Here is a 55,908-nt window from a genome sequence, read left to right as displayed (position 1 = left end):
CGGACGGCATGGACGCCTCGCTCGTCGGCCGCGCGAAGGCCCAGGGCAGGCCCGACTCCGAGAAGAGGAGCCACCGCCGGAAGATGCGCAGGAAGGCGCGCAGCTCCAGGTGTCCCGTGACGATGCGCAGCGGCGTGTGGATGACGCGGTTCTTCCACCCGGCCTCGTGCAGCCGGCGCCCCAGGTACATGTCATCCACGAGTTCGCCGGCGGCGCAGCCCACGCCCCCGATGGCCGCGAGCGCCTCGCGGCGGAAGACCATCAACTGCCCCATGATGAAGGGCAGCGCGCCATCCGGCCCCGACGTGCGCGCCACCGACGCGCCGTACCACGCATTCACCAGCAGCCCGTAGGCCACGTCCCCCGCGAGGGGCGCGTCCGCCGCCGCGTACACGGGCGCGAACGTGGCGCCCGTCCGCGCATCCTCCAGCAGCGCCCCCACCAACGCCGTCAGCGCTCCGGGCGCGGGCCGCGTGTCCGAATCGCTGAAGGCCAGCAGCGTGCACCGCGAGCAGGCCACGCCCACCTGCATGGCGTTGAGCTTCCCGGTCAGTTCCTCTGGAGGCTCGCCCGCCACGACCACCTCCGCCCGCCGCGCGCGCGTCGGAGCCTTCCCCAGCTCCTCCCGCGTGAGGGCGAACGCCGGGTCGTCCTCGCTGTCGAAGACGAAGAGCACCTCCCACTCGCCGGGGTAGTCCAGCGCGAGCAGCGCGCGCACGTTCTGCCGCGCCTCCACGTCCAGGCCCCGGATGGGGCGGATGACCGTCACCGAAGGCGGGTCGAACGCCCTCGCGGCCAGCGCCGGACGGCGCCGCAGACCGGCCATCAGGCCGATGTGCCCCCGGAGCAGCACGCCCAGCGCCGCCGCCCCCGCTGCCGCCCACCCCACGTCGCGTGTGTTCATGGCGTCTCCCCCCGCGTCCTGCCCGGCGCGTGCAGGTGTCTGACGTGCGCGGAGTGGCCGGGGCCCCACCAGTTCAGGTCCCCCATCAGGCGCATCATCGAAGGGACGATGAGCACCCGGACCAGCGTGGCATCCAGCGCCACCGCGATGGCCATGCCCAGCCCCATCGCCTTCACCACCACCACCGACGCCAGCGAGAAGGCCGCGAACACGGCGACCATGATGGCCGCCGCGCTGGTGATGAGCCCTCCGGTCCGCTCCAGCCCTTCCGCCACCGCGTGGGTGTTGTCCCCGGTGCGCAGCCACTCCTCGCGGATGCGGCTGAGCAACAGCACCTCGTAGTCCATGGACAGGCCGAACAGGGCGCAGAACAACAGGATGGGCAGCGACGGTTCAATCGGCCCGGGCTCGAAGTCCAGGAGCCGGTGCAGGTGCCCCTCCTGGAAGATCCACACCAGGGCCCCGAACGAGCCGGCCAGGGAGAGCAGGTTCATCAGCAGCGCCTTCAAGGGCAGCACCACGGAGCGCAGGAGCACGAACAGCACCACGCACGTCATCCCCATCACGAAGGCCACCGCGGCGGGCGTGTGCCGCTTCACGAAGGCCGTCGCATCCACGTCCGTCGCCGTCTGCCCGCCCACCACGAGCCGCCCGTCCCCCACCGCGCGGTCCTGGCGCAGCGTCCGCACCAGGTCCCGCGCCTCGCGGCTGCTGGGCGCCTGCGACGTCAGCACCTGCAACACCGCCACGTTGTCCGTGAGGTACGCGGCCCGCGCCGCGCGCAGCTCCGGGGGCAGGGCCTGGAGGGGCGCGCCCGCCAGTTGCTGCACCGTGGCCCGGTCCATCCCGGGGACCAGGTCCACCGCGCTCTCCACGCCCACCACGCCGGGCAGGGCTGCGATGCGGCGGCTCGCGTCGTGGAGGGCGCCCGCGCGCTCCGGCGTGAAGGGATTGCCTGACGGGAACTCCACCGCCACCAGCACCCGCGTGGCGGCCTCACGAGGAAACAGCCGGGCCAGCGTCTCCGCGCCCTGGCGGGCCTCGGTGTGCGCGGGCAGCGCCGTGATGTCCGTGGCCGCCAATTCCAGGCGCCGGAACGGCAGCCCCATGGCGAGCAGGAGCGTGAGGGTTGGCAGCAGCACCCACCAGGGATGCCGCATCACCCAGGTGGCCAGGGCATGCCAGAGGCCGCCGCGCCCGGTGCCGCGCGCGAAGGGCAGCCGCCCCTTGTCCACGCGCGGCCCCAGCCAGGAGAGCAGCGCGGGCAGCACGGTGAGCGCGAAGAGCACCGCGAAGGCCACCACCAGGGCGCCCCCCAGCCCCATGGCGCTCAGGTACGAGCCGCGAAAGAAGAGCAGGCCCGCGAGCCCCACCGTGACGGCGAGCCCCGAGAACGCCACCGCCCGCCCCGCGGTGTCCAGCGTTCGCATCAGGGCCTGCTCCGTCGTCAGGCCCTCCGCGAGCTCCGCGCGGAAGCGACTCACGATGAAGAGCGAGTAGTCGATGGCCACGCCCAGCCCGATGAGCGAGACGACGTTGAGCGTGTACTGGGCCATGTTCGTCACGCGCGACAGCAGCAGCACGCCCGCCACGCCGCAGAGCACCGCCAGCCCCCCCACCACCAGCGGCAGCATCGCGGCCACCACCGTGCGGAACACCCACAGCAACACCACGAGCGCCAGCGGGAACGAGAGCAACTCCGCGCGCAGCAGGTCGTGCTCCAACAGCTCGTTCAACGCGGACAGGAAGGCCACCTTGCCGGTGAGCGTCGTCTGGAAGCGCGGGTCCTCCAGCGCCTTGCGCACGGTGGGGAACGCGGCGGTCGCCTCGCGCTCGCCGCCCTTGAGCCGCACCAGCGCCAGCAGGTCGTGGCCCGTCTTCGCCACGAAGCGGGCGCGAAAGGCGTCGGGCGCTCCCACCGGCGACACCACCGACTCCACCTCGGGCAGCCGCTCCACGCGCGCCAGCACCGACGCCACGGCCTCGCCAAAGCGCGGGTCGTCCGTCGTCCAGTCGTCGCGGTGGAAGATGACCGCCAGCGTCTGGTCGGTCGACCCCGCGGCGGCGCCCCGGGCCAGCGCCTCGGCCCGCGCGGACTCGATGCCCTCGATGGTCCCGGTGGTGAGGTGCCCGCCCTGGAGCAGCGCCCAGACCGCCAGGGCGAGCAGCACGCCCGCGCCCCCCAGCACCCGCCCCCGGTGCCGGTGCACACCGCTGGCCAGCCGGGTGAACAAGGAAGCCCCAGCGCCCGCCGGGTCGCTCATGGCGAGGGCCCTTCCTGGAAGGACGCGAGCAGCTCCCGCGCGGTCTCCACCTTGACGCTGCCGCGCTCCACGAGCATCAGCGCCACCTTCTCCACGTCCAGCCCGCGCGCGCCGGCCGTCACCGCGACACACCGCGCGTGCAGCGCCATGTGTCCCTTCTGGATGCCCACCGAGCCCAGCGCGCGCACCGCCGCGAAGTTCTGCGCGAGCCCCACCGACGCGAACACCTGGGCCAGCTCGCGCACGTTGCCGACGCGCAGGAGCTTGAGCCCCAGCCGCGCGCCGGGATGTACCTTGGTGGCCCCGCCCACCATGCCCAGCGCCAATGGCAGCTCGATGCGCCCCACCAGGTGGCCCTGCTCCAGCGTCCAGCGGGACAGCGGCCCGTAGCGGCCCAGACGGCACGCATAGGCATGCGCGCCTGCCTCGATGGCCCGCCAGTCCTGCCCCGTGGCGATGGCCACCGCGTCAATCCCATTCATCACGCCCTTGTTGTGCGTGGCCGCGCGGTACGGGTCCGCCTCCGCGAAGCGGCTCGCCTGGAGGATGCCCTCGGCGATCTCCTCGCCCGGCAGGTCGAAGTCCGCCAGCGCCTCCACGGGGATGCGGCAGGAGGCGCGCGCCAGTCGCTGGTCGGCGAGGTTGGACAGGATGCGCACGAAGACGCGGCCCCCGGTGAGCTGCTCGATGAGCGGCGCCACCCCTTCCGCCATGGTGTTGATGAGGTTGGCGCCCATGGCCTCCTGCGTGTCCACCAGCAGGTGCACGATGAAGAGCGGCTCGCCCTGCGGTCCTTCTGGCGCGGGCAGGATGCGCACCTGCACGTCGCGCGCGCCGCCCCCCCGTCGCTGGAGCGCCGGGTGGAAGCTGTTGGCCAGGGCGAGGAGCTGTTCTCTTCCCGCCAGCACGCGCTCCCGGGCGACCTCCGGCACGCCGTAGCGGGTGAGCTGCACCTGTCCAATCATCATCGACGCGTCCGCGTCCGCGGTGAAGCCGCCCGCCTCGCGCACCACCTTCGCCGCGAAGGACACCGCGGCCACCACCGACGGCTCCTCCACCGCCATGGGCACCAGGTGGTCGCGCCCGTTGACGGTGAGGTTCAAACCCAGACCCAGCGGCAGGGCGAACACCCCCACCGCGTTCTCGATCATCTGGTTCACGACGTCGAAGGACGGCGCCCCCGGCGCCCGCAGCTCGCCCAGCTCCTCCGGTGTGACATGCCCCCGCTGCGCCAGCTCCCTCCACCGCGCGTCCACGCTGCGGCGGTGGAACCCCGGCAGGCGAGAGGACGGCATGTCCAGCGCGACCGCCGGCAATCCTTCGTCCACCACTCCCGACATACTTCCCCCCATCGCTCGACCCGTGACGAACCAGGGAACTGGTGACGGCCGGGGGCGTTGGACAGGGGGCAGCGGGGATTTCATCCCCTGGGGCGATATGGGACCGGACGGCGGGGCCGGGTTCCTGCCCTCGACCGTTGGTCAGCGGAGGACAGCTCCTCCCGGAGGGGCATCCGCATCGCGGCGCAGTACGAAGAAGTACGGTGCCGGCATCCCTCGCGCGTCCATCACCCCGAGCACCGTGTCCGCGTCCACCTTGCGGAACACGTCATTCGTCGGCCAGTCGTCGTAGATCATCGTCGCGCTGAGCTGCCCGCGGTACTCCGTCATCCGCAGCCGCGCCTTGAACTTCCCGGTCTCCACATCCGCCCGGTGAGGGCCCACCGGACCGCGAAGCGTCGGCGACGGCCACTTGCGCGGATCCACCGGAAACACGGAGGCGCGGTCCTCGGTGAAGAACAGCAGCGGGTGCACGCTCTCCGCGTCGATGAACTGCTTGCCGTACCAGCCGGTCGCAGCCAGCATTCCGTCCATCGGGTGCCCCGTCTGGAGTTCGCTGCCCTTCCACGTGCCGCGCATGAAGGTGAGCTCCACCGTGGGCAGGCTGTCGAACAACGTGAGCGCCTCTTCGGCGCGGATGCGCCCTGCCTTCACCGCTTCGTCCAGCGTCATGACGTCCCTCCTGCGTGCATGCGCAGCACCGGCTTGATGACCGTGCGCGTCTCCATGTCGTGCACCGCGTCGTTGATGGCCTCGAAGGCATGGACCCGGATGAGCTTCTCCAGCGGAAAGCGTCCTTCAGCGTGCAGCGCGACCAGCTTGGGGATGAAGACCTTCGGGTCGGCGTCTCCCTCAAGGATGCCGACCAGCCGCTTCCCGGAGAGGAGCGCGGTCATCGGGAGCGTGACCTCCGCCGTGTCGCGCTCCGGCAGGCCGAGCAGGCCGCACGTGCCCAGGGGGCGCGTCACGTCGAACGCCTGACGCAACACCTGGGGCGAGCCGACGCACTCCAGCGCGAAGTCCACCCCACCCCGGGTGCGCTTGCGGAGCGTCTTCGTCAGCTCCGGCTCGCCCGCCAGGAACGTGTCGGTGGCGCCCAGTTCGCGCGCGAGCTCCAGCCGCTCCGCGCTGAGGTCCACCGCGAGGATGCGCGCCGCGCCCGCGACCCGCGCCGCCATGATGGCCGCGAGGCCAACGGAGCCCGCTCCGAAGACGGCGAGCTGCTGTCCCGCCTGAAGCCGGAACGCCTCCAGCACCGCGCCCGCACCGGTCTGGAACCCACAGCCCAGCGGCGCGAGCAGCTCCAGCGGCGCCGACGCGGGGACCTTCACCGCGTTGTGCTGGTGCGCCAGCACGTGCGTGGCGAACGACGACTGGTGGAAGAAGCTCGAGCAGATGGGCTCCCCGCGCCAGCGCATGGGGAAGGAGCCGTCGGGCCGCGCGCCGGAGAGGTTCCCGTCCGCCCCCCGCTCGCAATATGCAGGATGTCCGCGCGCGCAGGTGCCGCACGCGCGACACGAGAAGTAGCTGAGGAGGACCGCGTCGCCGGGCACGAAGTCCCCCACGCCCTCCCCCACGGCCTCCACCACGCCCGCGCCTTCGTGGCCCAACACCCTGGGGAACGGGAAGCGCCCCGCGCCCGCCCGGTACGTCAGGTCGGTGTGACAGATGCCGCTCGCGGTCACCCGCACCCGCAGCTCGCCGGCACGCGGCGACTCGAGTTCGACGTCGTCGATGACGAAGGGCCCCTTCACCGCGTGCAGCAGCGCGGCACGTACCGGAAGTCTCATGCGGCCCATCCTATTGGCAATCCGCCAATAATGTCGCGTTGAAGCGGTTCCCGGCTATGACTTCAGGACGATTGGCTGCCTGCCCTGACAGAGGGCGCACGAGCATCCGCCCCCCTGGCGTGAGCCGGGCGAATCGGCCTTCCGGAACCCGCGTTGAGGGGTCAACCTTCAGCTCGCACGCGCCGCCCGGCCTGAAGGAGCGCATGGTAGCGAACGCCCTCGATGAGCACCTCGACCCGCACGAGCGCAACGGCGCCCAGCGCTTCTGAGACGTTGGATCCGCTGCACCGCGAGGCCTCGGCGGTGCTCGCGGGCGGAGGCGAGATGGGCGCGTTGATGCGCTCCATCGACTGGACGCAGACCCCCGTGGGCGCGCCCGGGACGTGGCCCCAGTCCCTGCGCACGGCGGTGAGCATCCTGCTCGAGTCGCGCTTCCCCATGTACATCGCGTGGGGACCGAAGCTGGTCCAGTTCTACAACGACGGGTACCGGCCGGTGCTGGGCGCGACGAAGCACCCCGCCGCCATGGGCCACACCGCGCAGAGCACGTTCGCGGAGAGCTGGCACATCATCGGCCCGATGTTCGAGGGCGTCAGGCAGGGCACGGCGGTCGGCTCCGAGGACTGGATGCTGCCGCTGGACCGCAACGGCTACCTCGAGGAGTGCTACTTCACCTATTCGTACAGCCCCATCCGGGACGAGAGCGGCGGTGTCGCGGGGGTGCTCGTCACCCTCACGGAGACCACCGGCCGGGTGATTGGCGAACGGCGGCTGCGCACGCTGAGGGACCTCGCGACGCGGGTGGGGGCGGTCAAGCGCGAGGAGGATGCGTGGCGCGAAGCGGCGCTCGCGCTGCAGGCCAACGACTTCGACGTTCCCTTCGCCCTGCTGTACCGCCAGGGGGACGCGGACGAGGGCCCGGAGCTGGTGGCGACGGCGGGCTGGGGAATGGACGCCGCAGCCCCAGCCGCGCTCTTCAACATGGACACCACGGCCCCCGTATGGCCCTTCGCCCAGGCGCTGGGCTCCCAGGGGCCGCGGTTCGTCCCGGACGTGCACGCGCGCTTCGGGGAGCTGCCCGGCGGCAGGTGGCCCGAGCCCCCCCGCGCGGCGTGGGTCTTCCCCATCACCCGCGTCGGCGCCGAGCGCCCCTACGGCTTCCTCGTCGCGGGCGTGAGCGCGAGGCGCGCCCCGGACGACGACTACCGCGGGTTCCTGGGGCTGGTGGCGGACCACATCGCGACGGCCCTGGGCAATGCCCGCGCCTACGAAGAGGAGAAGCAGCGGGCGGAGGCCCTGGCGGAGATCGACCGCGCGAAGACGGCCTTCTTCAGCAACGTGAGCCACGAGTTCCGCACGCCGCTGACCCTGATGTTGGGCCCCATCGAGGACGGCCTCGCGGATGCCCAGGCGCCGCTGCCCCCCGCGCAGCGCGAGCGGCAGGAGCTGGTGCGCCGCAACGGCCTGCGCCTGCAGAAGCTGGTCAACACGCTGCTCGACTTCGCCCGCCTGGAGGCGGGGCGCGCCCAGGTGTCCTACGTCCCCACGGACCTCGCCGCGCTTACCGCGGAGCTGGCGAGCAACTTCGACTCCGCGGTGGCGTCCGCCGGGCTCAAGCTGTGCGTGGACTGCCCGGCGCTGCCCGAGCCCGTCTACGTGGACCCGTCCATGTGGGAGAAGGTTGTCCTGAACCTCCTCTCCAACGCCTTCAAGTTCACCTTCGAGGGCGAGGTCCGCCTCGCGCTGAAGTGGCTGGGCGAGCACGTGGAGTTCACCGTCGAGGACACGGGCACCGGCATCCCGGAGGAGGAGCTGCCGCGCATCTTCGACCGCTTCCACCGCGTGGAGGGCGCCCGGGGACGCAGCCACGAGGGCACCGGCATCGGGCTCGCGCTGGTGCAGGAGCTGGTGCACCTGCACGGGGGACGGGTGACGGTGAGCAGCGTGCTCGGCAAGGGGAGCACCTTCCGCATCCTGCTGCCCACCGGCTCCGCGCACCTGCCCCAGAAGCCGGGCGCGCCGGTGCGCACGCTCACGTCCACCGGCATCGGCCCCGGCGCGTTCCTCGCGGAGCTGTCCCAGTGGAACGAGGCCGGGCCTTTGCCCGTCGCGGCGCTGGCCCCCACCCACTCCGGCATCCGCATCCTGGTGGCGGACGACAACGCCGACATGCGCGCCTACCTCTCACGGCTCCTGGCGCCGCACTGGGGCGTGGAGGTGGTGGGCGACGGCGGACAGGCGCTCGAAGCCGCGCGGGCCCGTCCCCCCGACCTCATCCTCTCCGACGTGATGATGCCGGGGGTGAACGGCCTGCAGCTGGTCCAGGCCCTGCGCGCGGAGGAACGCACGCGCGCCATTCCCATCCTGCTGCTGTCCGCGCGCGCGGGCGAGGAGGCCACCATCGAGGGGCTCAGCAGCGGCGCGGACGACTACCTCGTCAAGCCCTTCTCCGCGAACGAACTCATCGCCCGCGTCAACGCCCAGCTCACGGTCGCGAAGCTCCGCCAGGAGGCGCTCAACGCGGAGCGCGCGCACGTGGCGCAGGCCGAGCGGCTCCTCGAGGAGTCGCGCCGCGCCACCCGCCAGCGCGAGGAGACGCTCGCCGTCGTCAGCCACGACCTGCGCTCGCCCCTGAGCACCATTCGCGCCGCCACCGACCTGCTCCAGCGCACCCCCGCCGAATCCGAAGCGGGCAGCCGCGTGCACAAGCAGGCCCACGCCATCCGGCGCTCCGTGGACCGGATGAACCGGCTCATCGAGGACCTGCTGGACCTGGCGAGCATCGACGCCGGGACGCTCGCCATCGAGGTGCGCCCGCAACCCGTCGAGGAGCTGGTCCGCGATGTCCGGGAGGGCTTCGAGCCCCAGGCCGCGGAGAAGGGCCTGCGGCTCATTGTGGAGCAGGAGCAGGAGCAGGAGCAGGAGCCCGGGCTCACCCTGGGGTGCGACAAGGAGCGCCTCCTGCAAGCGCTGGGCAACCTGCTCTCCAACGCGCTGAAGTTCACCCCTCCCGGCGGCAGCATCCACCTGCGGGTGGGGACGGAGCCCGGGACGGACGCCCTGCGCTTCAGCGTGGCGGACACCGGGCCGGGGATCCCCGCCAGCGTGCAACCGCACCTCTTCGACCGCTACTGGCACGCGGCGCAGAAGCGGCGCGAAGGCCATGGCCTGGGCCTCTCCATCACGAAGGGCATCGTGGAGGGCCACGGTGGGCGCATCTGGGTGGAGAGCGCTCCCGGCGGGGGCGCCACCTTCCACTTCGTCATTCCGCGCGAACAGCAGCCCCCAGCCGTCCCAGCGGCGGCGCCTGCCCCACCGACAGCGCGACCGGCCACGGAGGAGCCCTTCCTCCAGGCCGGCGGCGACATGGGCGCCCTGATGCGGGCCCATGACTGGTCCGGCAACTCGCTGGGCCTGCCCGCGCGCTGGCCCCAGTCCCTGCGGACGTCCGTCAGCACGATGCTGCGCTCGCCCTACCCCATCATCCTCTTCTGGGGTCCGGAGCTGCGCATGCTCTACAACGACCCGTTCCGCCCCATCCTGGGCGCGAAGCATCCCCAGACGCTGGGCGCGCGCGGAAGCGAGGCGCTCGTCGAGGAGTGGGGCCAGCTGGGGCCGTTGATCCAGCGCGCCCAGGACACGGGCGAGCCCATCTACATCGAGGACGGGAACGTCAACTTCGCGCGCCGCCCCGGCGGCCTCCGGGAGGAGTCCTACTTCACCTGGTCCTACAACCCGACGATCGGCGAGTCGGGGGAGATCGCCGGGCTCTTCGCCATCGCGAGCGAGACGACGCGCCAGGTGGTGGGCGACCGCCGGCTGGGAATCCTCCGGGAGCTGTCCATCCGGACGGCCCTGAACAAGACGGTCGAGGGCATCTTCCGCTCGCTGGAGGAGGTCCTCTGCCAGGCGGGGCACGACGTGCCCTTCGCGCTCCTCTATGTCGTCACCGCGGAGCAGGCGCGCCTGGTGAGCTGCGCGGGCCTGGAGCGCGGGGTGCCCGCCGCGCCCCTCCAACTGGCGCTGGCCGACACGGCCTCGTCGTGGCCGCTCGCGAGCGTCGCCCGTTCGGCGCAGGAGGCGCTGGTGGAGGACCTGGCGCAGCGCTTCGGTCCCCTTCCCGGCGGGCCCTGGCCCGAGCCCACGACGCGCGCCCTCGTCCTCCCGGTGCCCATGGGCGCGGAGACGGAGACGACGGCGGTGCTCGTGGCCGGCCTGAGCCCCCTGCGCGCGTTGGACGAAGAGTACCGCGGCTTCCTGCAGCTGCTGGCGCGGCAGCTCGCCGCCAGCATCTCCAGCGCCCGCGCCTATGAGCAGGAGAAGCAGCGGGCGGAGGAGCTGGCGCGGCTGGACGCGGCGAAGACGGCGTTCTTCAGCAATGTCAGCCACGAGTTCCGCACGCCGCTCACGCTCATCCTCGGCCCCGTCGAGGACGCGCTGGCGAAGACGCCGAAGTCGTTGGATGGAGAGCCGCTGGAGCTCGTGCGCCGCAATGCCCTGCGGCTCTACAAGATGGTCAACACCCTGCTCGACTTCTCCCGGATGGAGGCGGGGCGGGCCCAGGCCAGCTACGTGCCCGTGGACCTGGCGTCCTTCACCACGAGCCTCGCGAGCGCCTTCCAGTCCGCGGTGGAGAGCGCGGGCCTGCGGCTGGTGGTGGACTGCCCGCCCCTGCCCGAGCCCCTCTACGTGGACCCGGAGATGTGGGAGAAGGTTGTCCTCAACCTGCTCTCCAACGCGGTGAAGTACACCTACCACGGGGAGATCCGCGTGAGCCTGCGGTGGGAGGACGCGCAGGCGGTCCTCCGCGTGCAGGACACGGGCGTGGGCATCCCCGAGGAAGAACTCCCGCGCGTCTTCGAGCGCTTCTACCGCGTCCGCGTCACCCAGGGCCGCAGCCACGAGGGGACGGGCATCGGGCTCGCGCTGGTGCAGGAGCTGGTGAAGCTCCACGGGGGCAGCGTCGGGGTGACGAGCCAGTTGGGCAAGGGCACCACCTTCACCCTGCGGCTGCCACGGGGGACGGCCCACCTGCCCCCGGACCGCGTCGAGCGCACGTCCCGGCCGCGCTCGGCCCCCGCGGGCGCCGCCCCCTTCGTCGAAGAGGCCCGCCGCTGGTCCACGGGCGTCAACGACACGGACGTCATCGTCCCGGACACCGCGGGCACGGCGAGCTCCGAGGCCCCGGCACAGGAGGTCTCCGCGGAGCTTGCCCGCTGCCGCATCCTCCTCGTCGACGACAACGCCGACCTGCGCGCCTACGTCGCGGGGTTGCTCAAGCGGGGCTTCCCCCACGTGGAGACCGCCACGAACGGGCAGGACGCCCTGGAGCAGGCGCGCCTGCGACCGCCGGACCTCATCCTCTCCGACGTGATGATGCCGGTGCTGGATGGCTTCGGACTGGTGCGCGCGCTGCGCGCCGACGAGCGCACGCGCGCCATCCCCATCATCCTGCTGTCCGCGCGGGCGGGCGACGAGGCCACGGTGGAGGGCCTGCAGAGCGGCGCGGATGACTACCTGGTGAAGCCCTTCTCCGCGCGCGAGCTGCTGGTGCGGGTGCGCACCCAGCTGGACATGGCCCGCGTGCGCCGGGAGGTGGTCCGCATCGCGGTGGAGAAGGATTCGCTGCGCGAGTCCGTGCGGACGCGGGACGAGTTCCTCCGGCTCGTCAGCCACGAGCTGCGCACGCCCGTGAGCGCCCTGTCGCTCAACGTCCAGTCCCTGGTGCGCAGCCTGGACGGCACGGCCACGGCCACGGACGCGGTGCCAGAGTCGGCGCGGGTGAAGGCGCGGACGACGGAGAAGCACCTCCAGCGCCTGGGGCGTCTGGTGGAGCAGCTGCTCGACGTGTCGGAGCTCGTCACCGGGCCGCTGGACCTCTCACCCGAAGAGGTGGACCTGTCGGCGCTCGCGGCCACCGTGGTGGAGCAGTCGCGGGAGAAGGCCCTGCGCGCTGACTCGGTCCTCACCCTGGAGGCGCCCCTGCCGGTGGTGGGGCGCTACGATCGCGCGAGGCTGCACCAGCTCCTCGACTGCCTGCTCGACAACGCCCTCAAGTTCGGGGCGGGCAAGCCCGTGGAGGTGAGCGTGGCGCGCGAGCCGGGCCGGGTGATGCTCACGGTCCGGGACCACGGCGCCGGCATCGGGCCGGAGGACCAGGAGCGCGTCTTCGGGCGCTTCGAGCGCGCCGTCCCCGCCAAGCACCACGGCGGCTTCGGGCTGGGGCTGTGGATCGCCCGCCACATCGCGGAGGCCCACGGTGGAAGCATCCACCTGGAGCCCACGGAAGGCGGAGGCGCCACCTTCACCGCGGTGCTGCCGCTGGATGGGACCCCGGGAGGGTGAGCTCCGGAGCCTCCGGAGCCGGGCGCCGCACGGGCGCCTTGCCGGCCCGGGGGATGAGGTGCGCCCGGTCGATGGAGCACAGCCCCAGCCGCTCCAGCGCGAGGCACGCCCAGTAGCCCAGGTCCACCTCGTGCGCCCGGTGGGAGAACGACGCGGACCCCGGGTAGGCGTGGTGGTTGTTCTGGAAGCCCTCCCCCAGGATGAGCCACGCCGCGAAGTGGTTGTTGCGGGAGTTGTCGCGCGTGTCGAAGTTGCGCCCGCCCAGGGCGTGGCCCAGCGAGTTCACCAGCCCGCCCTGGATGGGGTGGCTCATCATGCCGCCGAAGTACGCTGCCCCCAGAAGCCAGCCCCCCGCGAGACAGAGCCCCAGCGCCACGACGCCGTGGGCGACGTAGGGCAACCACCAGCGACCGCGCCGCGTGAGGATGTGGACGTCGAAGTCGAGCCCCTTCGCGTACTTCGTGTACGCGGGGTCCTTCTTCAACAGGCCAATCACGACCCGCTTGTAGCTGCGCAGCTGCTCCGCGCCGATGCCGAGCACGCCCACGTTCACCGGGGAGTGGGGGTCGAGCGGCGTGTCCGAGTGCTCGTGGTGCAGCCGGTGCATCACCACCCAGGACTTCGCGTCGATGCCTGTCACCCAGCTGCCCCCCGCCACCAACATCCGCTGAAGCACCGGGTGCAGCCGCACCGCCTTGTGCGCGAGCCCCCGGTGATAGCCCACGGAGATGACGAGCAGGTTCAGCAGATACGCCGCAAGGAAGACCAGCAGGCACCCAATCCAAGACATGGCACGCTCCAACAGGAATCCCTACCGACCCGTAACCTACCTGAAAGTAGGTTACGGTCCAGTAAGTTCCCTGTCAAGGTGCGCGGGTGCTCGCCCGGATGCCGGGCGGCGGTGCGGCTTCAGCGCGTGGCGGTGGGCATGGTGCCCTGGCTGTAGGTGTCACAGAGGGCCAGGTACTTTTCGCTGTCCATGTCGAGCGCGGCGACGCGCTGCTTCTTCACCTTGGGCTTGTCGAGGGTGGTCTTCACCTGGACCAGCTTCAGGATGGGAATGCCCATGTACGACTGGTTGAAGTAGACGTTCTCCTCCATCTCGTCCCAGGCGATGAGCACACCGTCCTCGAAGCGGATGCCATCCCGGCCAATGAGCAGCGCGGGCTTGCCCAGGCTGCCCAGGGGCCTGATGCATTTGAAGAGCATCACGACCGCACCAAAGGTGATGAAGGCGAAGACGGCCATCGCGCCCGTCTGGCCGATGGCATTCCAGGTGAGCCCCCCGAACAAGGCGAGGGCCAGCGTCCAGATGACCACGCCCACGATGAGCTTGAAGCGGGAGTAGTAGACGGCGTGCGGCTGCTCGGCCTTCTTCTTCGTCTGGGGGGAGCGGTAGATTTCCATGGTGTGATGTCCGGGTTGTGGGGGTGGAGGTCAGCCGGACAGGCGGTCTGACAGGTAGGCCAGCAGGACGGGCGCGTTGGGGACCTTCGCCTCGTCGATCTTCCGGGACTTGCCCTGGGCGACGATGATCAGCTCGCGCGTCGCCGCGCCCTCGTCCAGTTCGTCCTGGAGTCGGATGCTCTCGATGTCGTCCCAGCGGATCAGCTTCCCCTTGTGCGTCAATCCCGCGTCGCTGAGGGTCAACGGGCCGAAGCGCACCGACTCCCCGGCGGCGACCTGACGGTCCACGTCCTCCATCAGCCGGGGCACGACGTGGTCCAGCACCGTCTGGCGCAGGTCGTCCGCGTCGCTCCACAGACCCAGCCGCAAGCGGTAGGCCCCGTCGCGGTGATGCAGGACGACCCGGTCCTCCTGGTGCTGTTCGACGAGCGTGTGCACGTGGCGCCACGCGACCCGTGTGGCGCCATCGCGCAGCCCGTGTTCATCCACGCTCAGCGTGCCCGGCGCGCGGGTCCAGACGAAGAGGTCGCTGGCGCGCCAGCCGATGACGTAGATGCCGCAGGGCAGGCCGACGAGCAGGAAGAAGTACCCGAAGGCGCTCTGGAGCAGGCCTTCGATCACGAACCGCGGCAGCAGGTGCACGGAGGTGAAGAGGGCGAGGAGGACGGCCACCACGCCGTAGATGAACACGAGGCCCATGACGAGCCAGAAGACGGCGTGCCTGGGAAAGATCAGGGTGTGCGAGCGCTTCAGCAAGGCCGGGGCGGTATAGAGAATTGCATCACCCCTTGCGAACGCATTCGACGCGCGGGCCCGCAGGAGCGCACCTTCTCACCGGATGAGACAGCCTTTGTCTGTTCTTTGAGGAAGTGCCGTGATGGATGAACAAGGAATGTCAGCAAACCTTGTATCGGACACGGCCCCTACCGGGGAGCGCCCTGCGCGACCCAGTCGATGACGGCCTGCTTCTGCGCGGCCGACAGGGGGCTCCCCTTCGGCATGGCGCCCCCGGAGCACGCGGGGCTGCTGTTGGTCGCGAGGATCTTGTCGATGAGGAAGCTCTGTCCTCGCAGCGGGCCGCAGGCCTGCACGCGCAGCCGCTGGCCACACCCCTTGCTGCTGGTGGGGACGCCGACCAGCTCGTTGTAGGTGTTGCCGGGGGTGAGGTTCACCGGCGTGGAGGCGGTCGCATGACAGCCGCTGGTGGCGCAGGTCGCCGTGAAGAGGGGCTGCACGTCCGTGGCCAGCGTGGCCACCTTGCTGGCCACGCCGAACGTCGCGGGCGCGGACACCTCCCGGCCCGGCGCCGGGTGGACGACGGTGACGGTGGCGGCATTGCCCACGGGCGCGGAGGCCACCAGCGCGGCGGGAATGGAGGCGCGCAGCTCGCCCGGGCTGATGAAGGTCGCGGCCACCGTCGTGCCGTTGAAGGAGAGGCTCGCGCCCTCCTTGAAGTTCATCCCCTGCACGGTGAGGGTGAAGGCCCCCGAGCCCGCCACCGTGCCGCAGGGCGACAGCGATGACACCGTGGGGAGCACCACGCCCGACGCGGTGACGGTGAAGACGAGGCTGGCGCTGGCGCCGCCCCCGGGCGCCGGGGTGACGACCCGCACCTGGTGCGTGCCGGCCCGCGCCGTCACCGACGCCGCCACGCGGGCCTCCAGCCGCTGCGGACCGTCATGGGTCGTGACCACGGGGAGGCCGTCCACCTCCACCTGGCTTTCGGCCACGAAGCCGCCGCCCCCCACGGAGAGCAGCACCTCGCCCACCCCCTCCTGCACGGCGGAGGGAGTGAGGGTGTCGAGCGTTGGGACCGGGTTGGCGGGCAGGCCTCCATCCGTGGCGGAGGTGGAGGGCTCGGGCGCACCGGCGCAGATCCACCCGGCCACGTCTCGCAGCGCGGCGGCATCCAGGGAGGGGCCGCCCTGGGGCATGCGCCCCTGCGCGTCCGGCAGCAGCTTGAGGTACAGGCGGCTGCGCTCCGGGTGGCCGGGATCCACGAGCAGGAGCGAGGAGTCTCCGAGCGAGGGCCGCTGTACGGTGGCCTGCCACAGCTCGTGGGCGCTCCGGAAGGTCAGGCCGCCCGCGCCGGTGTCGTGGCACCCCACGGTGCAGCCCGTAGGGCGCTCCGCGGCGAAGTGCGCCGCATGGACCTCCTCCAGCGTGCGGGGGGCGACGCCCTCGCAGGCGCTCGCGGCGGGGGTGCCGGGCTCGGGGAGCACCTCGGCGTCCCGCTGCTCGACACAGCCTGTCAGGCCCCACAGGGCAAGCCACAGCATCCGCGCGGACAGCGAGGCGCGCGAGGTCACACCGGCCGTGGGGGCGCTCCGGATGGCTTCTGCCCGCATGACAGGAAGGACTCGCGTCCCCTCGCTTCGGCCACAATGGGGCTGGGGGTGACGCACGCGGAGCGCGCCGCGAGTCCGGCGTGATGCGCCTTGCGCTTTCTTGCGCTCAGCCCGCGTCCGCCATCGCGGGCAGGCGCACGGTGAAGCGCGCGCCGCCCAGGGGTCCGTGCCCCACCGCGACGGTGCCGCCGTGCTGGGTGACGATGGCGTGCACGATGGAGAGCCCCAGCCCGCTTCCGCTCGCCTTGGTGGTGAAGAAGGGCTCGAAGAGGCGCGCGTGCACGTCGGCGGGGATGCCGGGGCCGCTGTCGTCCACGCACAGCGCCACCTCGTCGCCCTGGAGGCTCGCGCTGAAGCGCACGCGGCCTCCCGGGGGCGTCGCCTGGAGCGCGTTGAGCGCGAGGTTCAGCAGCACCTGGCGCAGCCGCTCTTCATCCCCCCGCACCACGGCCACCCGCGTGGGCTCCACCTCCAGCGCCACGTCCCGCTCCTCCGCCTGACCCGACAGCAGGCTGCGCACCCGTTCGAGCAGCGGCGCGACCTCTACCGCGTCCGACTGGAACTCGCGCGGACGGGCGAACTGGAGGAAGTCCTCCAGGATGTGATCCAACCGGCGGATCTCATCCCGCACGAGCAGCAGCGGCTCCAGGAGCGGCCCCTGGACGGCGTCCTCCAGCCTGCGCACCCGCCGCTCCAGGACGGTGAGCTGCAGTCCGGCGGCGTTGAGCGGGTTGCGGATCTCATGGCTCAGGCCCGCCGTCAGCGTGCCCACCGCCGCCAGCTTCTCCGTCACCTGCGCCCGCCGGGCCAGCTCCCGCTTCTCGCGGTGCAGCCGCACCTGGCGCAGCGCCTGCTCCAGGGTGAGCAGCAGCTCCGGGGTGGCGCAGGGTTTGAGCAGGTACGCGCACGCGCCCGCGTGCACCGCGGCCACCGCCGCCTCCAGCATGCCCAGGCCGGTGAGCAGCACCACCTCGCCGTCCGGCATCAGCTCCTTGAGCCGCGGCGCGAGCGACGTGCCCTCCCCGTCCGGCAGCCGCACGTCCACGAGCGCGACGTCGAAGCCCGACTTCGCCCGCGCCAGCGCGCCCTCGCAGCTCGTCGCGCTCGACACCTCGTAGCCCTCGTCCCCGAGCAGCTCCGTCATGTTGTCGAGGAACGCCGCGTTGTCGTCCACCACCAGCACGCGGGGGCGGTACGGCAGGCCGGCCGCCTGCACCGGCGACGCCTTCATGGGCGGCTCCTGTGCAGTTGCTCCAGCGCGGCGAGCAGCACCCCGGTGTCGAACGGCTTGCGGATGAGCCGGCCGTCGAAGTCGCCGGGCAGCGCGTCCGGGTGGGCGGTGACGACGAAGGGGGTCAGCCCCGGGAAGCGCTCGCGCACGCGGCGCAGCGCCTCACCGTCGGGGCCGCCCGGCACCCGCAGGTCCACGAGCGCGGCGAAGGGGCTGACGGCGCCCAGCCGCTCCACCTCCGGCACGGAGCGCGCGGACACGGCCGTGAAGCCCCGGCCGCGCAGCACCTCCGTGAGGTTGTCCAAGAGGTGCGGGTCGTCCTCCACCAGCACCACGAGCCCGTCGCGCCGCGCCTGCGTGAGCAGCTCCACCAGCGCGCGCATGGGCACGGGCTTGGGCAGCACCGCGAGCACGCCCGCGTCCATCGCGCGCTCCAGCTCCACCTCGCCCGGGTGCGCGGTGATGATGATGGCCGCGAGCCCCGGGTCCAGCTGGCGCAGGTGATGCACCACGGAGGCGCCGCTCATCCCGGGCATCCGCATGTCGGTGATGAGCACGTCGTAGCGCTCCGCGCGCACGGCCGTCAGCGCCTCCTCGCCAGAGCCCACCACGCGCGCCACGTGGCCCGCGTCCTCCAATATCTCCGCGAGGTTCTCCGCGAAGGCCCGGTTGTCGTCCACCAGCAGGAAGCGGCCCATCAGGCGGCCTCCGGAGGCAGGGGCAGGTGCAGCACGAAGCGCGCGCCCCCCAGGCCGCCCTCGCGCGGGGCGTACACGATGCCGCCGCCGTGGCGCTCGACGATGCGCCGCACGAGCGCGAGCCCCAGGCCCAGCCCCCGCGCCTTGGTGGTCATCAGGGGCTCGAAGACGCGGGCGCGGATGGCCGGGTCCAGCCCTGGACCGCTGTCCTCCAGCACGAGCTGCACCGCGTGCGCACCGGACTCCGGGCGGCCCGCCTCCAGCCGCACCTCGCCGGCGGTGTCCCCCAGCGCCTGCACCGCGTTCTCCAGCAGGTTCACGAAGACCTGGATCAGTTGCACCGGGTCGCCTTGCAGCGGCGGCAGGCCGTCCAGCCCCCCGGCGCTCACCCGCACGTGGCCCGGAGGGGTGACGGTGGTCAGCGCGGACGCCCACACCTCCGCGAGCTGGAGCGGCGCGTGGGTGAGCGGGCGGGCGCGGATCATGTCCAGCAGGCTGGTGATGATGTGGTTCGCGATGCCCACCTGCTCGCCAATGCGATCCAGGTGCTTGCCCACGCGCGGATCCTCCAACGAGGCGGGGCGGCCCTTGAGGATGAAGAGCGACGTCTCAATCACGCCCAGCGGGTTGCGCAGCTCATGGCCGATGGAGCCCACCAGCTGCCCGAAGGTGGCGAGCCGCTCCGCGCGCGCGGCCTGGGCGAGCAGGTCCTCGCGGTACGTGTGGAGCATGATGGCCAGCTCCAGGTCCAATATCTTCCCCAGCGCGCGCCGCAGCCGCACGGCCTCGTCCGGCTGGTGGCGCAGCGACTCCTCCAGGACGTCCGTCAGCTCCTGGCGCAGCAGGTTCATGGCGCCGAACATGTAGTGCTGCGGCAGGCTGATGCGCACGTGCACGCGGCCGATGCGGCAGCGGCGCTCGAAGTACGCCGTGTCCCAGGGGCCCTGGAGCAGCGAGCCCATCCAGTGCTGGAGGGTCACCTTGAGGTGGCCCACCTGGCTCTCGCCGCCCTCCAGCGCCTTGCGCGCCTCGGGATGGTCGAGGATGCGCCGGTAGAAGACATCCGCGATGCGCTCGAAGTGGGCCTGGGCGAGCGGGTGCAGCGCGCGCAGGGCCTCTCCGTCCGCGGCGCTGAAGCCGACGTAGTGCTGGAGCTCCTCGAAGACGCTCTCGGTCCGGGTTTCCAACATCACTCCTCCCCCGAGGCTTCCGCCTCCGGGCTGGTGCCGCCGCCCGCGTACTCCTTGAGCTTGTACTGGATCTTCCGCACGCTGATGCCAAGCACCTCCGCCGCGCGCGTGGTGGAGCCCTCCACCATCTCCAGGGTGCGCAGGATGGCCTCGCGTTCAATGGCGGCGAGGCTCGCGCCGGGGATGAGCCGCTCGCTGGACTCGGAGCTGGGGCGCGGCCCGCGCAGCACGGGCGGCAGGTCGTCCGCGGTGAGCTCCTCACCCCGGCAGAGCACCACCGCGCGCTCCACCGCGTTCTCCAGCTCGCGGATGTTGCCCGGCCAGTCGTGGCTCATGAGCGCTTGCAGGGTGCCGGGCGCCAGCCCCTTCACGTCCTTGCCGTAGGAGGCGTTGCAGCGCTCGAGGAAGTGGCTGACCAGCGCGGGGATGTCCCCCTTGCGGCGGCGCAGCGGGGGCAGCGTCACCGCCACCACGTTGAGCCGGTAGTAGAGGTCCTCGCGGAAGCGGCCCGCCTTCACCTCCGCCTGGAGGTCGCGGTGGGTGGCCGCGACGATGCGCACGTCCACCTTCAGCGTCTGCGTGCCGCCCACGCGCTCGAACTCGCGGCTCTGCAGCACGCGCAAGAGCTTCACCTGCACGGCGAGGGAGATTTCACCAATCTCGTCGAGGAACAGGGTGCCGCCGTCCGCCAGCTCGAAGCGGCCCTCCTTGCGCGCGACGGCGCCGGTGAAGGAGCCCCGCTCGTGGCCGAACAGCTCGCTCTCCAGCAGCCCCTCGCTCAAGGCCGCGCAGTGCACCTTCACGAAGGGGCGCTCCCGGCGCGGGCTGAGCTCATGCAGCGCCTGGGCGACCAGCTCCTTGCCGGTGCCGCTCTCCCCGAGGATGAGCACGGTGGCCTTGGTGGGCGCGGCCTGCTGGATGAGGGCGTAGACGCCCTGGAGTTCGGGCGCGTCCCCGATGATGTTGCCCACCCGGAAGCGCTCCGCCACGCGCTCGCGCAGCTGGCGCGTCTCCGTCTTGAGCTGGCGCGTCTCCAGCGTCTTGCCCAGCACGACGAGCACCGCGTTCATGTCCAGCGGCTTGGTGAGGTAGCTCTCCGCGCCCGCGCGCATCGCCTCCACCGCCGCCTCCACGGACGCGAACGCCGTCATCACCACGAAGGTCGCGTCGCTGCCGGCCTCCCGCGCGCGGCGCATCAACGTGAGCCCGTCCATCCGGGGCATCCGCACGTCGGTGAGCACCGCCGCGGGCGAGAAGTCCGCGAGCAGGCCGAGCGCCTCGACGCCGTCCGCGGCCTCGCGCACCTCGAAGCCCTCCTCCTTGAGGATGGTGGCGATGGCGCGCCGTGCGTTCACCTCGTCGTCCACCACCAGGATGCGTTCGTTGGCCATGCCCCTGCTTACCAAAGATGCCCTGGGGGGGGCTTCCACCCGCCCCCCGTGACTCCCCTGGAAGAGCGGGTGGGCAGACACTCCCGGTGCAGCCACGGGCGCGAAGCTCAACGGTGGGCCCCCTGGGTCCGCCGGTCCGCGCACGTGAGGCAACAGCGCGCCTCCGGGACGGCGAGCAGGCGGTGTCGCCCGATGGCGCCCCCGCAGCGCTCACAGCCGCCGAAGCGGCCCTCTTCGATGCGCACGAGCGCCGCCTCCACCTCCTCCATCTCCAGGCGCTCCTGCCGCGTGAAGCTCGCTCCGTGCATGTTCGCGCTGAGGGAGGGGGCCCGGGCCCCGCTTCCGGGGACGGCCTCCGCGGACTCGCGCAGGGTGCGCAGCGCGTCCCGGCGACACAGCAGCATCTGGCGCGCCTGGATGATCATCGGGTCGGTGCTCATGGGGTCCTCGCGCTCCGGGCCTCCCAGAAGGGAGGGCCTGCACAGGCGCTGAGGGACTTCATGAAACGTGCCGGGCTCCGAGCCTGGCCCCAGGCCCCAGGGCCCGGACTTCAGGGTGCCGGGGGCGCCGGGGTGACAGCGGGGCTCACGGCCAGCCGCCGCCGCGCCGCGAGCACGCCCGGGGCCGCGAGCACCGCCACGGCCACCGTCACCAGCGCGGCGCCGGCGAGGTCCGTGGCGCCCACCCCAGGCAGCCCCAGCAGGAGCGACAGCGCGAGCGTCGCGCCCACGCCCGCGAACACGCTGGAGGCGCGGTTCACCGGCACCGTGAAGGTGTTCTCCCGGGGGTCGAGCAGCACCAGCCCGCCGAAGATGCCGCTGCCCTGGGAGAGCAGCCCCACCGCGAACTCGAGGGGCAGCGTGGGGCGCAAGAACATCCCGAGGAAGCCCTCGCGCAGCTGCGCCGCCGCGCCTCCCACGCCGCTCAGCGCCCACAGCGCGAGCAGGACGAGGAGCGCGGGCGTGGCCACCATCTGCTCCTCCACGAAGTAGCGCTCGCGGGTGCCGGGCGTGTCGTTCTTCGCCAACCGGCTCATGAAGCGCAGCCGCACGAAGTAGCTGGCGATGTACACCGCCAGGTCCAGCCCGGCGACGAGCGACAGCTGGGGGCTGGCGCCCGGCCCCGTCGCGACGAGCAGGGCCGCGAGGCTGATGACGAGCGCGACCCGGGAGGGCCACGCCACCCGGCGGCCGCTCAGCGCATCCACCAGCGGCGCGAGCACCAGCACCCCGCCGCGCATCAGCAGCATCATGAAGACGATGGAGGTGCCGTCGAAGGTGTACGCGAGCGTGGTGGTGGCGATGATGCCCGTGGTGCACAGGCCCGACAGGAAGGTCCAGCGCCCCGGCCACGGCAGCTCCCACCGCCCGAAGCGCCGGTGGCCCGCGTACCGGAAGCTGCGGCTGCCCCACAGGTAGAGGAACATCCCCACCAGCGTGGCCACCGCCGTGGAGGGCAGCAGCACGAAGCCCGGCAGCCCCGCGGCCATCCCCGGCAGCGCGCCGAGGCTCAGCGCCTTGGTGAGCGCGCTGTACGGCAGGTAGCAGGCGAAGTAGCCGAAGGCGAGCCACCAGATGGAGACCGGGACCTTCCCAGGGGCCTTCACCGGGTCCGCGCCGCGCAGCACAGGCAGCGCCGGGCCTCGGGCAGCGCGTGCAGGCGCTCGGGCTCGACGGTGGCCCCGCAGGCCTCGCACTGGACCGTGTCATCGGGCCGCAGGCGCTCCAGCGCTTGATCCACCTCGTGGAGCGCCCACCGCTCCAGCGCATCCAGCCGTGCGATCATCTGCTTCTCCTCCAGCGCTACCGCGCGGTCCACCCACTCGGGCGCCCCGCTGTCCTCGACCGCTTCCGCCGCGAGCCGGTGCAAATCCCTCAGCGCGAGCAGCGTCTTGCGACGGTGGAGCAGCTGCTGACGCACCTCGCCATGCATGGCATTCATCGGTATTCCTCCGTGTCCGCCCCCCCCTGGGCCGGAGCTTGTCCTGTTACATACAGGATGCATGCCAGCCCGTGGGAAGGGAATGGCTGGGCGCTCCGGAAAGAAATGCGCGGGCTGGCGTCCATGCGCGCAACAGTTGCGTCCTCCAGGGAAGCGCCGGGCGCCGCGGTCCGGCGCGCCGGCCTCGCACGGGCGGTGCATGGGCGGCCGGGAAGCCCCCGGCGGCGCTCGCCGTTCTGGGAATGGGAGAGCCGCCATGCGCATCGCCTTCTTCGACACCCACCGTTTCGACCGCGCCGCGTTCGAGGACGCGAACGCGGCGTTCGGCCACGACCTCACCTACTTCGAGCCCCGGCTCACGCCCCAGACGGTGGGCCTGGCCGCGGGGTTTCCCGTAGTGTGCTCCTTCGTCAACGACCGGCTGGACGGCGCGTGCCTGCGGGCGCTCGCGGAGGGCGGCACGCGGCTCGTGGCGCTGCGCTCCGCGGGCTTCAACCACGTGGACCTCGTGGAGGCCGGGCGGCTGGGGCTCACCGTGGTGCGCGTGCCCGAGTACTCGCCGCAGGCCGTGGCCGAGCACACCGCCGCGCTCGTGCTCGCGCTCAACCGCAAGGTGCACCGGGCCTACGCGCGCGTGCGCGAGTGGAACTTCTCCCTCGACGGGCTGGTGGGCTTCGACCTGTACGGCAAGACGGTGGCGCTCGTGGGGTTGGGGCGCATCGGGCGCGCGGCGGCCCGCATCTTCCGCGGCTTCGGCTGCCGGCTGCTCGGCGTGGACCCGCGGCTCTCCGCCCCGGACGCCCACGCGCTGGGCATTGAATCCGTGGAGCTTTCGGAGGCGCTGCGCCAGGCGGACATCGTCTCCCTGCACGTGCCGCTCACACCCGCCACGCGCCACCTCATCGACGCGGCGGCGCTCGCGAAGATGAAGCCCGGGGCGATGATCATCAACACCGGCCGCGGGGCGCTGCTCGACAGCCACGCGCTGGTGGAGGCGCTCAAGTCCGGCCACCTGGGGGCGGCCGGACTCGACGTGTACGAGGAGGAGGAGGGCATCTTCTTCCAGGACCTCTCCGAACAGGTGCTCCAGGACGACGTGCTCGCGCGCCTCTTGACGTTCCCCAACGTGCTCATCACCGCGCACCAGGCCTTCCTCACCCGCGAGGCCCTCCACGCCATCGCCCGGACCACGCTCGAAAGCGTGCAGCGCTTCGAGCGCGGAGAGGCGCCAGGCCCCACGGAGGTGCGGGCCGAGCAGGTCATCAAGGGCTGAGCGCGGCGATACGGGGCATACGGCATGCAATGCCTCCGGACGGCAGGACCCAGCCCTTCCCCCTGCCTGATGGAGCCGTCCCCATGCCCGCCTCCGCGTCCGTGCGCTTCACCCGCGGCGTCCTCTGCGCCACCCTGCTCACCGCGGGGTGCGCGGGGCCCGCGAACACCTTGCGCCACGAGTCCCCCGCCCCGCTGCCGCCCCCGCCCACCTCGGTGGCGCTGACCGTGGGCTACGAAGAGGCGGTGCGGCTGGGCGCCGCGTACGCGCGGAACCTGGACTACGAGGTGAAGCTGGTGACGGCGAAGCAGGGTGAAGCGTCGTGGTGGCTCCACTACGCCGCGCCGGAGGGCCGCCCGCCCCTGGCGCTGCGGGTGGACGGGCAGACGGCGCAGGTGGAACCCGTGCCGCCCCCGCCGTCGCCCGCGAAGTAGCTCACCGTGCGCTCAGGGGCCCCGAGGCGGGCCCCCGGGCCCGGGCGTAGCCGCGCACCGCGAGCTTGCGCAGCTCCAGCAGGCTGACGGGGATGAGCCCCAGGCCGAAGGCGAGCGCGAGCTGCTCCACGCTGAGCGGCACGAGCGAGAAGAAGCGCGCGAGCGCGGGCACCTGCTGGATTCCCAGCTGCAGCGCCACGGTGAGGGTGACCACCGCGAGCAGCGGCCGGTTGTTGAAGGGCCCCACCTCCCAGAAGAGCAGCCGCTCACTGCGCGCGGAGAAGGCCCGCAGCAGCTGGCAGAGCACCAGCACGGTGAAGGCCAGGGTGCGCGCCTCCACGAGCGACAGGTGCCGCAGGGCCCAGAGGAAGGTGCAGAGCGTGACGCACGCATCCACGAGGCTGGTGGCCAGCACCGCGCCCCACTCCCTCTTGCCCAGCATCGGTTGGTCCGGGCGGCGCGGCGGGCGCTGCATCACGTCCGTGGCCACGGGGTCCATCACCAGCGCGAGCGCCGGCAGCCCGTCCGTGACGAGGTTCACCCACAGCAGGTGCAGGGGCAACAGCGGAAGGGGGAGCCCCAGCAGGGAGGCGCCCAGCATCAGCACGAGCTCGCCGCCGTTGCCGGCCAGCAGGTACACCAGCGTCTTGCGGATGTTCTCGTAGATGCCGCGCCCTTCGCGCACGGCCGCCACGATGCTCGCGAAGTTGTCATCCGTGAGGATGAGGTCGCTGGCCTCGCGGGTGACCTCGGCGCCGGTGCGCCCCATCGCGATGCCGATGTGCGCCTCGCGCAGGGCCGGCGCGTCATTCACGCCGTCCCCCGTCATGGCGACAATCTCCCCGCGCTCCTTCCACCCGCGCACGATGCGCAGCTTGTCCTCCGCCGTCACCCGCGCGTGCACCGTGCCCTCCGGCGACTCGCCCTCGCGCAACAGCCCCAGCTCCCGCGCGATGGCGACGGCCGTGGCCGGGTGGTCGCCGGTGATCATCACCGTGCGCACCCCGGCCTCGCGCGCCGCCCGCACGGCCTCCACCGCCTCCGGCCGGGGCGGATCCGCCAGCCCCACCAGTCCCAGGAGCGTGAGGTCCTTCTCGTCGGCCCCCCGTCCCTCCGCCACCGCCAGCACGCGCAGGGCGCGCCCCGCCAGCGCGGCGTTGGCCTCCTTCACGCCCAGGGGCACGTCGCGGCAGAGCGGCAGCAGCGCCTCCAGCGCGCCCTTGACGTAGAGCACGCCGTCCGAGCGCAGGATGCTCATGCGGCGGCGGTCCGAATCGAAGGGTTGCTCGGCCCGGCGGGGCCGCTCGCGCTCCAGGTCCGTGCGCTCGAAGCCCTGGGCTCGCGCGGCCAGCAGCAGGGCCAGCTCGGTGGGGTCTCCCGCGCCCGCCTTGCCCTGCGTCGGCAGCTCCGCGTCGCAGCAGCCCGCGGCGATCTCCAGCACGCGGCGCTCGGCCGTGGGGGGCCACACCTCGCGCACCTCCATGATGCCCGCGGTGAGCGTGCCCGTCTTGTCGGTGCAGATGACCGTGGCCGCGCCCAGCGTCTCCACCGCCTGCATCTGACGCACGAGCACGTTGACGCGCGCCATCCGCTGCACGCCCACCGCGAGCGCGAGCGTCACCACCGTGGGCAGCCCCTCCGGCACCGCCGCGACCGCGAGCGCCACCGCCGCGAGCAGCAGCTCCAGCCACCCCTGCCCGCGCAGCAATCCCAGCCCGGCCACGAGCACCGCCACCACCACGCACACCACCAGCAGCATCCGGGTGACGCCCTCCAGCCGCTGTTGCAGGGGCGTCTCCGACTCCTCCGCCGTCTGCACCAGGTGCGCGATGCGCCCCAACTCCGTGGCCATGCCCGTGGCCATCACCTCCGCCACCGCCGTGCCGGCCGCCACCGACGTCCCCATGAAGACCCGGTCGCCCCGCTCCGCCAGCGGGGTGCCGTCGGGCAGCGCCCCGACCTTCTTGTCCACCGGCGTGCTCTCCCCGGTGAGCGCCGCCTCCAGCGTGAGCAGGGCATGGGCGTCCAGCAGCCGCGCGTCCGCCGCCACCACGTCGCCCGCCTCGAGCACCAGCGCGTCCCCGGGCACCACCTCGGACGCCGGAATCATGGCGCTCACCCCGTCGCGCAGCACCCGCGCGTTGGGCGCGGTGAGCGCGCGCAGGGCCAGCACCGCCCGGTCCGCGCGGTACTCCTGGAGGAAGCCCACCAGCGCGTTGAGCAGCACGATGGTGGCGATGGCCACCGCGTCCGCCAGCTCGCCCAACAGCCCCGCGATGCCACAGGCCCCCAGCAGCAACCACACCATGCCGGAACGGAACTGGCGGCCCAGGAAGAGCCACGCGGGGCGGGGCTGCTCGCGCGTCAGCGTGTTGGGCCCGCCCTCGCGCAGCCGCCGGGCGGCCTCCTCCTGGCTCAAGCCCCAGCGCGGCCCCTCCTGCAAGTCCCTCACGGCGCTCGGCTTCATGGACTCCACTCCTTGTGTGTTGCTGTCGCGAGCCGGGCCGGTGTCGGGTGCACGGCCGCGGTGCCCGGCCCGGCCTCTTGCACGAGGGACGCCAACGCTCTGGCGGGGCGCCGGCCGGCCTACCCCTTCACGTTGTACGTGAGCCCCCGGAGGGTGCCCTCCACGTACGTGAAGTCGCCGCCGGGCTCGTGCCACGTCGCGCTCAGCGTGGTCGGGAAGCGGAGGCCGTCATCGCGACGGTAGGCGCCGAGGTTCGCGGACCAGGGCACCTTGCGCGGCGGGTGTCCGTCCTGCCAGCGGTCCTCCGTATCGAAGCGGACCAGCTCGTCGGCGTCGTTGAAGTGGAAGGTTCCACTGACGCTGATGCCCCCGAAGGTGAAGCGGGCCCGCGCGCATGTGGCATCCACCGGCTGCCACGAGGCATAGGGCTGCAGCGCATAGGAGGGCGCGAGCAACGCCTCCGCGAGCACCGTCACGAGGCCGGAGGCATCCATGGGCGAGCCCTTCGCGTCCGCCACGGTGAAGACCCGCCCCACCCGCACGAGCATGTTTCCATGGCCCTCCTGGTACTTGTCCCGGCCCTCGAAGGGCACCAGGCCCGCGAGCTTCGTGCGCATCAGCACGATGCGCACGGGCTGGGGGACGGAGTTGAACTGCTCGCACTCCAGCTCCATCCAGTCCACCTCGCGGGAGCGCTTCAGACGCAGGTGCTCCCATTCGAGCCGCAGGTTGACGACCCGCGGCCGCCCCACGAACCCGCTGGCCCGGAAGTAGCGCCGGACGGGCTCCGGCAGGGCCACCAGGTCCTGCTCGGTCAGCACTCCGGTGGGAGACGCGGGGTGCTTCGCGAGTTCGTCCTGGACCTCCTGGTGGAAGAGGTGCCCGAGGCTCGTACCTGAGATGAGGCTCATCCAGATGCTCCCTTTGCGCCACGCGGTTCGGTCGGCACGGGCCTGAAGCCCCCCCCACCGTTGCTACCGCTGCATGAGGACGTGGCATGCCCCCCTCAGGCCATGCCACGTCCCCCCGACCAGAGGCCCCGCGAGGAACACTTCGCGGGACCCTGCTCGCCCTCACCGGAAGGCTCGGAATGCGAACACCGTGCCACCAGCGGAGGGCTCGGGAGGGAGCCCAGGCGTAAGTCTTTCGCCCGGCACCGCGGGTGGAGGCGCAGGATTTGCGCGGTGGCAATGGGAAGCCGCAGCCGTTGCGCGGCCACTGTGGAACAGCACCGGCGAGGCGGTCCGGCACGCGACGTGAAGAGTCCCCGCAGCAACCCGTCCGGGAGCCGAGAGTCAGCGCTCCCCTTCATCCGGAGTCCGTCCATGACCATCGTCTGCGCAACCGACTTTTCCGAGGGAGCCCGCCAGGCCGCGACCGTGGCCGCCCGGCTCGCCGCCCGCCGTGAGCGCCCCCTGTGGCTCGTGCACCAGGTGCATCCGGATCAGCTCATCGTCGCGGCGGAGCCCGTGCGCGAGGGCCTGCAGGCGCTGCTGCGCGAGGAGGCCTCGCGCTTGAGCGGCCTGGGTGCGCAGGTGGAGGTGGCGCTGTTGGAGGACGGCTCCAAGCGAGCCCTCGCCGACTTCTGCAGCCAGCGCGACGCACGCCTCCTGGTGGTGGGCCCGCCGCGCGGCGAGGTGCCCTACCCGGGCGCGGGCGGCAGCCTGGATCGCATCGCCCAGACGACGTCGATGCCGCTGCTGCGGGTGCGGGACGCGGCCCCCTTCCAGGACTGGCTTTCGGGCAAGCGGCCGCTGCGCGTGATGCTCGGCGTGGACCGCTCGCGGGGCACCCTGGCTGCCCGCCTGTGGCTGGAGGAGCTGGGCCGGTATGGCCCCATCGAGCTGCTCGCGGGCCACGTCTACTACGTCTACGAGCAGTGCCAGCGGTTGGGCCTGCCGGTGCCCGCCACGATGGACGACGCGAGCCCCCTGTTGCAGGACATGCTCCTGCACGAGGTGGCCACGCTCGCGGGCGCGAGCACCGGCCACGCGCCGGCCGTGCACCTGCGCCAGGGCGTGGGCCGCGCGGCGGACCACCTGGTGGACCTGGCCCAGGAGCAGGAGGCGGATGTGCTGGTGGTGGGCACGCACCACCACACGGCCCTGGGCAACCTCGCGTCGGTGGCGCACCACGCGCTGCGCCTCGCGCCCATGGCGGTGGTGGCGGTGCCGGTGCGCGACGCGGCCTCGCAAGGCGAAGCGCCGCTGCCCCAGGTGCGGCGGCTGCTGGTGGCGACGGACCTGTCCTCGCTCGCCGACGAAGCCATCCCGCTCGCCTTCGCCCTGGCCCCGCCGGGAGCGGAGGTGCACCTGGTGACGGTGGTGTCCGAAACGGGCGCGCCGGACTGGCACCGCGACCTGCAGCGCAAGCTGTTGGAGCGCGTGCCTCGCGGGCTGGAGCAGCGCGAGGTCCGCACGCACGCGGAGGTCCTCATCGGCAAGGACGTGGCGCTCGCGCTCACCCAGGCGGCGGAGCGGATGAACGCGGACCTCGTCTGCATCGGCTCGCGAGGGCACGGCGGCCTGAAGGAGGCCCTGCTCGGCTCGGTGGCGCGGCAGGTGCTTGCCCAGAGCCGCCGCCCCGTGCTGGTGCTGCGCCCGCTCGCGCGCTGACGCCCCGCGCGCCTCAACCCGCCGCCGGGCGATGCCACGCCCGGAGCGAGCGGATGAGGCCGCACGCCTCCATCACGCGGAGGCTCCCCCAGCCGAGGTCGAGCTCGTGCGCGCGCATCCCCATGCGCGCCGAGCCCGGGTGCACGTGGTGGTTGTTGTGGAAGCCCTCGCCAAACGACAACACACCCAGAAGCCAGACATTGGTGCCGCTCTCGGTGGCGCCCGGGACGGCCTGACGCTGCTCACCCCAGACATGGGCGGCGTAGCCGACGAACCAATGGCCCAGGATGCCTCCGGCGGTCCGGGCGCAAACACAGACAGCCACCGCGCCGGGGCCGCCCAGCGCGAACGTCACCGCCGCCAGCCCCAGGACATGCAGCGGCCAGGTGCGCTCCAGGAACCGCAACCAGCGGTCCTCGAAGACGCCCGGAGGCAGCCGCGCCAGGGCGCGCTCATCCGCCGCGTCGAAGCGGTAGTGCAGGTTCCACAGGAAGTCGCGGACCAGCGAGTGCCGGTAGGCGAAGTACGGCGGACACTCGCGCTGGTTCTGCCAGTGGTCCCGCACGGCGTGCAGCCGCGCCCATGAGAGCGGTCCGCCCAGGCCACTCAGGACGAAGAGGTAGAGGAGCCCGCCGCGCACCACCGCGTTCGCCTCGAAGGTGCGGTGGATGATGCCGCGATGAAGCCCCACCGAGTGCCCCAGGCAGAGCGTCAGGAACGCCATCACCAGGGACACGGTGAGCGTCGCCGGTGTCACGGAAGGGATTCCGAAGAGGACGCCAGGCACCAGCATGGCCCAGAGCCAGAGACTCTTGAACACATCGAAGCGCACCTGCCCGACTTCGGGCGGCACCGGTGCGGGTGCTGTCTTTCGCGACATGCTGTGACGCCCCCAATCCCCACGGCTGCGTGCGCTTGCTAACCCGCCCACCAGGCCTTCGCCGCCGTGGCACCGGGGCACCGTGAGGCGCGCTACTGCGACCGAACATCCCCCGGCGAGGAAACGCCGTCGGAAATGGCCTAGGTTTGCCCCCATGAGCTTCGCCGACAAGCTGCGCACCTGGATGCCCCTGCACGAGAATCGCGTCAGCCGCGCCGTGCACTTCCTGGGGGCCTACCTCTTCACCTTCGCCCTGCTCGTGCCGCTGTCCTGGGTGCGCCTGCCGGTGCCCGGCGTGTCCGTCACCGCCGCGCACCTGCTGGTCCTCGCGGTGGTCCTCTACGCCGTGACGCTGGAGTGGACGGCGGGGCTGCTGATGGCGCTGCCGCTGGTGCCCACGCTCGCGGCCGCCGAGGCGGTGGCGCGGCTGCCCACCGGCACCGCGGTGGGCGTGGCGGTGGGCGTGATGGCGGTGCGCTTCGCGCTGGTGGTGGGCGCGCACGTCGTCTTCGAGAAGAAGACCCACGGCCTGTCGCTGGGCGGCCCGCTGCTCTTCTTCATCGAGCCCGTGTACCTCCTCACCCTCGTGCTCTTCGGCATGGGCCTCAAGCGCGACCTGCACGCGCGGGTGACCTCCGGAAGCCCCGGCGCGGTCGCCGTCCGCTGACGCACGCCCCCGACGGGGATTGAGTGCGCAGGCTGGAAACGGTTAGGTACGCCGCGCATGGAAACGCCCCTCGTCCCCCGAGCCACCGTGACGGGCCTCTTCGCCCGTCACACCGCCTCGCGGTGGCGGCTGCTCACCCTGCTCTCCCTCGTGCTGCTGGCGCTCGTCCCGCTGTCGGGCGTGACGCCCCACGGGACCTTGCAGCCGGGCTACACCGACCACGTGCGCCATCCCTACGTCGTCTGGGTGGGGCTGCACCGGGGCATCGAGGCCCTGTACACGGCGTCCCTCGGTGAGCTGCGGGAAGGCATCGCCTACCGGCAGTCCCTCGAACAATGGCTGGACGTGCCGTATGTGTATCCGCCCGGCACCCTGGTGCTCTTCCTGCCCCTGGCGCTCGTGGGGCAGTGGGTGCCGCTGTCGCCGCAGGCCTTCGCGCAGGTGTGTCTGTTGTACCTGCTCGTCTTCGCGCACGGGGCGCTCTACGCCGTGCTGCGGCTGCTGGACGGACTTCCCGCCGGGGGCCGCTGGGCGGTGGGAGGCCTCTGCTGGCTCGTGCTGATGCGGCTGGCGCTCAACGGGCAGTATGACGGCGCGTGGCTTGTCTGCGGCGTGCTCGCGCTGGGTGCGCTGGCGAAGGAGCGCCCCGTCACGGCGCTGCGCTGGGTGGCGCTCGCGGCGCTGTTGCACTACCGCGCGTTCGTCCTCGCGGCGGTGGGCGTGGTGGCGCTGGCGCAGGTGGTGCGCGGCAAGCCCGTGCGCGAGTGGCCCTGGGCGACGCTGCTGGGGGTGGCCGCGGTGGGCGTCGTGTGCGTGCGCACCTTCCTGTGGATGGCGCCGCTGGCCGCTCAGACGGATGCCGCGACGCCGTCCATCCTGGGGGAGCCCGGGACGGTGGCGGTGGTGCTGGGATTGAGCGTGGCCGTCTTCGCGCTCGCGGGGCGGGGCGCGGACGGACTCGTGGCCGCGTCGGTGGGGCTGGGGACCGTGCTGGCCTTCATCGACACGCGCCACTGGTGGCACGCCTCCGCGCTGCTGCTCGTCCCGCTCGCCGTGGGCGTGACGCGGCCGGCGCGCTGGCCCACCGCCGTGCGCCTGGGCCTGGTGGTCTGGGCGGCGGTGCTTGAGATGGCGGTCTGGCATGGCAGCCCGCTCTGGCTCTTCCGCGACCTCAATCGCTTCCTGCGGATGGTTTGAGCTGGATGCGGAACCGGGCCTCATCCCAGACGAGGCCGTAGCGACGCAGGAGCGCCTCGAGCCCGGCCCCCGCCGGAGTCGGGTGGGCGATGGACTCGAACCGGAGCAGGTGGACGGTCCGGTCCGAGGCCGCCGACGCGAGGACTCCGCCGTCGGGAGAGAACGCCACGGCCGACACGAAGCCCTGCTGGCCCCCGACCCTGCCCATCCACTCCCCGGAAGGCAGCCCCCAGACCTCCACCCGGCCGTCCACTCCGCCCGAAGCGAGGAACCGCCCGTCCGGCGACAGTGCCAGGGACAGGCCTCCGACCGGGCCCTCGTCCAGCGCCTTCAAGAGCTGGCCATTCGCCGCATCCCAGAGCCGGACGGGCTGCTTCAGTCCGGCCGTCACCAGGTGGCCCGAAGGCGTGAACGCCACCGCGCGGATCCGCTCTCCCGCGTCAATCCGGAGCAGCGGCTGCCGCGTGTCCACGTCCCAGGTCCGCACCGTCTTGTCCGCGCCACCCGACGCGAGGCGATGCCCCGTCCCATCGAAGGCCAGCGCCCAGGGCTTTGCCGTGTGCCCCTGGAGCCGCCCCAGTTCCCTGCCGTCAGGCACCGACCAGAGGTGGAGGTCCGGGTCTCCTGCCGCGGCGAGCCGCTTCCCGTCCGGACTGAAGGCCACGGCGCGCACGGAGCCGCGCATGCCCGACAGCTCCAGGAGCTGCCGGCCCGAGCCCGCGTCCAGCACCCGCACCGTGCCCTTCAGCGTGCCCGCCGCGATGAGCTTGCGGTCGGGACTCACGGCCAGCGACACTGCGGGCTCCGCCTCCACGGGCGCTGACCGCATGTCCTGCCAGTCCGCGAGGCGCCACCGCCGCAGCCCCTCCTCCGCGCCCGAGAGCAGCTCCCGCGCCTGGGAGAACGCCAGCGCCTCCACCCAGACCGTGTGTCCGCGCAGGAGCACGTCCGCGGGAGCCGCGGGCCGGGACCAGACCTTCAGCATTCCCTCCATCCCGCCGGAAGCGAACGTGAGCCCGTCCGGAGACAGGGCCACGCTCATCACGAACGCGGGATGCGCGTCCAGCCGCTCCACCACCGCGCCGCCCTGCGCCTCCACGAGCTGGACGCGCCCATCCCAGCCCGCCTGCACCAGGAGCTGGAACCGGGCATCGATGGCGGCGGCGGAGACATCCCCTTCGTTGCGCAGGACGTTGACGAGCTGTCCCGACCGCGCATCCCAGAAGCGAACGGCGCGGTCGGCCGCCGCGGTCATGATCCGCCGGCCGTCCGAGGAGAAGGCCCCCGACTCCACCTTCTCCGCATGTCCCACGAGCCGGTGCACCTCCCTGCGCGCGCCCAGGTCCCACACCCGCGCGCTCCGGTCCATGCTCGTTGAAAGCAGCTGCGCCTCATCCGCGGAGAAGGCCACGGCGATGACGACGTCATCGTGCTCGAACCGCATCACCTCCGCCCCCGTGCCCACGTCCCAGACGCGCACCGTCTTGTCCAGGCCACCGGAGGCCAGCCATCCCCCCTTCGGAGAGAACGCCAGGCCGCGCACGACGTCCGCATGCCCTTGAAGCTGGGCCACCTGCCGTCCTTCGCGCCAATCCCAGACACGGATTTCCCCCGGCCTCCCGGCGGACGCCAGCCATCCGCCATCCGGTGAGAAGGCCACGGCGTGTACCTCCGCGGTGTGGCCCTGGAGCTCCGCCAGCAGCGTGCCGCGCTCCACGTCCCAGAGCCGCACCCGGGAGTCGTGGCCACCGGAGGCCAGCACCCGACCGTCCGGAGAGAACGCGACGGAAAGGACGGAGCCCTCGAACTGCTTCGCCCACCGCAGCGTGGAGGCGCGATCCGACGCCCAGGCCTGTCCCCACCGGGCCTCCTGTGAGTCCCGCGAGGCCCGGGCCACCGCGAAGCAGGCCGCCGCCACGCCCCATTGCCGGGCCTGGAGGGCCGCATCGCCCTTCGCCAGGTAGACGCGGGCACGCCAATCACGGGGGTCCTCCACCAGGGGCTGCCGCGCCGCACAGGAGGCGAGCAGCAACGCCAGGACCACCCCTCTCGGCTTCAGGACTCCCAGCACGGCGCCTCCAGGAAGAACGCCCGGAGCCTATCCGCACGACCCTCCAGGGGAGGTGGCACATCGCCCGGGGCCGCCGCACGTTTGGATGGATGGCGCAGCCCGCCAAGGACAGGAGGACCCCATGGTCGCCAAGACGACCCGCAGCAAGACCCCGGGCCACAACACGCCGGGAAGAAAGCCCGCCCCCCGCTCGCCCACGAAGACGCCGCACCGCTGGTCCCAGGAGGTGACGCAGCACAGCGACGCGATGACCCTGGAGGACAAGGTCTTCACCAAGTCCCCGAAGGAACTCGCCCGCTCGGTGAAGCGCTCCGCGGAGAAGAGCCACCGCCGCAAGACCACGCCGTTCCAGGCCGCCATGTCGATGCTGACGTTCTATGGCAACCGCGCCGGCACGAACCTTCCAGCGGAGCGCAAGCGCGCGCTCATGGAGGCGAAGGAGGAGCTGCGCAAGCTCTACCACCGTCCGTCCAAGGCAACCTGAGCGGTGGCAGGCAGTCAGGCAGGAGGCGGAGCCCTGGCAGGTCGGCCGGGACTCTCAGCTTCGGAGAAACAAGCAACTCCCGGGAAGGTCCCCGCGATAACTCCTCGCAAAGGACCCCCCCATGACCCAGATCAAAGCCCCGACGGGATTCATCTCCACGCTCAAGTCCGCGCTGAAGAGCGCCAGCACCGAAGGCAAGGCGGTGGGCGCTCCCGCGCTGAAGAAGGCGCTCAAGGGCGCTGACGCTGGAAAGCTGGACTCGCAGCAGAAGTCGCAGATTCGCGATGCCTTCGAGCGGGTGAAGCTGACCCCGAAGGCCCGTGAGATTGCCGACCGCTTCGTGAAGGGCGACAAGAAGCCGCTCAACCCGCACGACGGCATCAAGAAGATCCGCTCGGACGACCCCATCCGCGGTGAGGGTTCGGGTCCGGGCAGCGGCATCAAGAAGATCCGCTCGGACGACCCCATCCGCGGTGAGGGTTCGGGCCCGGGCAGCGGCATCAAGAAGATCCGCTCGGACGACCCCATCCGCGGCGAGGGTTCGGGTCCGGGCAGCGGCATCAAGTTCCCCGACGACGGCGTCATCGTGAAGATCATCTCGGACGACCCCATCCGCGGCGAGGGCCCGGGCAGCAGTATCCAGATCCCCGACGACATCGTGAAGATCGTCTCCGACGACCCCATCCGCGGTGAGGGCCCGGGCAGCGGCATCCAGTTCCCCGACGACGGCGTCATCGTGAAGATCATCTCCGACGACCCCATCCGTGGCCCGCAGCAGCCCCCGGAGCTCAAGCCGCTGGACCAGCGCGTGGTGAAGGTCCGGATGGACAGCCCCATCTAGGCAGCACGCTGGCGAAGTCACCGTCCCCATGGCGCCCTCGAAGAAGAAGGTCGTGCTGATCGGCTCGCGTTCGGATGACGCCACCCGCTTCGTCGCTGAAGCGGTGGAGCGCCGTCGCGCGCGAACCATCGTCGTGGAGACGGACCGGGTGCCTGACTCCGCGGCCTTGAGCTGGGAGGACGGCGAGGTGCTCTGGGACGGTGAATGTCTCAGCGACCTGCGCTCGTTCTACATCAAGGCCATCCGCCTCTCGCTCCCGGTCCCCGAGGCAGAGGCCCTGTCCGCGCGGAACTTCCCGCGCTGGCAGGAGCAGTACCTGGCCGAGCGGGAGCGCCAGTCGTTCCTCCACAGCGTGCTGCGCTCGCTCAACCGGCGCGGGGTTTCGTTCATCAACCCGCTGGAGGCGGTGGAGCTGCACTACCTGAAGCTGCACCAGCTGGCCCTGCTGCGGCGGCACAAGATTCCCGTGCCCGCGAGCCTGGGCACCGCCTCCCCGGACGCGGTGCGGGAGTTCGTCGCCCGCCACGGCGCCGTCATCTACAAGCCGCTGGGCGGCGGCGCGCTCGTGCAGAAGATGGGCGAGGCGGACCTCACCGACGAGCGGTTGCAGCTGGTCGCCAACTGCCCGGTGCTCTTCCAGGAACAGATTGTGGGCGACGAGTTCCGCGCCTACGTGCTCGACGGCGAGCCCGTGGCCGCCTTCCGCATCCCCACCGAGGGCGTGGTGGACGCGCGGCAGAACCTGGACAAGGTGACGCCCGGCCGCCTGCCGAAGGAGGCCTGGGAGCTGTGCCTCCGCGGCGCGAAGGCGCTGGGCATGGTCTTCACGGCGGTGGACCTGCGCCGGACGAAAGAGGGCGCCTTCGTGGCCCTTGAATTCAACCCCACTCCCGCCATCTCCTTCTTCGATGATCCGCGCGACGGAAAAGTCATCACCCGACTCGCCAGCTACCTCGTCGCCAAGGCCTGAGCGCCCCAGCGGCTTCTTCGTCGCGGACTTCGCCGACAGCGTCTTCGGCCCGGTCCGCGCCCCGCCGCCGAACGCGTTCCCGGCCTCCTCGCGCGCGTGGACCCGGCTTGGGTCCGCGTCCAGCACGCTGCACGACGCCATCCGCCACGAGTTCGCCTCCGGGGGACGCGTTCCGCACGTCTGCCTCCAGCAGGCGCTCCTGCCCGAGCGCGCCGAAGCCATGCACCAGGCGCTGCGCGAGGCCCGCTTCAAGCGCCACCACCACGGCCCCTACCCGCTGCACATCGCGCCGCTGGATGCGCAGCAGCCCTCCGTGCTGACGGAGTTCTGCGCGTGGCTGAAGACGGACGACAGCGCGGCCTACCACGCGAAGCTCGTGGGCTGGCCCCAGGCCCTGGAGACCCGTCAGGTCCAGGTGTCGCGCATGGATGTGGGCGAGCACTTCCCGGAGCACCTGGACACGGACGAGGACGGGCTCGCGGTCGTCTACAACTTCACGCGCCCGTGGGAGGACCGCTTCGGCGGCGTCCTCGCCTTCGTGCACCCCGACGGCGACCGCGACTTGATGCGCGTGCCGCCCCTGTTCAACTCGGTGTTCCTCTTCCGCGCCGTGGGGGCCCGCCACCGCGTGACGGAGTGGACGGCCGCGGCGCAGGGCCACCAGCGCTACTCCATCACCGCGTTCATCCTCGCGAAGCGCTGAGCCGTCCCCCCGGCAAGGCCCCGCTCAGCCCTGCCGGAACAACTGCGTGCGCGCCGCCTCCGAGATGGCGACCGCCGCGGGATGCCGCAGCCGTCGTTCGACGGTCAGCGCGTAGAAGTGCTCGCGCACCGCCTCCACGCGGCCCACCACCTCCACGTTGTACTGGGCCGTGATCTCCGCCTCGATGACGGACGGGCCCGGGAACACGCCCTCGCCGGCCTGTCCGAAGGCCTTCATCAGCGCGCTGTCCTGGAACTCGCCCCGCACACGGGGGCGCACGCCCTGGGCCTCCATCCACTGCATCAGCGAGCGCCTTGACGACGTGGCCTCCGCCGGCAGGAGGAAGGGGGCCGCGTCCAGCGACTTCGGGAAGCCGCGGCGCAGCGTCTTCGCGAGCCGGGCGGTCGCGAACAGCGTCATCCCGCACTCGCCCAGCAGGTGGTTGTAGGCGCGGATGCCGGACGCGGGCGGCACGGGCGAATCCGACAGCACGAGATCCAACGCGTGCAGCGACAGGTCGCTCAAGAGCTTGTCCGTCCGGTCCTCGGTGCAGATGAGCTGCACCTCCTCGGACATCCGCAGCGCGGGCTCCAGGAGGCGGTGCGCGATGAGCTTCGGCATCACCTCCGCCACGCCCACCAGGAGCTTGCGCGGGCGCGCCGTGGGCATCCCCTTGAGCCCGTTCTGCAGCTCATGGCCCAGCGTGAAGATTTCATCCGCGTAGCGGTACACGTAGCGGCCCACCTCCGTGAGCACCAGCTTGCGCCCCGCGCGCTCGAACAACTTCTCTCCCAGCGACTCCTCGAGCGCCCGGACCTGCCCCGTCACCGTGGGCTGACTGAGCCGCAGCTTGCGTCCCGCGGCCACGACGCTGCCCTCGCGCACGACCGTCCAGAAGTACAGCAGGTGGTGGTAGTTGAGCCAGTCCATCGCCTCTTCATATCGGCTTTACCGATGCTTCCGCTCACCCATTACCTATTTGCCGATATTTTGCCTGAGCCGTAGATCCAGGGCCTGCGCAACGGACGGGGCCGTCACCCCCGCCGCGTCCGTGCGTCGGGAGGCGGTCCATGCGCGGCACGGTCAGCAGCGAACACGCTTGGAGCGGGAATGGCGCGAGGAGGCCCGGGCGCGCCGCGAGCGTGGCCGCGCTGTGCGGGCTGTTGTTCGCGTCGTGGGGTCCACGGGCGAGCGCGCAGGGGAGTTCCACCTTCGGGCCGCTGGGGCTGGAGGAGGTGCTTGCCTCCACCGCGTCCCACTTCCCCGTCATCGAGGCGGCCCGGCAGGACGCGGAGGCGGCGCGCATGGAGCTGCTCGCTGCGGAGGGCGGCTTTGATCCGGAGCTGAAGGCACGCGCCACGGCCTTCCCCTTCGGCCCCTACCCGTACACGCGCCTGGAGACGACGCTCCAGCAGCCCACGCCCTTCCACGGCGCCACGGCCTTTGGCGGCTGGCGCCGGGGCGACGGAAAGATTCCGGACTACTACGGCAACCTGGAGACGCTGAGCCTGGGCGAGCTGCGCGCCGGGGTGACGGTCCCGCTGTGGCGCAACGGCCCGGTGGACCGCCGCAGGGCCACGCTGGAGCGGGCCCAGCTGGGGCGCACCGCGGCGGAGCTGTCCGTGCAGCAGGCGGCGCTCGAGTCCTCGCGGCAGGCGGCCCACCGCTACTGGGACTGGGTCGCGGCCGGGCGCCGGAGGGCCGTCGCCGTGGAGCTGCTGGAGTTCGCGCGCGCCCGGGACACGCAGCTGGCCAGGCGCGTGCGCAGCGGAGACCTGGCGGCCTTCGAGCTGACGGACAACCAGCGCGCGCTCGCGCAGCGCGAGTCCCAGGTGGTGGCGGCGGAGCGGCTGTTGACGCAGGCGGCGCTGGAGCTGTCGCTGTTCCTGCGCGACGCGGACGGCAGCCCAGTGCCCGTCCCCCCGGAGCGGCTGCCCGCGGGCTTCCCCGCGCTGGACGCGCCCCTGCCCGTGCCCGAGTCGCTCGGCGACGTGCTGGCGCGTCGCCCGGACGTGTCGCGGCTGGAGGCCCAGGCCGCGCAGCAGCGGGTGGAGGCGCGCTTCGCGGCCAACCAGCAGGCGCCCCTCATCGACGTGACGGTCGCGGCCGCCCAGGACCTGGGCTCGGGCCCGGACCGGCTGCGCAAGACGGAGCTGGAGGTGGGCGTGGTGCTGGACGTGCCGCTCCTCAACCGCGTGGCGCGGGGACGCGATGGGAGCACGCGCGCGTCCGTCGCGCGCGTGGAGGCCCAGCTGCGGCTGCAACGCGAGCGGGCCGCCGTGGAGGTGGGGGACGCACGCGCGGCCCTGGACGCGGCGCGGGCGCGGGTGCTGCTCGCCCGGAAGGAGGCCGCCGCCGCGCTGGAGCTGGCGCTGGGCGAGCGCAAGCGGCTGACGCAGGGCGACAGCAGCCTGCTCATCGTGAACCTGCGCGAGCAGACGGCCGCCGAGGCCCAGGTGCGCGAGGTGGATGCGCTCGCGGAGTACTTCAAGGTCGCGGCGACGTTGCGCGCCGCGCTGGCGCTGCCGGTTGCCGTGGCCGCCACGTCGGGGAGATGAACACCATGGCCACGGACACGACCCATTCCCATACAACACCCTGGCAGCGGCTGAAGGCCGTGCTCGCGCCCGAGCGCGGAGACCTCTGGGTGCTCGTCATCTACGGCGCCGGCGTGGGCCTGCTCTCGCTCGTGGTGCCCATCACCGCGCAGGCGGTGGTCAACACCGCGGCCTTCGGCACGGTGCTGCAGCCCGTGGTGGTGCTGGGGCTCATCGTCTTCTGCCTGCTCATCCTCGCGGGAGGTCTGCGGGTGATGCAGGTCCTGGTGGCGGAGCGCCTGCAGCAGCGGCTCTTCGCGCGCATGGCGGTGGACCTCGCGCACCGGCTGCCGCGCGTGCGGACGCAGACGCACGACACCTACCGGGTGTCGGAGCTGGTGAACCGCTTCATGGACGTGATGACCATCCAGAAGGCGACGGGCCTCATCCTGATGGATGGCCTGGCGCTGGTGCTCCAGGCCGTCGTCGGGTTGCTGCTGCTCGCCTTCTACAGCCCCCTGCTCCTCGGCTTCGACATCCTGCTGCTGGGCAGCATGGCGCTGGTGCTCTTCGGGCTCGGGCGGGGCGCGGTGCGCACCAGCGTCCAGGAGTCCTACCGGAAGTACGAGGTCGTGGGCTGGCTGACGGAGCTGGCGCGGGTGCCGCTCGCGTTCTGGGGGCCGGAGGGAGGAGCCCTGGCCCTGCGGCGCGCGGACGACGCGACCCAGGCCTACCTGGAGGCGCGCTCCAGTCACTTCCGCATCCTGATGCGCCAGGTGGTGGGGACGCTCGCGGTCCAGGCGCTCGCGAGCGGGCTGCTGCTGGGCGTGGGCGGCTGGCTCGTCACCCGCCAGCAGCTGAGCCTGGGCCAGCTCGTGGCCGCGGAGCTCATCGTGGCGCCGGTGGTGGCGAGCTTCGCCAAGTTCGGCAAGGTCCTGGAGAGCCTCTATGACCTGCTGGCCGCGGTGGACAAGGTGGGCCACCTCTTCGACCTGCCCATCCAGCCGGACAAGGGCGAGCCCCTGGCCCGCCGCGACAACCGCGCCGCCGCCCTGCGCTTCCGGGACGTGAGCCTCGCGCCCACCGCGCTCTCCACCGCGACCCTGCACGGCGTGGACCTGACGGTGGAGCCGGGCAGCCGCGTCGCCATCCTCGGCCCCTACAGCTCCGGCAAGCGCCTGCTGATGGACGTGGCGCTGGGCCTGCGCGAGCCGGCCCAGGGCTCCGTGGAGCTGGACGGCATGGACCTGCGCGAGGCGTCCACCGACTCGCTGCACGCGCAGGTGGCGCTCGTGCGCGGCATCCAGCTCTTCGATGGGACGGTGCAGGAGAACGTGGCGGTGGGCCGCGCGGACGTGTCGCTCCAGGACGTGCGCCAGGCGCTGGACGCGGTGTGCCTGCTGGACGAGCTGATGCGGCTGCCGGACGGGCTGCGCACGCGGCTGTCGGGCGGCCACACGCTGCTGTCGCCGGGGCAGGCGCAGCGGCTGATGCTCGCGCGCGCCCTGGTGGGACGCCCCCGGCTGCTGGTGCTCGACGAGGCGCTCGACAGCCTGGATTCGGACGTGCGCGCGCGGGTGGTGGACCGGCTGCTGGCCCCCGGCGCGCCGTGGACGCTGCTGCTCACCACGCACCTGCCGGAGCTGGCGGCGCGCTGTGACCGGGCCCTGCGCGTGGAAGCGAGCACCCTGGTGGAGATGGAGCGGTCATGAGCATGCACTATCGGGTTTCCTTCGAGGACGGGCGCATCGGGTCCTTCGCGCGCGTGCGTCCCATCGCCTCCGCGCGCAGGCTCGCGGGGTGGATGCTGGGCACGGGCGTAGTCATCGCGTTCGGGCTCGCGTTCGTGCCGTGGCAGCAGACGGCCTTCGGTGACGGGCAGGTGGTGGCGTACTCGCCCGACGAGCGCCAGCAGCGCGTGGACGCCCCGCTGGAGGGGTGGCTCGACGAGTGGTTCGTGCAGGAGGGCTCGCACGTGGCCGAGGGCGCCCCCATCGCGCGCATCGTGGACAATGATCCGGAGCTGCTCCAGCGCCTGCGCACCGAACAGGAGGCGGCGCACGCACGCCTCAAAGCCGCCGAGCGAGCGCTGGACACGGCGCTGCGCAACGTGCGGCGCCAGTGGGAGCTGTTCAACCAGGGCCTCAGCTCGCGCAAGCAGTACGAGGAAGCGCAGCTCAAGGAGGCGGACGTGATGAAGGAGCTCACCAGCGCCCGGGTGGAGCTGGCGCGGGTGGACACCCGGCTGGCGCGCCAGGGGCGGCAGATGGTGACGGCGCCGCGCGCGGGCATCATCCTGCGCAGGAACGCGGGCGTGGGCTCCGTGTACGTGAAGACGGGGGAGCCCCTGGCGGTGCTCGTGCCGGAGACCCGCTCGCGCGCGGTGGAGCTGTGGATGGACGGCAACGACCTGCCGCTGGTGACGCGGCAGCGGCAGGTGCGGCTGCAGTTCGAAGGGTGGCCCGCGCTCCAGGCCAGCGGCTGGCCCTCCGTCGCCGTGGGCACCTTCGGAGGCGAGGTGTCCGTCATCGACGCGGCCGGCTCCGGCCAGGCGGGCCGCTTCCGCGTCCTCGTCACGCCCCTGCCGGGCCAGCCCTGGCCGGAGAGTCACCACTTGCGCCAGGGCGTGCGGGCCCACGGATGGGTGCTGCTCGAGCAGGTGCCGCTCGGCTACGAGCTGTGGCGCCGCTTCAACGCCTTCCCGGTGTCGCTGTCCGCGCCGCCCACCGAACAGGGCCCCAAGAAGTAGCCCGATTCCCACGAGCCCCGCGCATCGGATGCGAGAGGATGGCGGCCGGAAGAATGCCTCGTGACCGGAAGGACCCACCGATGAGCAAGACACCTTTCACAGAGGTGACGGCCACCCTGCGCGGCCATGTCGAGCGCGGCGAGGTGCCCGGCCTCGTCGCCCTGGTGAGCCGGGGTGACGCCGTGCACGCGGACGTGCTGGGCGTGCAGGACCTCCAGTCCGGCGTGCCCATGCGGCGCGACGCCCTCTTCCGCCTCGCCTCCGCGGTCAAGCCCCTCACCGCCGCCGCGGCGATGTTGCTGGTGGAGGACGGGACGCTTTCGCTCGATGCGCCGGTGGACCGGTGGCTGCCGGAGCTGGCGGATCGCCGGGTCCTGAAGTCGCTCGACAGCGAGCTTGACGACACCGTCCCCGCGAAGCGGCCCATCACGCTGCGCGACCTGCTGACGCTCCGGTGGGGACTGGGCGCCATCATGGCCCGGCCGGGCACGTACCCCCTCCAGCGGGCCATGGCGGAGGCGCAGGTCGCCCCCGGCTTCGAGGCGATTTCGTTTCCGCCCGACGAGTTCATGCGGAGGCTGGGCGCGCTGCCGCTCGTCCATCAACCCGGCGAACAGTGGCTGTACCACACCGGCTACGAGGTCCTGGGCGTGCTCATCGCCCGCGTCTCGGGACGGACGTTTGGCGACTTCCTCCGCGAGCGCCTCTTCACGCCGCTCGGCATGAACGACACGGCGTTCAGCATCCCGGCGGAGAAGCTCGGCCGGCTGGTGACGCTCTACGTGGCCGAGCCCGACAGCGGCGCGCTCTCGGTCGCGGAGCCCGTGACGGAGCAATGGACACGGCCTCCCGTCTTCGAGCCTGGAGGAGGACAGGGCGGCGGCCTGCTGTCGACCGCGGAGGACCTGCTCGCCTTCGGCCGGATGCTGTTGAACGGGGGCCGCCATGGCGGACGCCAGGTGCTGTCGTCCCAGAGCATCCAGGCGATGACGACCGACCAGCTCTCGCCCGAGCAGAAGGCCGCCTCGCCCTTCGTCCCCGGCTTCTGGGACGCGTCCGGCTGGGGCTTCGGCGGGAGCGTGACGACGCGGCCGGATGGCATCTCCCCCACGGCCGGGCGCTACGGCTGGGGAGGGGGCACGGGCACCACCTTCTTCATCGACCCCCAGCAGGACCTGGCCGTGGTCCTGCTGACGCAGCGGCTGATGTCGGGCCCTGATGACGAGGCCCGCGCGACGGCGTTCTCGAAGGCGGTGTACGCGTCACTGGACGGTTGAGGCGCCCCCGACGGAAGCGGTGGAAGCCAGGCGCCGCGTGGCGGCGGCGTCCAGGTTGGCGAGCCCCTTCTCGAAGTCCTTGCCAATGAACGTGTCCATGTTGGCGACGAGCGACATCGCCTTGCCCACGAGCGTGTTCTCCCCCTCGATGCTCCAGCTCACCCGCGTGCCGCCCGCCTCGGGCGTGAGCGTGAAGAAGGTCTGGTTGGTGGCGGCGAACGGCTTGAAGAACTCCAGCTTGAGGGCGACGCGCTTGCCGGGCTCGCTCTCTTCGATGGTCATGCGCCCGTCGCCGGCCTTGCCGCCGACCCAGGTGTAGCGGGCCCCTGGACCCGTGGCGGGCCCCTCGAAGGTCTTGCTCAGGCCGGGCACGACTTCGAACTGGTACGGCGTCCACGCGTCGTACTCGCGCAGGTCGTTGATCAACGCGAAGACGACGTCCGGGGGCGCCTGGACGAGCGCGTTGCGCTCCACGCGGAAGCGGTCCGGGCGGGTGGCGATGAAGGCGCCCAGCGAGGCGACGAGGACGAAGGCGGCGAGTGCGAGCTTGATGGCCATGGTGACGGCTCCTGTTCGGAAGGTGGCTTCAACTCCACGTCGAACGAGGGGCCGCGAATTCGACACGGCCTTTTCTTCCGCCCGCGCGCCCCGCCAAGCGCCCGGAAACAGGGGGCTTCCTACTTCCCTGCGGGGGCAAGGCCCGCGAGCCGAGCCTTCTCCAGCTTCGCGGCGACGCCCACGCTGCGCCCCGCGAGGTTCGCGACGACGTACTGCACGGAGCTGCCCAGCACCTGGGCGCTCTCCGACAGGGTGAGCCCGTAGTCCTGCTCCAACCACTGCGCCATCCCGGCGGTCGCCGAGCGCAGCGCATCGTCCAGCGAGCCCCCCTGCCCCAGCGCCATCAGGTGCGTGGGGGACTCCACCCGGGGCGTCGAGGGCGGCGGCTTGCCGTGCACGACGTCCACGGTGAATTCGACGTCCATGGAGGTCTCCAGCGCGTACTGCGACGTCTCACCGTCCCCCTGCGCGGCATGCGCGTCCCCCAGGTAGAGCAGCGCGCCGGGCTGCGACACGGGCAGGAAGACGGTGTTGCCCTCCACCACCTCGTTGAAGTCCATGTTGCCGCCGGAGCGGCCCGTGTCGCCGGTGGAGAGCGACGCGGCCCCGAACCCGGGCGCCACCGCGAGGCCGCCCAGCATGGGGCGCAGCGGGACGGTGAACCGCTTCAAGCGCTCCGAGGCCTTCTCCGGGCTCGCGACACCACGCTCCAGGTCCAGCGTCCAGCGCACGGGCTTGCCCAGCTCCATCGCCTTCGCGGCGAGCCCCGGGGTGAGGGCCCGCCCCACGATGCTGTCCAGGCTGTCCGCGAACGTCCTGTTGAGCCGCACGCGCTGGAGCCGGATGACCAGCGTGTCGCCCGGGTTCGCGGTGGCGATGAAGAAGGGCCCCGTCTGCGGATTGCCGAACAGCGCGCGCGTGATGCCCTGCGCGTCCATGCCGCCGGAGTCGAGCGTCGTGGTCCGCACGGTGTCCCCCGGCCAGACGGTGAGCACCGGCGCGCGGTGGGCGGAGAACTCGTTGGACCAGGTGGTGGGCTTGAAGGTGTGCACGCGCGGCGGGCCCGCGGGGCGCGCGGGCAGGCGCCGGGCCGTGAAGGCGTGCGTCGCCCGTGCCTGGGGGTTGTTGCTGTCGGGGTAGTCCGCGGTGCCGCGCAGCGCCTCCCCGTCCACCTTGCCGCTGAAGACATACGTCTGCTTGCGCGCGTCGGTGACGGTGAAGCGCAGCGCGTTGCCCACGCGCTCCCCTTGCAGCGGGTCGCCGTCGAACACCCCCTGGAGCTGCTTGCCCGCGCGCTCGAGCGTGAGGAGCTGGTAGGCGGGGTTGCCCCAGAGGTCCGTCGTCACCACCCACTGCTCCGTCGCCGGGGACTGGGCGAGCAGGACGGTGGGGAGCAGGCACAGGAGCAGGACGAGCAGTCGGTTCATGGGGCGCATTGTAGGGGAGGCCACCGGGGACGTTAGGATGCGCCGCCAGGTCCCTTGCATTCCGCTGGAGGAAGTCATGACGTCTCCGCAGCCCATTCCCCGCCTCGTGTTGTTGGAAACGGGTGACCCTGGAGTTCCCGGCCTTGAGAGCCACTCCCCGTTCTGCGTGAAGGTGCACCGGGGACTTAAAGTCCTGGGCCTGCCCTACGAGCGGCGCTACGGCATCCCCTCCAGCTTCAAGAAGTACAACAAGGCGAAGCAGGTGCCGGTGCTGCTGGTGGCGGACGAGGCGGTGTCGGGCTCGGCCGACATCCTGCGGCGCATCCAGCAGCTCGCGGGCCGCACCTTCCACGGGACGAATGACCCGAAGCTGGAAGCGGAGGCCTACATCTGGGAGGAGTACGCGGACACCTGCGTCAACGGCTACGTGGTGGCGGCGCGCTGGGCGGACAAGCGCAACTGGGCGCTCGTGCGCGCCTCCATCTTCCGCCCCGTGCCTCCGCCCATGCGGCCCCTCATCGCCTTCATCTTCCGCAGGAAGCTGGCCAGCGGGCTCATCGCGCGGGACGTGCTGCGCTCGGGTGAGGAGACCTGCTGGCGCCGCTTCCAGGAGCAGTTGGACGCGCTGGAGCTGCGCGCGCCCGCCGAGGGCTTCTGGCTGGGCCGCCTCACCTCGGCCGACCTCGCGCTGTTCGGCCAGTTCCAGAACCTGCGGCTGCCGGAGACGCCCTGGCAGCGCGACCAGGTGGCCTCGCGCAAGCGGCTGTCGGCGTGGCTGGACCGCGTGGACGCGTACACCCGGCAGAAGGCCCCGGACGACGACATGCCGCGCGCCGTGGCGGCGGGATAGCCCTCAGCGCAGCCGCTGGCCGAAGGCGCGCAGCCGCTCGCGGGCCTTCAGGAGCTTCTCGCGCGGGATGGAGAACACCGCGCGCACCCGCTCCGCGTCGCCGCACCACGCCCCGCCGTTGAGCACCACGTGGGTGTGCTCGTAGACGACGCGGGGCAGGTTCTCCGGCGTGAGCGTCACCCCGTCCACCGTGCGGCCCAGCCAGGCCGTCATCCGGGGCGCGAGGAAGAGTCCTCCCGCCTCGGTGGACTCCGCCCGGCCGTCATCCGGCAGCGCCTCCGCGAGCAACGTGCGCTTCTCCGCGAGGTCGCGCCGCATCCTCGCCAGGTACGCCCGCAGCGCCTTGTGCCGCGCCGGATAGAGCAGCTGTCCGTCCGGGCCCCGGGCATGGGCCGCGTACAGGTACGCCGCCGCGCGCGCGGTGGGCGCGTGCAGCACGCCCGGAGCGCTGTCGCGCAGCGCCGCCACCAGGGCCCGGTCCTTCGTCGCGAGCCAGCCCACGCGCAGGCCCCCCGCGGCGAACTCCTTGGACAGCCCGCCCAAGAGCACCGTGCGCGCGCCGATGCCGGGCACCGCGCCCTCCAGCGACACCGGGCTGTGCACCGTCTCCGCGGACGGGTTGGTGAGGTTCACCAGCCCGAAGATTTCGTCCGACACCCACAGGCAGCGCTGCTCCACCACGTACGTCGCCAGCGCCATCAACTCCTCATGCGACAGGTAGTGGCCCGTGGGGTTCGCCGGCTGGGACAGCACCACCGCGTCCGGTGCGCTGCCCCGCGTGCGGCGCGACAGCAGCTGGCTGAGCGGCCCCGACTCCACCTCACAGCCCGCCGCGAGGAACGTGGGCGCCAGCACGCCGTAGCAGGGGGTGACCAGGAACACGTGCGGCACCCGGCCCCACCGCTGGCGCAGCGCCACGCCCAGGTGGTGCATCAGGGGCCAGACGCCCGGGGCCACCACCACGTCGTCGGCGCTGTAGCGGGCGCCGCGCGTCTCCAGCAGGAAGGCCGCCACGGACTCGGCCAGGCCCGTCTGCGTGGAGTCCGCGCGGGGAGCGACTCCGGCCGCGATGAGCCCCTCCACCAGCGGCAGCGGCAGCGGGCCCTCGTTCTCGCCGTAGTCCAGGCGCACCAGCTCCGGGTCGTCCTCGCGGAAGAAGCGGGGCGCGAAAGCGGGCAGCTTCGACAGCTGCGTGATGCGCTTCGCCCGGGGCAGCGGCACCTCCGGCGCGCGGTGCGGGGCCGGAGGTTCGGGCTCCGCGAAGGCCATGCGGAAGGCGAGCAGCTCCGAGAAGGTGCGCTCGTAGAACCACTCCGCGAAGAGGCTGATGCGCGAGTACGTCACCTCCGCGGCCACCTCCAGGTCGGCGCGCAGCGGCTCCGGCACGGGCAGCAGCAGCGTCAGCTCCAGGTCCGGCCACACGGCGTTCTTGATGAGGCCGTACAGGATGACGAGGTTGGGCGCGTGCGGCGTCCGGGCGAGGAACTCGAAGAGCGTGCGCGGCTCCACCTCCCCGGTGATGTTGAAGAAGGCGCTCTCATCCAGCACCACCCAGATGCCGCGCCGGGCGGCCTCCGCCACGATGTCGCGCAGCACCGCGAGGTTGGTGCGCTCCCCCGGCTCCACCGTCAGCAGCACGGCCTTCACGTCGAAGGCGGAGAGCAACCGGCGGATCTCCTCCAGCGTGTTGTGCGTCACCGCGGCGCGCACGCCCGCCTTGTCCAGCGCACGGGCGTAGAGTGGGTGCAGGCTGCGCGACACCAGCACCGTGTCGCCCGGGTCGCACGTGGCGAGCAGCAGGGAGTAGACGGCCTGCTCGCGCTCGGGCGCGACGAACAGCGACTCCTCCGACAGCCGCAGCCCGAAGTGGCGGTCCAGGTAGCGGGCGACGAGCCGGCGGAAGGACGCGTCCCCGGCCTCGTGCGCATAGGGCAGGTGCGGCGAGTGCGACAGGCGCTGCGCGAGCGAGGCCACGAACCCCAGCTGCTCCGCGGACACGGCGCCCAGGTCCAGCTCCTCCTGGAGCGCGGCGATGCCCAGGTGTCGCAGGGACGCGCGCAGGGCCAGCGTTTCACGGGGCAGTGACAGGTGCGCTTCCCACACCGCCACCTCGTGCCAGATGGGGTGGCCTGCCTGGAGCCAGCCGAGCGCGGTCGCGGCGCGCAGCGGCTCCGGGCTGTGGGCCTCCATGAAGAACTCGAACTCGCGCCCGGTGCGCTGCTCCAGCGACACCAGGGGGCGGATGTCCGTGTCCGCCGCCTGCATCACCCGCCGCGCCACGCGCACGTCGGTGGTGTAGCCGCGCCGGGTGAACATCCGCGCGATGATGGCGCGGCCCGGACGGCCCGCGAGGTTCAACAGCAGGCGCCCTCCGGGCAGCAGCCGCTCCGGGGCCTCGTCCAGCAGCCGCGCGATGAGGCCCAGGCCGAAGTGGTCCTCGTAGACGTTCTGCAGGGACGTGTAGTTGGACAGGTCGTGCAGGGCCTGCTCATCCGCCTGCGCCAGCTCCGCCGGCAGCCCGTCGCCGCGCAGCACCTGGGGGATGCACCCGACGATGAAGTCCCAGGACGGCGCCGCGGGGAGGCCGCGCAACAGGTCGCTCTCGCCGAAGGACAGCCGGGACACCAGCTGCTCATCGCCGTTGAGCCACGCGTTGCAGAGCCCCACGGCGGGGGACTGCGGGTTCAAGTCCAGCCCCCGGATGCGCGCGAGGCCGGTGAACTTCGCGAGCGCGATGCAGATCCACCCGGAGCCCGCGCCTACCTCCACCAGCTGCTTGCCGGCGTACTCGTCCAGCGGCACCTTCAGCAGCCCCTCCAGGAAGGTGAAGGCCCAGGCCTCCGGCGCGAAGATGGACGGGGGGATGAACAGCTCCAGCCGCTCCTGCGACGCGCCCACCGCCACCACCACGGACGCAAGGCGCAGGGGCGCCCCCTCCGGCTGGTCGCGCGACAGCTCCGCCAGCTCCCGCAGCTCCACCAGCGCGCGGGGCCGCTCTTGCGGTTGGCTCAGCGCCTCGGCGAGCGTGCGAAGCTGGAGGAAGGCTTCACGGGGAGAGGCAGGATAGGTGGCCATGGCGCGGGCGACTGTCCGGGCCCCGGTGGTCCCTGTCAACGACGCTCACGCGACGCGCTCCGTCATCCCGTCGTCCGAGGACACTCGCGGGCGCCACGCGCACGGGCGGTGCTCAGCCCGGGTCCTCCGACGTGCCCGTCGGCAGGAAGAGGTCCGCGAGCCCCGGCTTGGAGCGGCGCAGCAGGTCCTCCAGCGTGTACTTGTCCAGCGTGGCCAGGAACGCGTCCCGGGCCTCGGCCAGCACGCCCTTGAGGCCGCACGCGGGCGCGATGGGACAGGTGTTGTGCTCGCGGTCGAAGCACTCCACCAGGTGGAAGTCCGGCTCCCCGGCGCGCACCACCTTGCCCAGCCGGATGTCCCCCGGCGCCCGCGCCAGCAGCACGCCGCCGGAGCGCCCCGGCCTCACCTCCACGTAGCCCAGCCCCGCCAGGGTCTGCACCACGCGCACCAGGTGGTGCTTGGAGATGGCGTAGGCATCCGCCATCTCCTGCGTGGACGACGGCCTGCCCGGCCGTGCGGCCAGGTACATCAGGATGCGCAGCGCGTAGTCGGCGTGGAGGGTCAGGCGCAAGGTCAGGCGGCTCCGGAGACGGGCTCCACCCGAGGCGTGCTCGGCAGGAAGGCATCCGCGTGGATGTCCTTCAGCGAGAACCCCGCCAGGAAGAGCTTCTTGCGCAGGGATAACACCCCTTCGGCGTTGCCGCAGAGGAACGCCCGCCAGCCCGTCGGCCGCTTCGGGAGGCAGGCGCGAACAAGGTCCTCCAGCGCACCTTCCTCCACCTCTCCTCCCCCTCCGCCCAGCACGCAGGGCCGGTAGTGGAGGTTGGGATGGCGTGCCGCCAGCTCCCGCAGCGCGTCCACCAGGTACAGCCCGCCCGGCTCCCGGGCGCCGTGGAACAGGTGGAGGGGGCCGGTGTGTCCGGCCTCCAGCGCGTCACGGGCAATCCCATACAGGGGCGCGAGCCCCGTGCCCGTGCCCGCCAGCAACAACGGCGCCTCCGGCTGCCCGGGGACGTAGAAGCAGTCGCCCGCCGGGCCCTGCAACTCCACGCGGTCGCCGGGCTTCGCCTCCGTGGCGAGCCAGCCGCTCATCGCGCCGCCGGGGATGAGCCGCACGTGAAGCTCCAGGGTGCGCTCCCGGGGCAGGCTCGCCAGGGAGTAGCTGCGCGCCAGGCCCTCCGCGCGCAGCAGCGTGACGTACTGCCCCGCGCGGTAGTCGAGTGCGCCTTCCGTCTCCAGGCGCACCGAGAGCACGTCTCGTGAGAGCGGCGTCAGCGAGGCGATGCGCGCGGGCACGCGAAGCTCGCCCACCCCCGCCACCTCCAGCGCCTGGCCGTCCGGCAGCCGGCACGCGCACGCGAGGAAGTAGTTGCGCACCCGGAGCGTGTCCTTGAGCCCGACCTGCGCGGCAGGGGGCACGACGCCCTCCACCGCGCGCATCATGCAGGACTGGCACGCGCCCGCCCTGCATGAGTGGGACACGTTCACGCCCTGCCGCAGCAGCCCGTCCAGCACCGTCTCTCCGGGCTCCAGCGGGTACCACGCCGCTTCATGCTTCACCTTCGCCATGACGTGCCCCCTTTCTTTCTTCCGGCTAGCGGTTGAGCACGTCCGCCCGCGCGCCCTCCGCGACCGCCATCACCTTGCCCACCAGCTCCGCGGGCACGCCCAGCTCCTCCAGCGTCTCCTTCAGGTGCCCCGCCACGGCGTCGAAGTGCATGTCGTTCAACCCGCGCTGCACCAGGTGCTTGTGGCCCGCCCGCATGTCCTTGCCCGAGTAGGTCGCGGGCCCCCCGGTCACCAGCGTGAGGAACGCCTTCTGCTTCGCGGCCTGGCGCTCCATGTCCACGTCCTCGAAGAAGTGGCTGATGCGGTCGTCGCCCAGCACCTTCCGGTAGAAGAGCTCCACCGCCGCCGCCATCGCCGGCTCCCCGCCAATCTGCTCGTACACGCTCGACATGACTGTCTCCCTCGCCCGGAAGCGGGCTCTTAAAGATGCATCCAGGATGCATCTTAAAAGCCCGTTCCGTCAACGTGCGTTTCAAACGCGTCAGTAGGCGGCCGCATGGGCCGCCGCAGTCCGGGGCATGGCGTCGGTGAGGGGGCGTGTGGGCGTCGCGGGTCGTCCCCGCGCGGCTCAGACGGGCAGGAGGCGGCGCGCGCGGCGCACCACGCGCTCCACGTTGCTCTTCACGTGATCCAACGGCAGGAAGCGGTTCACGGGCGTGGGCTGGTAGCCCAGCGGCCCCAGCCGCGAGCGCAGGAGGTGGTTGGTGCGCAGCGCGCGCAGGTGGCGCGCCGTCTCACGGGTGTTGAAGATGATGGACAGCGACACGGAGACGTCGTCGCTGCCGTTCTTCACGTAGTGCGGCGCCACGAAGGGGATGTGCAGCGCGTCCCCGGGGCCGAACGCATAGCGCGTCGCCGTCGTGTCGAAGGTCTCCCGGTAGTTCACCTTGGAGCCGGAGCGCACCACGAAGGACTCCAGGTCGGCCGCGGGCACCACCTGCTCATCCCACGCTGGGGAGACGTGGACTTCCTTGGTGCCACGGAACTGCATCAGCAGCGTGGAGTACCGGTCCAGGTGGAAGGGCGTGACGCTGCCCGGGGACGCGATGAACAGGTAGAGCATCGGATCCACGGCGGTGGTGCCCACGCCCTGCGCGCGCATCAGGTCCTCCACCTCCGCGAGCAACATGCGGAACAGCCCTTGGAAGCTGGGGTCCTGCTCCGGCGCGCGGAGCATGATGTACGAGTTGCTCGTCATCATGTTCTCCACGGTGTCCTTGAGCGACAGCCCGGTGCGGTAGTCCACGTGCGCGCGGTCGAAGTCCGCGTCCTTGGGCAACAGCCCGGAGCTGAAGAACACGTTGTCCGCGGGCAGCCGCTGCACCACGCCGGCCAGGTTCTCCAGCTCCAGCGCGGGGTGCCCCAGCAGCGTGTGCCGGCACCGGAAGGACTGCCGATCAAACGCCAGGGGGGAAGGACCTACGGACTCGAAGATGCGCTTGGGTGACACACCAGTCTCCAGCCGCGAGCACTGCGTACCGCGCGCTTCAAAGCGGCTGGGCCACAGCGTGACTGTGGGCTGGAGAACGGTCAAGCCCCTGGAATTCCGGGCTTCTTCCCCAAAAGACTCCGACCTGGGGGCGGGGCGAGCGCGCACGCCGGGTCGTGCCCATGTTGTTCCCCGTCAGCTTGAGGCACAGGGAGAGACGACATGGGCTTGGAAGCAATCCTGTTGTGGGCGGTCATCGGCCTCATCGCGGGGTGGCTCGCGTCCGCGGTGGTCGGCGGCGGCTATGGCGTGGTGGGCGACATCGTGGTGGGCATCGTCGGCGCGTTCCTGGGTGGCTTCATCTTCCGGGCGCTCGGCACGGGGGCTCCGTTCGGCGGCATCGCGGGCACCATCTTCGTGGCGTTCATCGGGGCGGTGGTGCTGCTCTTGATACTGCGGGCCATTCGCTCCGCGACCGTACGAAAAGCATGACCGTACGGCCTTGAAGTGCGACGGCCCCCCTCCTATGCGGAGGGGGGCCGTTCTTCTTTGGGGCCTCACGGCCCCCGGGGCGGGGACTCCTTGCAGTCGAAGGACACCACCTCCGTCGTCTCGAGCGTGCGAGCACCTCTCGCGGACGCATCCGGCGTCTGCCACATCGCACGTCCTTCCAGGACACTCGGGCACTCAAGGGATTCGACGGGCATGTCAGGCGACAACCAGGTGCGCACCCGCATGCACCGGTGGCGGGCGCCCTGGAGACCGAAGGGCACATCCAGCGCCGTGGCCACCCGGGTCTCCACGAGCCCCCTGGCGTCGGGAGCGGAGCCGTGTGGAGGGCTGCTACAGCCCTGAGCGCGGGAGAAGTGCGAGCGGCTGGGGTCGAAGCGGATGCGCACGGCGCCCTCGCCCGCGGGGCCAGGGCGCCGGGACGACATCTCCTCCACCAGGACGTCACCCAGGCAGGGGCAGGGCACGGTGTCACACCCTGAGTCCAGCCGGGTCGTCCGGCGAACGACCTCGACCTCGACCTCCACCTTGACCCCGCCCGCCTGGAAGGCCTCCCGACGGAGGAAGCGCTCCTCCCGGTCCGGCTCATGGCCCAGGACCCCCGGGGGAAACGCCAACCTGCAGCAAGTGGGGCGCTGCGCGCCCTGGGGGCCCAGGCGTTCGGTCTGCACCTGCGCACGGATCCCGGGGTCCCCGATGCGCGTCCGTCGCAGCTCGAACGGGAGGCCACCATCTCCGGGCGTGTGACGCTCGACGAGCGTGCTTCCCGGCTCGCAGTCGTACCACCCCAGGCTCGCGGGGCGATTCCACGGCACCCAGGGCTGGGAGGCCGCCACCCGGTGCGTGCTGGTACAGGCCACCAGGGCCACGCCCCCCAGGGTGAGGATCCGTCGCCACATGCCGCCATCGTAGGGGACTACCGGGAGGCGCGACACAGGTGATGACTCCAGACATCAGCGGGCGGACGGCGCTCATCACCCTGCCCGGTCCCCGCCCGCGGTTCGCGAGCCATCCCGGGGGGGCGTCACGCCCTGGGGGACGTGTGGGCCGTGGCACGGCTCCTGCTCTAGCCCTCCTCATCCGCTGCAAGCCGTCCCCCTTCGAGGAACCCCGTCATGGCGATCTCCCCCCTGTCCAAGTCGTCCGTTCCCAGCCCCTCCCTCTCGCGCAGCACCGCCACCGAGCGTCCTCCCTCCCCGCTCATGCGGCCCTCGCCGTTGATGGCGGAGTCGCCGAAGGCCCAAGCGCTCCAGGGGCTGTTGCAGAAGGATGGCTTTGATTCAGTGGAGGGCGCGGGCAAGGGCGGCATGGAGAAGCTGGGTCAGATGCTCGCGCTGCAGGTGCTGGGCGAGCTGTCGAAGCTCCTCGGCGGCGAGGGCCGCATGAGCCCGGCCGACAGCGCGCAGGACGGCGGCGGCGTGCCGGACCTGGGCGGCGAGGAGCCGTTCGCCAACGGCGCCGAGCAGGGTGACGCGGTCCCGCTCGCGCAGCCGTCGCCGAACACCACGCCCCCGCAGGACGCGCCGCCCTTCGCGAAGGCGGAGGGCGCCTCGCAGCCCCCCCAGGGCGCGGTGAAGGGCAAGAGCACGCTCACCCTGAACAACGACGGCACCACGCCGATGACGGTGAACTTCACCCCCAACGCCGGGGAGAAGGCCGTGGACTCCGTCACGCTCAAGCCCGGCGAGAGCCGGACGGTGCAGTTCCCGGACAGCTGGTCCGGCAACTTCCGCAGCGCGTCCGGCGACGGCAAGAATGCGACGCTCGGTGAAGTGAAGTTCAACGGCGGGATGGGGCAGACGTACTACGACGTCAGCTACATTGAGGGCCACAACGCGGCCATGACGATGCAGCCTGTGAGCGGTGGCCGTCTGTCCGGCACCACGGACAACCTGCTGGCCGCCGCGCCCGACTCCGTCAAGGCGAAGGGGGCGGACGGCCAGGCGTACGGCATCAAGAAGAGCACCACCGCCAACGTGCAGGATCCGGAGGTGGTAGACTTCTTCCGCAAGCACGTCGGCGCGGATCAGGGCTATGTCATCCCCACCGACGATGCGAGCACGCTGGGCAGCAGCGACAGCAACCTCGTCGTCCACATGAAGAACCTGGCCTGATTCCCCCCTCAAGAGGCCCCTTCCCATGAGCGTCCGCCTTCCTCCCAACATCCCCCGACCGGGACAGCCCGTCCGCGGTCCCCGGGAGGAGGCAGCGCGAGAGAAGGCGAAGCCCGCGGAGGCCAAGACTCCCGGCAAGGCGACCGCGAAGGGTGCCCCCGCGAAGGGCGGCGCCACCAAGGGCGCCTCCGCGAAGGGTGGCGCGTCGCAGGCATCCGCCGGAGAGGGCACGTCGGCCCGGTCCGCGGAAGGCGAGCGCGGCGCCAACGCACAGGGGGCCCAGCAGAAGGACGGGATGGCGACCGGCCAGCGCGGCTCCAGCGCGGCCGGGTTCGATGGCAGGACAGCGCCCCCCACGCCCC

47 protein-coding genes are annotated in these 55,908 nt (G+C 72.0%); 18 read left to right on the top strand and 29 right to left on the bottom strand.

The features are described from left to right. From D7X12_RS04530 to D7X12_RS04510, 5 genes are all read right to left on the bottom strand, one after another. A partial coding sequence (locus D7X12_RS04530) for a glycosyltransferase family 2 protein (RefSeq protein ID WP_120624033.1) occupies positions 1-904 on the bottom strand: 904 nt, incomplete at its 3' end. Beyond that, positions 901-3,168 carry an MMPL family transporter gene (locus D7X12_RS04525; RefSeq protein ID WP_120624032.1) on the bottom strand — a complete coding sequence of 756 codons (2,268 nt, stop codon included), beginning with the start codon at positions 3,166-3,168 and terminating at the stop codon, positions 901-903. The genes D7X12_RS04530 and D7X12_RS04525, both read right to left, overlap by 4 nt. Further along, positions 3,165-4,508, bottom strand: coding sequence for a hydroxymethylglutaryl-CoA reductase, degradative (locus D7X12_RS04520; RefSeq protein WP_167508975.1), 1,344 nt, complete (start codon positions 4,506-4,508; stop codon positions 3,165-3,167). The genes D7X12_RS04525 and D7X12_RS04520 overlap by 4 nt, the downstream gene beginning before the upstream one ends. Positions 4,509-4,649: 141 nt before the next feature. Next, positions 4,650-5,180, bottom strand: a complete 531-nt coding sequence (locus D7X12_RS04515; RefSeq protein WP_120624031.1) for a DUF4334 domain-containing protein — start codon at positions 5,178-5,180, stop codon at positions 4,650-4,652. Continuing rightward, positions 5,177-6,298, bottom strand: coding sequence for an NAD(P)-dependent alcohol dehydrogenase (locus D7X12_RS04510; RefSeq protein WP_120624030.1), 1,122 nt, complete (start codon positions 6,296-6,298; stop codon positions 5,177-5,179). Before D7X12_RS04510 ends, D7X12_RS04515 begins: the two co-directional genes overlap by 4 nt. A gap of 222 nt (positions 6,299-6,520) precedes the next feature. Here D7X12_RS04510 and D7X12_RS04505 point away from each other — a divergent pair, with 222 nt between their 5' ends. Continuing rightward, positions 6,521-12,643 (top strand): ATP-binding protein, encoded by a 6,123-nt coding sequence (locus D7X12_RS04505; protein WP_120624029.1) that lies wholly within the window; start codon positions 6,521-6,523, stop codon positions 12,641-12,643. Here the strand turns inward: D7X12_RS04505 and D7X12_RS04500 are convergent. The 11 genes from D7X12_RS04500 to D7X12_RS42800 form a co-directional block, all read right to left on the bottom strand. Further along, positions 12,603-13,433 (bottom strand): fatty acid desaturase, encoded by an 831-nt coding sequence (locus tag D7X12_RS04500; RefSeq protein ID WP_120624028.1) that lies wholly within the window; start codon positions 13,431-13,433, stop codon positions 12,603-12,605. The genes D7X12_RS04505 and D7X12_RS04500 overlap by 41 nt on opposite strands. Before the next feature lie 119 nt (positions 13,434-13,552). Then, positions 13,553-14,050, bottom strand: coding sequence for a hypothetical protein (locus D7X12_RS04495; RefSeq protein ID WP_120624027.1), 498 nt, complete (start codon positions 14,048-14,050; stop codon positions 13,553-13,555). 30 nt (positions 14,051-14,080) lie between these two features. Continuing rightward, a complete protein-coding gene (locus D7X12_RS04490) occupies positions 14,081-14,749 on the bottom strand; it encodes a DUF6585 family protein (RefSeq protein ID WP_244224339.1) in 669 nt (222 codons plus the stop codon). A gap of 224 nt (positions 14,750-14,973) precedes the next feature. Continuing rightward, positions 14,974-16,398 (bottom strand): IPT/TIG domain-containing protein, encoded by a 1,425-nt coding sequence (locus tag D7X12_RS04485; protein ID WP_147443521.1) that lies wholly within the window; start codon positions 16,396-16,398, stop codon positions 14,974-14,976. 106 nt (positions 16,399-16,504) lie between these two features. Then, positions 16,505-17,629, bottom strand: coding sequence for a sensor histidine kinase (locus tag D7X12_RS04480; protein ID WP_120624024.1), 1,125 nt, complete (start codon positions 17,627-17,629; stop codon positions 16,505-16,507). Continuing rightward, positions 17,626-18,327: a response regulator gene (locus tag D7X12_RS04475; RefSeq protein ID WP_120624023.1), complete on the bottom strand. Its 702-nt coding sequence runs from the start codon at positions 18,325-18,327 to the stop codon at positions 17,626-17,628. Before D7X12_RS04475 ends, D7X12_RS04480 begins: the two co-directional genes overlap by 4 nt. Then, entirely contained in the window at positions 18,327-19,517 is a 1,191-nt protein-coding gene (locus D7X12_RS04470; RefSeq protein ID WP_120624022.1) for a sensor histidine kinase, read from the bottom strand. The genes D7X12_RS04475 and D7X12_RS04470 overlap by 1 nt, the downstream gene beginning before the upstream one ends. Further along, positions 19,517-20,908, bottom strand: coding sequence for a sigma-54-dependent transcriptional regulator (locus tag D7X12_RS04465; RefSeq protein ID WP_120624021.1), 1,392 nt, complete (start codon positions 20,906-20,908; stop codon positions 19,517-19,519). Before D7X12_RS04465 ends, D7X12_RS04470 begins: the two co-directional genes overlap by 1 nt. A gap of 107 nt (positions 20,909-21,015) precedes the next feature. Then, the gene (locus tag D7X12_RS04460) at positions 21,016-21,348 is read right to left on the bottom strand and encodes a TraR/DksA family transcriptional regulator (RefSeq protein WP_244224338.1); all 333 of its coding nucleotides are present in this window, start codon (positions 21,346-21,348) and stop codon (positions 21,016-21,018) included. 110 nt (positions 21,349-21,458) lie between these two features. Further along, positions 21,459-22,514, bottom strand: a complete 1,056-nt coding sequence (locus tag D7X12_RS04455; RefSeq protein WP_147443520.1) for a hypothetical protein — start codon at positions 22,512-22,514, stop codon at positions 21,459-21,461. Further along, a complete protein-coding gene (locus D7X12_RS42800) occupies positions 22,511-22,849 on the bottom strand; it encodes a TraR/DksA family transcriptional regulator (protein WP_158619960.1) in 339 nt (112 codons plus the stop codon). The genes D7X12_RS04455 and D7X12_RS42800 overlap by 4 nt, the downstream gene beginning before the upstream one ends. Positions 22,850-23,105: 256 nt before the next feature. On the opposite strand from D7X12_RS42800, the gene D7X12_RS04445 reads away from it, so the two are divergent. Then, the gene (locus D7X12_RS04445) at positions 23,106-24,122 is read left to right on the top strand and encodes a 2-hydroxyacid dehydrogenase (protein ID WP_120624018.1); all 1,017 of its coding nucleotides are present in this window, start codon (positions 23,106-23,108) and stop codon (positions 24,120-24,122) included. Positions 24,123-24,205: 83 nt separating this feature from the next. After that, a complete protein-coding gene (locus tag D7X12_RS04440; RefSeq protein WP_120624017.1) occupies positions 24,206-24,556 on the top strand; it encodes a hypothetical protein in 351 nt (116 codons plus the stop codon). A 1-nt stretch (position 24,557) separates the two neighbouring features. Here the strand turns inward: D7X12_RS04440 and D7X12_RS04435 are convergent, their stop codons facing one another. Further along, positions 24,558-27,023, bottom strand: coding sequence for a cation-translocating P-type ATPase (locus D7X12_RS04435; protein WP_120624016.1), 2,466 nt, complete (start codon positions 27,021-27,023; stop codon positions 24,558-24,560). A gap of 119 nt (positions 27,024-27,142) precedes the next feature. Then, positions 27,143-27,934, bottom strand: a complete 792-nt coding sequence (locus D7X12_RS04430) for a DUF6544 family protein (RefSeq protein ID WP_120624015.1) — start codon at positions 27,932-27,934, stop codon at positions 27,143-27,145. A 414-nt stretch (positions 27,935-28,348) separates the two neighbouring features. Between D7X12_RS04430 and D7X12_RS04425 the strand changes: the two genes are divergently transcribed. Continuing rightward, the gene (locus D7X12_RS04425) at positions 28,349-29,638 is read left to right on the top strand and encodes a universal stress protein (protein ID WP_158619959.1); all 1,290 of its coding nucleotides are present in this window, start codon (positions 28,349-28,351) and stop codon (positions 29,636-29,638) included. 13 nt (positions 29,639-29,651) lie between these two features. On the opposite strand, the gene D7X12_RS04420 is transcribed toward D7X12_RS04425, so the two are convergent. Beyond that, positions 29,652-30,518, bottom strand: a complete 867-nt coding sequence (locus D7X12_RS04420) for an acyl-CoA desaturase (protein ID WP_120624013.1) — start codon at positions 30,516-30,518, stop codon at positions 29,652-29,654. Between the two features lie 154 nt (positions 30,519-30,672). Between D7X12_RS04420 and D7X12_RS04415 the strand changes: the two genes are divergently transcribed. Together D7X12_RS04415 and D7X12_RS04410 are read left to right on the top strand one after the other, a co-directional pair. Beyond that, positions 30,673-31,185, top strand: coding sequence for an Mpo1 family 2-hydroxy fatty acid dioxygenase (locus D7X12_RS04415; protein WP_120624012.1), 513 nt, complete (start codon positions 30,673-30,675; stop codon positions 31,183-31,185). Between the two features lie 57 nt (positions 31,186-31,242). Continuing rightward, positions 31,243-32,382: a hypothetical protein gene (locus D7X12_RS04410; RefSeq protein ID WP_120624011.1), complete on the top strand. Its 1,140-nt coding sequence runs from the start codon at positions 31,243-31,245 to the stop codon at positions 32,380-32,382. On the opposite strand, the gene D7X12_RS04405 is transcribed toward D7X12_RS04410, so the two are convergent. Continuing rightward, complete coding sequence (locus tag D7X12_RS04405) at positions 32,357-34,453, bottom strand: WD40 repeat domain-containing protein (RefSeq protein ID WP_120624010.1); 2,097 nt, start codon at positions 34,451-34,453, stop codon at positions 32,357-32,359. The genes D7X12_RS04410 and D7X12_RS04405 overlap by 26 nt on opposite strands. A 121-nt stretch (positions 34,454-34,574) precedes the next feature. Here D7X12_RS04405 and D7X12_RS04400 point away from each other — a divergent pair, with 121 nt between their 5' ends. The 4 genes from D7X12_RS04400 (at position 34,575) to D7X12_RS04385 (ending at position 37,451) form a co-directional block, all read left to right on the top strand. Beyond that, on the top strand, positions 34,575-34,937 hold the full coding sequence (locus D7X12_RS04400; RefSeq protein ID WP_120624009.1) for a DUF3175 domain-containing protein: 363 nt from the start codon (positions 34,575-34,577) through the stop codon (positions 34,935-34,937). Between the two features lie 121 nt (positions 34,938-35,058). After that, on the top strand, positions 35,059-35,778 hold the full coding sequence (locus D7X12_RS04395; protein WP_120624008.1) for a hypothetical protein: 720 nt from the start codon (positions 35,059-35,061) through the stop codon (positions 35,776-35,778). Positions 35,779-35,806: 28 nt separating this feature from the next. Further along, positions 35,807-36,748: an ATP-grasp domain-containing protein gene (locus D7X12_RS04390; protein ID WP_120624007.1), complete on the top strand. Its 942-nt coding sequence runs from the start codon at positions 35,807-35,809 to the stop codon at positions 36,746-36,748. Continuing rightward, on the top strand, positions 36,687-37,451 hold the full coding sequence (locus tag D7X12_RS04385; protein ID WP_120624006.1) for a 2OG-Fe(II) oxygenase: 765 nt from the start codon (positions 36,687-36,689) through the stop codon (positions 37,449-37,451). The genes D7X12_RS04390 and D7X12_RS04385 overlap by 62 nt, the downstream gene beginning before the upstream one ends. Before the next feature lie 24 nt (positions 37,452-37,475). Here the strand turns inward: D7X12_RS04385 and nhaR are convergent, their stop codons facing one another. After that, positions 37,476-38,381: a transcriptional activator NhaR gene (gene nhaR, locus D7X12_RS04380; protein ID WP_120624005.1), complete on the bottom strand. Its 906-nt coding sequence runs from the start codon at positions 38,379-38,381 to the stop codon at positions 37,476-37,478. Positions 38,382-38,521: 140 nt separating this feature from the next. Here nhaR and D7X12_RS04375 point away from each other — a divergent pair, with 140 nt between their 5' ends. From D7X12_RS04375 to D7X12_RS04360, 4 genes are all read left to right on the top strand, one after another. Next, the gene (locus tag D7X12_RS04375) at positions 38,522-40,009 is read left to right on the top strand and encodes a TolC family protein (protein WP_120624004.1); all 1,488 of its coding nucleotides are present in this window, start codon (positions 38,522-38,524) and stop codon (positions 40,007-40,009) included. Positions 40,010-40,014: 5 nt separating this feature from the next. Beyond that, a complete protein-coding gene (locus tag D7X12_RS04370; protein ID WP_120624003.1) occupies positions 40,015-41,700 on the top strand; it encodes a peptidase domain-containing ABC transporter in 1,686 nt (561 codons plus the stop codon). Next, entirely contained in the window at positions 41,697-42,737 is a 1,041-nt protein-coding gene (locus D7X12_RS04365) for an efflux RND transporter periplasmic adaptor subunit (protein WP_120624002.1), read from the top strand. Before D7X12_RS04370 ends, D7X12_RS04365 begins: the two co-directional genes overlap by 4 nt. Positions 42,738-42,817: 80 nt before the next feature. Beyond that, complete coding sequence (locus tag D7X12_RS04360) at positions 42,818-44,014, top strand: serine hydrolase domain-containing protein (RefSeq protein WP_120624001.1); 1,197 nt, start codon at positions 42,818-42,820, stop codon at positions 44,012-44,014. Here D7X12_RS04360 and D7X12_RS04355 read toward each other — a convergent pair. Together D7X12_RS04355 and D7X12_RS04350 are read right to left on the bottom strand one after the other, a co-directional pair. Continuing rightward, positions 44,000-44,572, bottom strand: coding sequence for an SRPBCC family protein (locus tag D7X12_RS04355; protein ID WP_120624000.1), 573 nt, complete (start codon positions 44,570-44,572; stop codon positions 44,000-44,002). The two genes, D7X12_RS04360 and D7X12_RS04355, sit on opposite strands and share 15 nt — an antisense overlap. A 119-nt stretch (positions 44,573-44,691) precedes the next feature. Further along, positions 44,692-45,999, bottom strand: coding sequence for an acetamidase/formamidase family protein (locus tag D7X12_RS04350; RefSeq protein WP_120624034.1), 1,308 nt, complete (start codon positions 45,997-45,999; stop codon positions 44,692-44,694). 76 nt (positions 46,000-46,075) lie between these two features. On the opposite strand from D7X12_RS04350, the gene D7X12_RS04345 reads away from it, so the two are divergent. After that, complete coding sequence (locus D7X12_RS04345) at positions 46,076-46,849, top strand: glutathione S-transferase family protein (protein WP_158619958.1); 774 nt, start codon at positions 46,076-46,078, stop codon at positions 46,847-46,849. A 3-nt stretch (positions 46,850-46,852) separates the two neighbouring features. Here D7X12_RS04345 and D7X12_RS04340 read toward each other — a convergent pair whose 3' ends face one another. The 5 genes from D7X12_RS04340 to D7X12_RS04320 all read right to left on the bottom strand — a co-directional run bounded on the left by D7X12_RS04340 (position 46,853) and on the right by D7X12_RS04320 (position 52,943). Beyond that, positions 46,853-49,924, bottom strand: a complete 3,072-nt coding sequence (locus D7X12_RS04340) for an aminotransferase class I/II-fold pyridoxal phosphate-dependent enzyme (protein ID WP_120623998.1) — start codon at positions 49,922-49,924, stop codon at positions 46,853-46,855. A gap of 112 nt (positions 49,925-50,036) precedes the next feature. Then, positions 50,037-50,495 (bottom strand): RrF2 family transcriptional regulator, encoded by a 459-nt coding sequence (locus D7X12_RS04335; RefSeq protein ID WP_120610889.1) that lies wholly within the window; start codon positions 50,493-50,495, stop codon positions 50,037-50,039. A gap of 2 nt (positions 50,496-50,497) precedes the next feature. Beyond that, positions 50,498-51,493, bottom strand: a complete 996-nt coding sequence (locus D7X12_RS04330; protein ID WP_120623997.1) for an FAD-binding oxidoreductase — start codon at positions 51,491-51,493, stop codon at positions 50,498-50,500. Between the two features lie 25 nt (positions 51,494-51,518). Continuing rightward, entirely contained in the window at positions 51,519-51,884 is a 366-nt protein-coding gene (locus D7X12_RS04325) for a group I truncated hemoglobin (protein ID WP_120623996.1), read from the bottom strand. Positions 51,885-52,061: 177 nt separating this feature from the next. Further along, complete coding sequence (locus D7X12_RS04320) at positions 52,062-52,943, bottom strand: cupin-like domain-containing protein (RefSeq protein ID WP_120623995.1); 882 nt, start codon at positions 52,941-52,943, stop codon at positions 52,062-52,064. 201 nt (positions 52,944-53,144) lie between these two features. Between D7X12_RS04320 and D7X12_RS04315 the strand changes: the two genes are divergently transcribed. Then, a complete protein-coding gene (locus D7X12_RS04315) occupies positions 53,145-53,414 on the top strand; it encodes a GlsB/YeaQ/YmgE family stress response membrane protein (protein ID WP_120623994.1) in 270 nt (89 codons plus the stop codon). Between the two features lie 65 nt (positions 53,415-53,479). Here D7X12_RS04315 and D7X12_RS04310 read toward each other — a convergent pair whose 3' ends face one another. Next, the gene (locus D7X12_RS04310) at positions 53,480-54,331 is read right to left on the bottom strand and encodes a hypothetical protein (protein WP_147443518.1); all 852 of its coding nucleotides are present in this window, start codon (positions 54,329-54,331) and stop codon (positions 53,480-53,482) included. 216 nt (positions 54,332-54,547) lie between these two features. Between D7X12_RS04310 and D7X12_RS04305 the strand changes: the two genes are divergently transcribed. Continuing rightward, entirely contained in the window at positions 54,548-55,546 is a 999-nt protein-coding gene (locus D7X12_RS04305; RefSeq protein WP_120623992.1) for a glycoside hydrolase 64/thaumatin family protein, read from the top strand. Positions 55,547-55,571: 25 nt separating this feature from the next. After that, positions 55,572-55,908 (top strand): hypothetical protein (locus tag D7X12_RS04300; protein ID WP_439329347.1); only part of this gene is annotated, 337 nt, incomplete at its 3' end.

The organism is Corallococcus sicarius, from assembly GCF_003611735.1.
Lineage (GTDB): Bacteria > Myxococcota > Myxococcia > Myxococcales > Myxococcaceae > Corallococcus > Corallococcus sicarius.
Note: the sequence above shows the minus strand (reverse complement) of the source record. Positions and strands in the feature narration are given on the sequence as shown.

What these genes read in the sequence shown, in the direction of transcription:
- D7X12_RS04495 (WP_120624027.1), bottom strand. Translation starts at nt 14,050, where the DNA reads ATGGAAATCTACCGCTCCCCCCAGACGAAGAAGAAGGCCGAGCAGCCG.
- D7X12_RS04505 (WP_120624029.1), top strand. Translation starts at nt 6,521, where the DNA reads ATGAGCACCTCGACCCGCACGAGCGCAACGGCGCCCAGCGCTTCTGAG.
- D7X12_RS04500 (WP_120624028.1), bottom strand. Translation starts at nt 13,433, where the DNA reads ATGTCTTGGATTGGGTGCCTGCTGGTCTTCCTTGCGGCGTATCTGCTG.
- D7X12_RS04480 (WP_120624024.1), bottom strand. Translation starts at nt 17,629, where the DNA reads ATGAAGGCGTCGCCGGTGCAGGCGGCCGGCCTGCCGTACCGCCCCCGC.
- D7X12_RS04465 (WP_120624021.1), bottom strand. Translation starts at nt 20,908, where the DNA reads ATGGCCAACGAACGCATCCTGGTGGTGGACGACGAGGTGAACGCACGG.
- D7X12_RS04375 (WP_120624004.1), top strand. Translation starts at nt 38,522, where the DNA reads ATGCGCGGCACGGTCAGCAGCGAACACGCTTGGAGCGGGAATGGCGCG.
- D7X12_RS04415 (WP_120624012.1), top strand. Translation starts at nt 30,673, where the DNA reads ATGAGCTTCGCCGACAAGCTGCGCACCTGGATGCCCCTGCACGAGAAT.
- D7X12_RS04340 (WP_120623998.1), bottom strand. Translation starts at nt 49,924, where the DNA reads ATGGCCACCTATCCTGCCTCTCCCCGTGAAGCCTTCCTCCAGCTTCGC.
- D7X12_RS04310 (WP_147443518.1), bottom strand. Translation starts at nt 54,331, where the DNA reads ATGTGGCGACGGATCCTCACCCTGGGGGGCGTGGCCCTGGTGGCCTGT.
- D7X12_RS04510 (WP_120624030.1), bottom strand. Translation starts at nt 6,298, where the DNA reads ATGAGACTTCCGGTACGTGCCGCGCTGCTGCACGCGGTGAAGGGGCCC.
- D7X12_RS04440 (WP_120624017.1), top strand. Translation starts at nt 24,206, where the DNA reads ATGCCCGCCTCCGCGTCCGTGCGCTTCACCCGCGGCGTCCTCTGCGCC.
- D7X12_RS04305 (WP_120623992.1), top strand. Translation starts at nt 54,548, where the DNA reads ATGGCGATCTCCCCCCTGTCCAAGTCGTCCGTTCCCAGCCCCTCCCTC.
- D7X12_RS04325 (WP_120623996.1), bottom strand. Translation starts at nt 51,884, where the DNA reads ATGTCGAGCGTGTACGAGCAGATTGGCGGGGAGCCGGCGATGGCGGCG.
- D7X12_RS04470 (WP_120624022.1), bottom strand. Translation starts at nt 19,517, where the DNA reads ATGTTGGAAACCCGGACCGAGAGCGTCTTCGAGGAGCTCCAGCACTAC.
- D7X12_RS04390 (WP_120624007.1), top strand. Translation starts at nt 35,807, where the DNA reads ATGGCGCCCTCGAAGAAGAAGGTCGTGCTGATCGGCTCGCGTTCGGAT.
- D7X12_RS04515 (WP_120624031.1), bottom strand. Translation starts at nt 5,180, where the DNA reads ATGACGCTGGACGAAGCGGTGAAGGCAGGGCGCATCCGCGCCGAAGAG.
- D7X12_RS04430 (WP_120624015.1), bottom strand. Translation starts at nt 27,934, where the DNA reads ATGAGCCTCATCTCAGGTACGAGCCTCGGGCACCTCTTCCACCAGGAG.
- nhaR (WP_120624005.1), bottom strand. Translation starts at nt 38,381, where the DNA reads ATGGACTGGCTCAACTACCACCACCTGCTGTACTTCTGGACGGTCGTG.
- D7X12_RS04520 (WP_167508975.1), bottom strand. Translation starts at nt 4,508, where the DNA reads ATGTCGGGAGTGGTGGACGAAGGATTGCCGGCGGTCGCGCTGGACATG.
- D7X12_RS04350 (WP_120624034.1), bottom strand. Translation starts at nt 45,999, where the DNA reads ATGAACCGACTGCTCGTCCTGCTCCTGTGCCTGCTCCCCACCGTCCTG.
- D7X12_RS04395 (WP_120624008.1), top strand. Translation starts at nt 35,059, where the DNA reads ATGACCCAGATCAAAGCCCCGACGGGATTCATCTCCACGCTCAAGTCC.
- D7X12_RS04330 (WP_120623997.1), bottom strand. Translation starts at nt 51,493, where the DNA reads ATGGCGAAGGTGAAGCATGAAGCGGCGTGGTACCCGCTGGAGCCCGGA.
- D7X12_RS04355 (WP_120624000.1), bottom strand. Translation starts at nt 44,572, where the DNA reads ATGGCCATCAAGCTCGCACTCGCCGCCTTCGTCCTCGTCGCCTCGCTG.
- D7X12_RS04370 (WP_120624003.1), top strand. Translation starts at nt 40,015, where the DNA reads ATGGCCACGGACACGACCCATTCCCATACAACACCCTGGCAGCGGCTG.
- D7X12_RS04425 (WP_158619959.1), top strand. Translation starts at nt 28,349, where the DNA reads ATGACCATCGTCTGCGCAACCGACTTTTCCGAGGGAGCCCGCCAGGCC.
- D7X12_RS42800 (WP_158619960.1), bottom strand. Translation starts at nt 22,849, where the DNA reads ATGAATGCCATGCATGGCGAGGTGCGTCAGCAGCTGCTCCACCGTCGC.
- D7X12_RS04485 (WP_147443521.1), bottom strand. Translation starts at nt 16,398, where the DNA reads ATGCGGGCAGAAGCCATCCGGAGCGCCCCCACGGCCGGTGTGACCTCG.
- D7X12_RS04490 (WP_244224339.1), bottom strand. Translation starts at nt 14,749, where the DNA reads ATGGGCCTCGTGTTCATCTACGGCGTGGTGGCCGTCCTCCTCGCCCTC.
- D7X12_RS04315 (WP_120623994.1), top strand. Translation starts at nt 53,145, where the DNA reads ATGGGCTTGGAAGCAATCCTGTTGTGGGCGGTCATCGGCCTCATCGCG.
- D7X12_RS04410 (WP_120624011.1), top strand. Translation starts at nt 31,243, where the DNA reads ATGGAAACGCCCCTCGTCCCCCGAGCCACCGTGACGGGCCTCTTCGCC.
- D7X12_RS04345 (WP_158619958.1), top strand. Translation starts at nt 46,076, where the DNA reads ATGACGTCTCCGCAGCCCATTCCCCGCCTCGTGTTGTTGGAAACGGGT.
- D7X12_RS04365 (WP_120624002.1), top strand. Translation starts at nt 41,697, where the DNA reads ATGAGCATGCACTATCGGGTTTCCTTCGAGGACGGGCGCATCGGGTCC.
- D7X12_RS04435 (WP_120624016.1), bottom strand. Translation starts at nt 27,023, where the DNA reads ATGAAGCCGAGCGCCGTGAGGGACTTGCAGGAGGGGCCGCGCTGGGGC.
- D7X12_RS04360 (WP_120624001.1), top strand. Translation starts at nt 42,818, where the DNA reads ATGAGCAAGACACCTTTCACAGAGGTGACGGCCACCCTGCGCGGCCAT.
- D7X12_RS04475 (WP_120624023.1), bottom strand. Translation starts at nt 18,327, where the DNA reads ATGGGCCGCTTCCTGCTGGTGGACGACAACCGGGCCTTCGCGGAGAAC.
- D7X12_RS04385 (WP_120624006.1), top strand. Translation starts at nt 36,687, where the DNA reads ATGATCCGCGCGACGGAAAAGTCATCACCCGACTCGCCAGCTACCTCG.
- D7X12_RS04445 (WP_120624018.1), top strand. Translation starts at nt 23,106, where the DNA reads ATGCGCATCGCCTTCTTCGACACCCACCGTTTCGACCGCGCCGCGTTC.
- D7X12_RS04460 (WP_244224338.1), bottom strand. Translation starts at nt 21,348, where the DNA reads ATGAGCACCGACCCGATGATCATCCAGGCGCGCCAGATGCTGCTGTGT.
- D7X12_RS04400 (WP_120624009.1), top strand. Translation starts at nt 34,575, where the DNA reads ATGGTCGCCAAGACGACCCGCAGCAAGACCCCGGGCCACAACACGCCG.
- D7X12_RS04420 (WP_120624013.1), bottom strand. Translation starts at nt 30,518, where the DNA reads ATGTCGCGAAAGACAGCACCCGCACCGGTGCCGCCCGAAGTCGGGCAG.
- D7X12_RS04525 (WP_120624032.1), bottom strand. Translation starts at nt 3,168, where the DNA reads ATGAGCGACCCGGCGGGCGCTGGGGCTTCCTTGTTCACCCGGCTGGCC.